This window comes from Hydrogenophaga sp. GW456-12-10-14-TSB4 (assembly GCF_059424305.1).
On sequence record NZ_JBWKZH010000013.1, the window covers coordinates 53,261 to 94,540 of the forward strand.

Annotated in this window: 45 protein-coding genes and 1 pseudogene (1 of these 46 running past the window's edge); 12 read left to right on the forward strand and 34 right to left on the reverse strand. The window is 67.3% G+C overall.

Annotated features, from left to right (window positions below):
- Positions 1-308: the 3' portion of a TetR/AcrR family transcriptional regulator gene (locus AC07ZS_RS09160; protein ID WP_494798280.1), read on the forward strand. The gene continues 301 nt to the left of window position 1, outside the view; the window shows 308 of its 609 coding nt (coding positions 302-609); the start codon falls outside the window, past its left edge; its stop codon occupies positions 306-308.
- 31 nt (positions 309-339) lie between these two features.
- Here AC07ZS_RS09160 and AC07ZS_RS09165 read toward each other — a convergent pair whose 3' ends face one another.
- Positions 340-810, reverse strand: a complete 471-nt coding sequence (locus tag AC07ZS_RS09165; RefSeq protein WP_494798281.1) for an SRPBCC family protein — start codon at positions 808-810, stop codon at positions 340-342.
- Positions 811-945: 135 nt separating this feature from the next.
- Here AC07ZS_RS09165 and ylqF point away from each other — a divergent pair, with 135 nt between their 5' ends.
- Positions 946-1,887, forward strand: coding sequence for a ribosome biogenesis GTPase YlqF (gene ylqF, locus AC07ZS_RS09170; protein WP_494798282.1), 942 nt, complete (start codon positions 946-948; stop codon positions 1,885-1,887).
- Positions 1,888-1,961: 74 nt separating this feature from the next.
- Positions 1,962-2,555 carry an NAD(P)H-dependent oxidoreductase gene (locus tag AC07ZS_RS09175; protein WP_494798283.1) on the forward strand — a complete coding sequence of 198 codons (594 nt, stop codon included), beginning with the start codon at positions 1,962-1,964 and terminating at the stop codon, positions 2,553-2,555.
- Between the two features lie 3 nt (positions 2,556-2,558).
- On the opposite strand, the gene AC07ZS_RS09180 is transcribed toward AC07ZS_RS09175, so the two are convergent.
- The 8 genes from AC07ZS_RS09180 to AC07ZS_RS09215 all read right to left on the reverse strand — a co-directional run bounded on the left by AC07ZS_RS09180 (position 2,559) and on the right by AC07ZS_RS09215 (position 7,238).
- Complete coding sequence (locus tag AC07ZS_RS09180; RefSeq protein ID WP_494798284.1) at positions 2,559-2,840, reverse strand: DUF427 domain-containing protein; 282 nt, start codon at positions 2,838-2,840, stop codon at positions 2,559-2,561.
- Positions 2,841-2,850: 10 nt separating this feature from the next.
- Entirely contained in the window at positions 2,851-2,991 is a 141-nt protein-coding gene (locus tag AC07ZS_RS09185) for a hypothetical protein (RefSeq protein WP_494798285.1), read from the reverse strand.
- Positions 2,992-3,095: 104 nt separating this feature from the next.
- Complete coding sequence (locus AC07ZS_RS09190; RefSeq protein ID WP_494798286.1) at positions 3,096-3,704, reverse strand: DsbC family protein; 609 nt, start codon at positions 3,702-3,704, stop codon at positions 3,096-3,098.
- An 83-nt stretch (positions 3,705-3,787) separates the two neighbouring features.
- Positions 3,788-4,258 carry an RcnB family protein gene (locus tag AC07ZS_RS09195; protein WP_494798287.1) on the reverse strand — a complete coding sequence of 157 codons (471 nt, stop codon included), beginning with the start codon at positions 4,256-4,258 and terminating at the stop codon, positions 3,788-3,790.
- A gap of 109 nt (positions 4,259-4,367) precedes the next feature.
- Positions 4,368-4,859, reverse strand: a complete 492-nt coding sequence (locus AC07ZS_RS09200; RefSeq protein WP_494798288.1) for a tellurite resistance TerB family protein — start codon at positions 4,857-4,859, stop codon at positions 4,368-4,370.
- Between the two features lie 24 nt (positions 4,860-4,883).
- Positions 4,884-5,498, reverse strand: a complete 615-nt coding sequence (locus tag AC07ZS_RS09205; RefSeq protein ID WP_494798289.1) for a DUF938 domain-containing protein — start codon at positions 5,496-5,498, stop codon at positions 4,884-4,886.
- 43 nt (positions 5,499-5,541) lie between these two features.
- Positions 5,542-6,762: a GGDEF domain-containing protein gene (locus AC07ZS_RS09210; protein ID WP_494798290.1), complete on the reverse strand. Its 1,221-nt coding sequence runs from the start codon at positions 6,760-6,762 to the stop codon at positions 5,542-5,544.
- A gap of 95 nt (positions 6,763-6,857) precedes the next feature.
- Positions 6,858-7,238 carry a hypothetical protein gene (locus tag AC07ZS_RS09215; protein WP_494798291.1) on the reverse strand — a complete coding sequence of 127 codons (381 nt, stop codon included), beginning with the start codon at positions 7,236-7,238 and terminating at the stop codon, positions 6,858-6,860.
- A 154-nt stretch (positions 7,239-7,392) separates the two neighbouring features.
- On the opposite strand from AC07ZS_RS09215, the gene AC07ZS_RS09220 reads away from it, so the two are divergent.
- Both AC07ZS_RS09220 and pcp read left to right on the forward strand, forming a co-directional pair.
- The gene (locus AC07ZS_RS09220; RefSeq protein ID WP_494798292.1) at positions 7,393-8,172 is read left to right on the forward strand and encodes a tRNA-uridine aminocarboxypropyltransferase; all 780 of its coding nucleotides are present in this window, start codon (positions 7,393-7,395) and stop codon (positions 8,170-8,172) included.
- A gap of 4 nt (positions 8,173-8,176) precedes the next feature.
- Positions 8,177-8,824, forward strand: coding sequence for a pyroglutamyl-peptidase I (gene pcp / locus AC07ZS_RS09225; protein ID WP_494798293.1), 648 nt, complete (start codon positions 8,177-8,179; stop codon positions 8,822-8,824).
- Positions 8,825-8,830: 6 nt separating this feature from the next.
- Here pcp and AC07ZS_RS09230 read toward each other — a convergent pair whose 3' ends face one another.
- Entirely contained in the window at positions 8,831-9,154 is a 324-nt protein-coding gene (locus AC07ZS_RS09230; protein WP_494798294.1) for a hypothetical protein, read from the reverse strand.
- Positions 9,155-9,312: 158 nt separating this feature from the next.
- Between AC07ZS_RS09230 and AC07ZS_RS09235 the strand changes: the two genes are divergently transcribed.
- Positions 9,313-11,136, forward strand: a complete 1,824-nt coding sequence (locus AC07ZS_RS09235) for a 3'-5' exonuclease (RefSeq protein WP_494798295.1) — start codon at positions 9,313-9,315, stop codon at positions 11,134-11,136.
- A 44-nt stretch (positions 11,137-11,180) separates the two neighbouring features.
- On the opposite strand, the gene AC07ZS_RS09240 is transcribed toward AC07ZS_RS09235, so the two are convergent.
- Positions 11,181-11,588 carry a phage holin family protein gene (locus AC07ZS_RS09240; protein ID WP_494798296.1) on the reverse strand — a complete coding sequence of 136 codons (408 nt, stop codon included), beginning with the start codon at positions 11,586-11,588 and terminating at the stop codon, positions 11,181-11,183.
- A gap of 21 nt (positions 11,589-11,609) precedes the next feature.
- Positions 11,610-13,445 carry a glutamine--tRNA ligase/YqeY domain fusion protein gene (locus tag AC07ZS_RS09245; protein ID WP_494798297.1) on the reverse strand — a complete coding sequence of 612 codons (1,836 nt, stop codon included), beginning with the start codon at positions 13,443-13,445 and terminating at the stop codon, positions 11,610-11,612.
- Positions 13,446-13,562: 117 nt separating this feature from the next.
- On the opposite strand from AC07ZS_RS09245, the gene AC07ZS_RS09250 reads away from it, so the two are divergent.
- Positions 13,563-14,837, forward strand: coding sequence for a DUF2157 domain-containing protein (locus AC07ZS_RS09250; protein WP_494798298.1), 1,275 nt, complete (start codon positions 13,563-13,565; stop codon positions 14,835-14,837).
- A gap of 6 nt (positions 14,838-14,843) precedes the next feature.
- Here the strand turns inward: AC07ZS_RS09250 and AC07ZS_RS09255 are convergent, their stop codons facing one another.
- Positions 14,844-16,544 (reverse strand): choice-of-anchor I family protein, encoded by a 1,701-nt coding sequence (locus tag AC07ZS_RS09255; RefSeq protein WP_494798299.1) that lies wholly within the window; start codon positions 16,542-16,544, stop codon positions 14,844-14,846.
- Positions 16,545-16,652: 108 nt separating this feature from the next.
- The gene (locus tag AC07ZS_RS09260; protein ID WP_494798300.1) at positions 16,653-17,270 is read right to left on the reverse strand and encodes a DUF924 family protein; all 618 of its coding nucleotides are present in this window, start codon (positions 17,268-17,270) and stop codon (positions 16,653-16,655) included.
- A 134-nt stretch (positions 17,271-17,404) separates the two neighbouring features.
- Between AC07ZS_RS09260 and AC07ZS_RS09265 the strand changes: the two genes are divergently transcribed.
- On the forward strand, positions 17,405-17,812 hold the full coding sequence (locus tag AC07ZS_RS09265) for a hypothetical protein (RefSeq protein WP_494798301.1): 408 nt from the start codon (positions 17,405-17,407) through the stop codon (positions 17,810-17,812).
- Between the two features lie 9 nt (positions 17,813-17,821).
- Here the strand turns inward: AC07ZS_RS09265 and hutG are convergent, their stop codons facing one another.
- The 4 genes from hutG to hutU are packed head-to-tail and all read right to left on the reverse strand — an operon-like array spanning position 17,822 to position 23,243.
- Positions 17,822-18,763, reverse strand: a complete 942-nt coding sequence (gene hutG, locus AC07ZS_RS09270) for a formimidoylglutamase (RefSeq protein ID WP_494798302.1) — start codon at positions 18,761-18,763, stop codon at positions 17,822-17,824.
- Positions 18,741-19,982, reverse strand: coding sequence for an imidazolonepropionase (gene hutI, locus AC07ZS_RS09275; protein WP_494798303.1), 1,242 nt, complete (start codon positions 19,980-19,982; stop codon positions 18,741-18,743). The genes hutG and hutI overlap by 23 nt, the downstream gene beginning before the upstream one ends.
- Entirely contained in the window at positions 19,979-21,520 is a 1,542-nt protein-coding gene (hutH, locus tag AC07ZS_RS09280; RefSeq protein WP_494798304.1) for a histidine ammonia-lyase, read from the reverse strand. Before hutH ends, hutI begins: the two co-directional genes overlap by 4 nt.
- Positions 21,521-21,545: 25 nt before the next feature.
- Positions 21,546-23,243 (reverse strand): urocanate hydratase, encoded by a 1,698-nt coding sequence (gene hutU, locus AC07ZS_RS09285; RefSeq protein WP_494798305.1) that lies wholly within the window; start codon positions 23,241-23,243, stop codon positions 21,546-21,548.
- Positions 23,244-23,370: 127 nt separating this feature from the next.
- Here hutU and hutC point away from each other — a divergent pair, with 127 nt between their 5' ends.
- Entirely contained in the window at positions 23,371-24,087 is a 717-nt protein-coding gene (hutC, locus tag AC07ZS_RS09290) for a histidine utilization transcriptional repressor HutC (protein ID WP_494798306.1), read from the forward strand.
- 12 nt (positions 24,088-24,099) lie between these two features.
- On the opposite strand, the gene AC07ZS_RS09295 is transcribed toward hutC, so the two are convergent.
- From AC07ZS_RS09295 to mutS, 8 genes are all read right to left on the reverse strand, one after another.
- Positions 24,100-24,900: a LytR/AlgR family response regulator transcription factor gene (locus tag AC07ZS_RS09295; RefSeq protein WP_494798307.1), complete on the reverse strand. Its 801-nt coding sequence runs from the start codon at positions 24,898-24,900 to the stop codon at positions 24,100-24,102.
- Entirely contained in the window at positions 24,897-25,964 is a 1,068-nt protein-coding gene (locus AC07ZS_RS09300) for a sensor histidine kinase (RefSeq protein WP_494798308.1), read from the reverse strand. The genes AC07ZS_RS09295 and AC07ZS_RS09300 overlap by 4 nt, the downstream gene beginning before the upstream one ends.
- Before the next feature lie 20 nt (positions 25,965-25,984).
- Entirely contained in the window at positions 25,985-26,275 is a 291-nt protein-coding gene (locus AC07ZS_RS09305; protein ID WP_494798309.1) for a 2TM domain-containing protein, read from the reverse strand.
- Between the two features lie 35 nt (positions 26,276-26,310).
- Positions 26,311-26,742: a DUF2306 domain-containing protein gene (locus AC07ZS_RS09310; protein ID WP_494798310.1), complete on the reverse strand. Its 432-nt coding sequence runs from the start codon at positions 26,740-26,742 to the stop codon at positions 26,311-26,313.
- A 124-nt stretch (positions 26,743-26,866) separates the two neighbouring features.
- Positions 26,867-28,792: a PAS domain S-box protein gene (locus AC07ZS_RS09315; protein WP_494798311.1), complete on the reverse strand. Its 1,926-nt coding sequence runs from the start codon at positions 28,790-28,792 to the stop codon at positions 26,867-26,869.
- A 43-nt stretch (positions 28,793-28,835) separates the two neighbouring features.
- Complete coding sequence (locus tag AC07ZS_RS09320; protein WP_494798312.1) at positions 28,836-29,705, reverse strand: alpha/beta fold hydrolase; 870 nt, start codon at positions 29,703-29,705, stop codon at positions 28,836-28,838.
- 3 nt (positions 29,706-29,708) lie between these two features.
- Positions 29,709-30,536, reverse strand: coding sequence for a proteasome-type protease (locus tag AC07ZS_RS09325; RefSeq protein WP_494798313.1), 828 nt, complete (start codon positions 30,534-30,536; stop codon positions 29,709-29,711).
- A complete protein-coding gene (gene mutS, locus AC07ZS_RS09330; RefSeq protein WP_494798314.1) occupies positions 30,533-33,193 on the reverse strand; it encodes a DNA mismatch repair protein MutS in 2,661 nt (886 codons plus the stop codon). Before mutS ends, AC07ZS_RS09325 begins: the two co-directional genes overlap by 4 nt.
- A 170-nt stretch (positions 33,194-33,363) precedes the next feature.
- Between mutS and AC07ZS_RS09335 the strand changes: the two genes are divergently transcribed.
- Both AC07ZS_RS09335 and AC07ZS_RS09340 read left to right on the forward strand, forming a co-directional pair.
- Complete coding sequence (locus AC07ZS_RS09335) at positions 33,364-34,101, forward strand: type IV toxin-antitoxin system AbiEi family antitoxin domain-containing protein (RefSeq protein ID WP_494798315.1); 738 nt, start codon at positions 33,364-33,366, stop codon at positions 34,099-34,101.
- Positions 34,098-35,009: a nucleotidyl transferase AbiEii/AbiGii toxin family protein gene (locus AC07ZS_RS09340; protein ID WP_494798316.1), complete on the forward strand. Its 912-nt coding sequence runs from the start codon at positions 34,098-34,100 to the stop codon at positions 35,007-35,009. The genes AC07ZS_RS09335 and AC07ZS_RS09340 overlap by 4 nt, the downstream gene beginning before the upstream one ends.
- 138 nt (positions 35,010-35,147) lie before the next feature.
- Here AC07ZS_RS09340 and AC07ZS_RS09345 read toward each other — a convergent pair whose 3' ends face one another.
- The 4 genes from AC07ZS_RS09345 to AC07ZS_RS09360 form a co-directional block, all read right to left on the reverse strand.
- The gene (locus AC07ZS_RS09345; protein WP_494798317.1) at positions 35,148-35,690 is read right to left on the reverse strand and encodes a hypothetical protein; all 543 of its coding nucleotides are present in this window, start codon (positions 35,688-35,690) and stop codon (positions 35,148-35,150) included.
- Positions 35,691-35,717: 27 nt separating this feature from the next.
- Positions 35,718-36,248 carry a phospholipase D family nuclease gene (locus AC07ZS_RS09350; RefSeq protein ID WP_494798318.1) on the reverse strand — a complete coding sequence of 177 codons (531 nt, stop codon included), beginning with the start codon at positions 36,246-36,248 and terminating at the stop codon, positions 35,718-35,720.
- Between the two features lie 121 nt (positions 36,249-36,369).
- Positions 36,370-36,723, reverse strand: coding sequence for a hypothetical protein (locus AC07ZS_RS09355; RefSeq protein ID WP_494798319.1), 354 nt, complete (start codon positions 36,721-36,723; stop codon positions 36,370-36,372).
- Positions 36,720-36,926 carry a hypothetical protein gene (locus AC07ZS_RS09360; protein ID WP_494798320.1) on the reverse strand — a complete coding sequence of 69 codons (207 nt, stop codon included), beginning with the start codon at positions 36,924-36,926 and terminating at the stop codon, positions 36,720-36,722. Before AC07ZS_RS09360 ends, AC07ZS_RS09355 begins: the two co-directional genes overlap by 4 nt.
- A gap of 106 nt (positions 36,927-37,032) precedes the next feature.
- Between AC07ZS_RS09360 and AC07ZS_RS09365 the strand changes: the two genes are divergently transcribed.
- Complete coding sequence (locus AC07ZS_RS09365) at positions 37,033-37,419, forward strand: helix-turn-helix domain-containing protein (protein ID WP_494798321.1); 387 nt, start codon at positions 37,033-37,035, stop codon at positions 37,417-37,419.
- A 1,051-nt stretch (positions 37,420-38,470) separates the two neighbouring features.
- Here AC07ZS_RS09365 and AC07ZS_RS09370 read toward each other — a convergent pair.
- The 4 genes and pseudogenes from AC07ZS_RS09370 to AC07ZS_RS09385 form a co-directional block, all read right to left on the reverse strand.
- Positions 38,471-38,809 carry a hypothetical protein gene (locus tag AC07ZS_RS09370; protein WP_494798322.1) on the reverse strand — a complete coding sequence of 113 codons (339 nt, stop codon included), beginning with the start codon at positions 38,807-38,809 and terminating at the stop codon, positions 38,471-38,473.
- Positions 38,810-39,070: 261 nt separating this feature from the next.
- A complete protein-coding gene (locus tag AC07ZS_RS09375) occupies positions 39,071-39,901 on the reverse strand; it encodes a PIN domain-containing protein (RefSeq protein ID WP_494798327.1) in 831 nt (276 codons plus the stop codon).
- Positions 39,902-39,934: 33 nt separating this feature from the next.
- Positions 39,935-40,240: pseudogene (locus tag AC07ZS_RS09380) on the reverse strand (nucleotide pyrophosphohydrolase); the annotation flags it as partial.
- Positions 40,241-40,343: 103 nt separating this feature from the next.
- Positions 40,344-41,280 (reverse strand): LysR family transcriptional regulator (locus AC07ZS_RS09385; RefSeq protein WP_494798323.1); only part of this gene is annotated, 937 nt, incomplete at its 5' end.

Sequence of the window (41,280 nt, forward strand, 5' to 3'; positions counted from 1 at the left end):
AGGTGATCGCCACCACCTATGTCAACTGCGTCATGGCGATGGGCCGCGAGATGCCCGGTGTCAGCGCGGCGCTGGCGGGCTCACCCGAGCTCGACGCCCTGAAAAAGAAGCTGGAGGCCGCCTTCGAGGCGAAGTGCCAGGCCGCGCTGCAGCCGTTTGCGAAGCAGCCCATCGGGCCGGCGGGCATGCGCGCGATGCTGGGCACGGCGCAGGCCGTGTCGTTCGCGGCGGCCGCGGGTGAACTCGATCCGGTGGATGCCGAGAACGAGATTTACGACGCCGTCGTGCGGATCGCGCGCAGGGCGTGACGCCCGCCCGCTGAGAGCGGTGCAGGCCGGATCAGGCCTCGCCGCCGAAACGCTTGATCAGGTTGGCGATGTACTTTTCGACCAGCTTCTCGAACTCGCCCTCGACCACCGGGGCCACCACCATCTTCATCAGGCCGGGCAGCGGCACCTCGATCTCGCCCTGGATGGACAGCGTGAGGCCGGTGGATTTCTTGTTGTCCACGATCTTCCAGTTGCCTCCCACCAGGGCGTTGCCCACGCCCTTAACGGGGGTCCATTTCACGGTGCCGCGCGCCTGGTCGCTCACGTATTTGCTGGCGTACACGGTCTGGATGTTCACCTGCGCCGTGCCGACCTTCTCCATTTCCCACTGGTAGACACCGCCGCCCAGGTCGGTGAGCTTTTCCACTTTCGGGAAGTGGCCGACCGACTCGGGCACATCGGAGAGCACCTCGAACACCTCGGCGGCCTTGGCCTTGACGTCGAATTCGTAGCCCAGATCGATCTTCACGGTGATGCTCATGAGGCGCCTCTGCGGGGGTTGGATTGAGGCCGATTGTAGGGACGGCCCACGCGCGCGGCCCCCGGGAGTTACACCAAGGCACAATCCCTGCAGCACCCCCGCCACACCCCCGTTTCCGCAGAGAGATTTCCCCCGATGAGCATTCAGTGGTTTCCCGGGCACATGCACCTCACGCGCAAGGCCATCACCGAGCGCGTGAAGGACATCGACGTCGTCATCGAGATGCTCGACGCGCGCCTGCCCGGCTCCAGCGCCAACCCGCTGCTGGCCGAACTTACCTCGGCCAAGCCCACGCTCAAGGTGGTCAACAAGCAGGACATGGCCGACCCCGAGCGCACCGCGCTCTGGCTGGCGCACTACAACGCCCAGCCGAACACCCGCGCGATCCCGCTGGACGCCAGCGTCACGGCGCCGGCGCGCGCCATCATCGCGTCCTGCCGCGAGCTGGCGCCCAACCGGGGCGGCATGGTCAAGCCCATGCGGGTGCTGATCTGCGGCATTCCCAACGTGGGCAAGTCCACGCTGATCAACACCTTCATGGGCAAGCGTGCTGCCAAGACCGGCGACGAAGCCGGCATCACCCGCACCGAGCAGCGCATCGCCCTGGCCGACGACTTCTACCTGTTCGACACGCCCGGCATGCTCTGGCCGCGCATCGTGGTGCCCGAAAGTGGCTTCAACCTCGCCGCCAGCGGCGCGGTGGGGCGCAATGCCTACGACGACCAGGAAGTGGCGCTGGAGCTGCTCAACAAACTCAAGCTGTCTTACGCGCCGCTGCTGGAAGCGCGCTACAAGCTGGGCCTCGCGCCCGAGGCCATCGCGGCCCTGCCGGACGAAGAGGTGCTGGAGGCCATCGGCCGCAAGCGCGGGGCTTTGGCCGGTGGCGGTGCGGTGAACTGGCAGAAGTCGGCCGAGCTCGTGATTGCCGACTTCCGCAGCGGCGTCCTGGGGCGCATCACACTGGAGACGCCCGAAGAGTTCGTGCGCTGGCTGCGGGCGGGGCAGAAGGCGGACGCCGAACGCCAGGGTCGCAAGAAGGAGCGCGCGGCCAAGCCGCGCAAGCCCGACCGCCGCTGAACGGGCCTTGACGCGGGTCAAGGCACCGGCACCCGCTCGGTGCGAGCATGGGCTCATTCCTTCAGGAGCCCGCCATGACCGACCCTCGCCGCATTCTGCTGATCGAAGGCCATCCCGATGCCACCGGCCAACACCTTAACCGCCTGCTGGTGGAGGCCTATGCCGAGGGCGCCAGCGCGGCTGGGCACGAGGTGCGCCGCGTGGCGGTGGGGGCGCTGGACTTTCCCATCCTGCGCAACGCGCACGACTGGCAGCACGGCAGCGTGCCGCCAGGGCTGCAGGCCTCGCAGGAGCACATCCTCTGGGCTCAGCACATGGTGCTGTTCTTTCCGCTCTGGCTGGGCGAGATGCCGGCGCTGCTCAAGGCCTGGCTGGAGCAGGTGGCACGGCCGGGCTTTGCGGTCGGCCCGGAAGGGCCGAAGGAGTTCGGTCGCAAGCCCCTGAGCGGCCGTTCGGCGCGGGTGGTGGTGACCATGGGCATGCCGGCATTGGCCTACCGCTGGTACTTCCGCGCGCACAGCCTGAAGGCGCTGGAGCGCAACATTCTGGGGTTCATCGGCTTCGCGCCGATTCACGAAACGCTGGTGGGCTCCGTCGAGCAGCTGGGAGAGGCCGGTGTGAGCCGCTGGCAGGCCAAGCTGCGCCGGCTGGGCCGCACAGCGGCCTGAGGCTCAGGCCTCGACCTTCACGCCTTTCCAGAACGCCACGCGGCCCTTGACCATCTCGGCCTCGGGCTTGGGGTCGGCGTAATACCAGGCGGCATCGGTGTTGAGTTCACCGTTCACCAGCAGCGAGTAGTAACTCGCCTGGCCTTTCCACGCGCAGGTGGTGCGGTGGTTGCTGAAGGTGACGTGGTCGCGGTTGAGCGCGCTCTCCGGGAAGTAGTGGTTGCCTTCCACGACCACGGTGTCGTCGCTCTCGGCGATGGTCACGCCGTTCCACGTCGCCTTCATGCGGCGGTGCTCACTTGTTCTTTTCCTTGCCACGCGGCATCACGGCCGTGACGGGGGCCACCGGCCGGTCGGAAGTCCCCGGGCCCTTGGGCGCCGAGGTGTCTTTCTTGGGCTTCTTGGCCATCTTTTCGTTGCGTTGTTCCTTGCCCATGAGGATCTCCATTGGACGCCGCACTGCGCGGCAGATTCGCCGATGGTAAGCGACAAAATGCGCGTTTCAGCTCCCGCAGGCGCCCGGAAATCGCGCCGCCGCGCTCACTGCCCCATGCCGAGGAAGTTGGCCAGGGCTTCGACGCCAAGGGCACCGCTCTGGGTGATCACGGCGCCCGTGCGCTGGTGCTTGGCCACCATGAACGGCACCGAGGTGGCGCCCAGGCGTTCCAGCAGGGCGGTGTTGGCCTTGATGGCGGCCTGCACCTCGTCCGGGATGCTGGCCGAGGCCGACATGCCACCCTGGCCGGCGAGCAGTTGCTGTTCGTGCGCGTTCATGGTTTCCACCGGGTTGGCCGCGGTCATGATGGCCGCGCCTTGCGGGGCGCTCTTGGCGTTCATGATGGCCACGGGCAGCCACACGAATTTCACTTTGCTCTGCAGCGGCACGGACGATTGCCACAGGTGGCCGCAATGGGGGCACTGCGGGTCGAACAGCACGTAGACCGTGTTGGCGCTCATCAGGGCGCCGGCGGTGAAGCCCTTGCCTTGCGCGGCGAGCACGTCGAAGGCCTGGGCCTGGGGGATGGGGCTGGTGTCGGCCGCGGAGGCGCCAGCGGCCGGCGCCGCGCCGGTGGTTTCTTCCTTGGAGCAGGCGGCCAGCGAGAGGGCCAGGGCGGCCATCAGGGGGAGGGTGAAATGACGGAGTTTCATGGCGAAGCGGTCGGTGGTTTTCCTGGACCGCATCATCGCAGAGAAGGCACGCCCCCGGGTGGGCCGGGGGCGGCTTCAGGGCCTCAGTTGTTGAGGATCAGGTTGGCGATCAAGCCGGTGGCGATGGCAACCAGCACGTAGTCGGTGCCGACCTGCACCCACTGGTGGCCGCGCGGCGGGGCGTACAGGCGGTGCTGGCTCGGGTGCACCACCACGTACTGGCGGTTGCGGTACTCGTAGGGGATGTAGCCGCCGCGGCGGAACTCGGGGCCGCGTGCGTTGTAGTAGTAGTGGTGGTAGTGCCGCTGGTTGCGGGACTCGCGGTAGTCGCGCCGATCGTCACGGCGGTCGTGGCGGAAATCGCGGCGGTCATCGCGGCGGTCATCGCGGCGGTCCTGACGGTAGTCCCGGCGGTCATCGCGCCGGTCGTCGCGGCGGTCATCCACGCGCTGCATGTGGCTGGGCTCGAATCGCGCACCTTGCGCGAAGGACAGCGAGCTCGCGCCGAGCGTGGCTGCGGCCAGGGCGTAAACAACAAGGTGTCGGGATTTCATGGAGGTTTCTCCTTGGGGTTGGTGAGGCTCCATCGTGTCCGGCGCATGTGAACGCTTGGTAAAGGCCGCGCGCCGACCGTGCAAAGTTCTGTACCGGCTTGTGCGGGCCTCACGGCCTCGCCGCTCCGCCTTTCATGGCGGCCTGGGCATGCAGTTTGGCCGCGATGTACTCACCATGGGTCACGTGCAGCAAACCTGCCACCTTGCTGATGACGTGGTGCTCGTGCGCGTCCAGGTGGTGATCCGCGAAAGCCACTTCCCACATGGCCTCCACCACGCGGATTTTCTGCTCCTGCGTGAAGCGCTCGTTCATCAGCGCGGTGAAGCGCTGGTAGTCGTAGGCCGTGCGCGCGGTTTCGTGAGCAAGCTCCAGGAGGCGCTGCAGTTCGTCGTCGCTCAGCGCGAACTTGCGCCGCAAGGCCGTCAGCACCGCGTCGCGCTCGCTGTCCTGCAAGGCTGGCTCGGCGCGCATCACCTCCACCAGCAGCACGGCGGTCGAGAGTTGAAGTGTGTGTTCCTGGTCGGCGGGTGCCTGGGCACCGGCGGGCGCCGTGAGGCTGGCGGTGAGGGAGTCGAACAGGTCTTTGAGGTTTCTGAGCATGGCGGGTGGAGTGCCGGCCGGGGCTCAGGGTTCCCGGCGCCAGACCAGCAGCAGGTTGTTGGCGGGCATGGCATGGCGTTCGTCGAGCACGAGGCCGGCGCGCCGGGCCTCCTGCTCCACGTCCTCCCGCCGGCGGATGCCCCAGGCGGCGTTCTCGCGCCGCAAGCTTTCGTCGAAGGCCAGGTTGCCGGGCGAGGTGGGCACGCCGTCTTCCAGGTACGGGCCGTAGGTGATCAGCGCGCCGTCGGCGACGAGGTGCCTGGCCGCGCCCTGCATGAGCGCTGCGCAGGTCGCCCAGGGCGCGATGTGCAGCATGTTGGCGCAATAGATCCCGTCGAAGGGCTCGGGGCCCACCGGCCAGCCGGGTTCCAGCACATCCAGCTGCAGCGGTGCGAGCACATGGGCCGTGCCCGTGTCGGCCGCCCAGGCGCGGATGGAGGGCAGGGCATCGGCCTGGAAGTCCGTGGGCTGCCAGCGCCAGCCCGGCATGGCGGCGGCGAACCAGGCGGCGTGCTGGCCCGTGCCGGAGGCGATCTCCAGCACGCGTGCCTGCACCGGGAGCACCTGGCGCAGCACGTCCAGGATGGGTCGCTTGTTGCGTTCGGCAGCGGGGCTCAGCCGCAGGATGTTGGCGCTCATGCCGCCATTGTCCGGCACGCACGGTGCCGCACAGAGAGGTCGCTCAGCGCAGGGGGGCTGGTTCGGTCACTGCCCCAGGTCCGCTGTCGCGGGGCGCCGTGCTGGCCGTGGCCAGTGCCTGGCGTTCGGCTTCGTTGAGCACGTCGGTGGGCGTGGCGCTGGCCGGGTCCACCGTGACCACGCCGAGGCCGATGCGCGGGCGAAATGGCAGGCGCTTGCGCTGCTCGTCGAACACGGTCATGGGGGTGGATGCCATCAAGGCCATGCGCGCGGCCGTGGCGCGCACCGGGGGCTGGTGCGGGTCCATCGTGAGCACCACCACGAAACACCTCGGGTGGTACAGGCCTACCACGCAGCGGAACCCCGCCGCGCGGCGGATGCGCGCCGCCACCGTGGACAGGATCTGGTGCTCCGCGCCGGGGCCCGCCGGCTCGGCGAGCTCGTAGAGGTTGCTGACATACAGGCACAGCACGGCCGTTTCGCATTCCAGGCGCGCGGCGCGCCAGAGCGCGTGTTCGACGTCGGCGATCAGCGCCGAGCCGGTGGACAGGCCGGTGGCCGGGTCCGTGCTGTTCGACAGGCGCGAGAGGCGTGCGATCTCGCGGTTGTGCCGGTTGCGCATCAGGCCCAGCACCGAAGCCATGAGGAAGAACACCAGCGTGATCACCGCGGTGAACAGCTGGGAGCCCGTGCCCAGGCCGGCTACGTTCAGGCCGTGCAGGTAGTGGCCGATCGTCGTGGCACCCAGACAGCCGAGCGCCACCGCCATCCAGCGGGCGAGCGGGTCGCCCCGCCGGGCGGCGCGCACGGCAGCCAGCAGCGCCAGCAGCACGGGCACCATGTTCACCGCCGCCGTGGCGATCAGCAATTCTCGAAAACTGTGGTGTTCGATCTGGCTGGCCAGCACCACCAGGATGACGGTGGCCGACACCAGCAGGGCACCGCCGAACGCCGTGAGGCGGTGTACCTGGCCGTCCTCGCGGGCGCCGCCCAGCCAGGTGCCCACGTAGTACAGGCCCATGGCCCCGGCCGCCGGCCCCAGGCCCGCCTTGAGCACCATCAGCAGCCGTTCGGGCAGATCGGGAAAGAACACCTCGGGCAGGCCCGTCATCACCACGCAGCTCGCGCCGGTGATCGTCACGAACAGCAGGTTGCGAAGGGCGCCGATGCTGCGGCCGCTGAACACATCGGCCAACGCCAGTGCCGCGAGGGTGCACAAGCCACCGAGCATGGCAGACCAGATCGCGATTTCGGCAATGGACATCCCAGGATTATCGGGAGTCGACCGGCCGGGCGGCGCCCCATACCGTCAAGTTTGTCACGCGCCGCCTGCTTGATTGCGCGTCAGGGGTGGCATGGCTACCGGCCTGAGGCCGATGTGCGCTGCGGCTGCCCTTGAAAGGGCTCCTTGTGCCGGGGCCTGGACTTGAGCCGGGGCATCGGTTCCAGAAAAGTCGAGTGCTGGCGCAGCAACATGTCCGCTTCGGCCTGGGCGCGGCGCCTGGACAGCACGTGCAGCACCAGCAAGCCGGCGCCCATGCCCAGCGCCATCCATGCCGGGGCGAGCAAGGCTTTGGCCGCGTACTTGAGCGATGGCTCGGTCGCCATCGCCAGGGACACCATCCACAGGGTGGCACCCGCCAGCAGCGCGCCGACGCCATTGAACAGCAGGGGCTGGGTGCGGCGCCGGTGGGCTCGGCGCCGCCCGGATTTGGTCTTGGAACTGGTGGTCTTGGTCATGAGGAATCCCTGTCATCATGTGCCAAACACCGCCCACGGGCCGCCGCAGGGCGACAAACGGGGCCATGGCCGGCTGGCCGTGACATGGCATGCCCCGGGCGGTCGCGGGAGTAAGAAAAATCCCTGCCTGCGCGCTTGCGCCTACAGTCCTCCCATGACGTTTGTGCCTCCCCTTGCCCCGCCGCCCGTCCCCGGCCATGCCGTCTCGCGCCTGCGCACCGCGCGCCTGGCCGTCAGCGCCAAGCCCTTCGTCGCCCGGGGATCGGGCTCGGGGCGTTGCGCCGGTTGCCGGCTGACCGCCAGCCATTGCCTGTGCGCATGGCGACCGCAGACGCCCACGCGCGCCGGGGTGTGCCTCGTCATGGGCGACATCGAAGCCCTCAAACCCAGCAACACCGGCTGGCTGGTGGCCGACGTGGTGGCCGATACCTGGGCCTTCGGCTGGTCCCGCACCGAGGTGGACCCGGGCCTGCTCGCGCTGCTCGCCGACCCGCAGTGGCAGCCCTACCTGGTGTTTCCGGGCGAGTTCGCACCGCCCGAGCGCGTGGTGACCGACCTGACCCCGCCCGCCGTGGGGCAAGCGCCAGTGGCCGACAGAAAGCCGTTGTTCGTGTTGCTCGACGGCACCTGGTCCGAAGCGCGCAAGATGTTCCGCAAGAGCCCCTACCTCGACCACCTGCCCGTGCTCAGCCTGGAGCCGGAACAGGTGGTGTCCAACTACCGCCTGAGGCGCTCGTCCCGCGAGAGCCATTTCTGCACCTCCGAAGTGGCCGCGCTCTGCCTGGCTCTGGCCGGAGAACGCCATGCCGCCGAAACATTGGCCGCCTGGCTCGACGTGTTCACCGCGCACTACCTCAGCATCAAGCGCGGCCTGCCGCTGGACCTCGCTTCCGAAGCGCACCTGCGGCTGCTGGCCCTGCGTGCGGTAGATTGACGCGATGCAGAAAAAGGTCTTGCTCACCGGTTTCGACGCCTTCGGTGGCGCGTCGATCAACCCCAGCTGGTTGGCCGTGCAGGCGCTGGAGGGCCGCAAGGTGCTCGGGCACACCGTGGTGGCGGCGCAATTGCCCACCGTGTTCGACGCCTCGCTGCGCGAACTGGACGCGCTGCTGCGGCAGCACCGGCCCGCCCTGGTCCTGTGCGTGGGGCAGGCGGGCGGGCGCAAGCTGATGTCGCTGGAGCGCGTGGCCATCAATGTGAACGATGCGCCCCTGGCCGACAACGCGGGCGCACAGCCGGTGGACACCCCGGTGGTGCGGGACCGCGATGCGCCGGTCGCCTATTTCACCAGCCTGCCCATCAAGGCCATGCTGTCCGCCTTGCACGAGGCAGGGGTGGGCGCCGAGGTCTCACAGACCGCTGGCACCTTTGTCTGCAACCACGTGTTCTATGGATTGATGCGCACCCTGGCCACGGTGCCCGAACTTCGGCACACACGGGGCGGCTTCGTGCATGTGCCATGGCTGCCGGAGCAGGGCACGCCGAACATGGCGCTCGACGACATCGTGCGCGGGCTGCGGGTGGCGGTGCGCAGCGCGCTGCAGGTGAGCAAGGACACCGCGGTGGGCGCCGGCACCACCCACTGAGCCGGTTCAAGCCTGCCAGACCCCGAAGCCGGCCGAGCGCAGGTCGATGCCGATCTCGATTTCCTTTTCCACCGCGGCGTCGTACCGCATGGGGTTGAAGGCTTCGTAAAGGTCGGGCAGAAGGCGCAACCCGTACTTGAAGACGTAGGCATTGGCCTGGATGCCGGCCTTGTGCTTGTCGAAGCGCACGTCCGGGTCGAGGCCGGTCATGCCGACATAGACGCAGGGTTTGCCTTCGATGTAGCCCGGGTTGTTCTTGCGGAATTTGCTTTCGTTCAGCACGTCCTTGGAGAGCTCGATCACGTAGACGTGGTGGTGGGGGCGGGCCATGGTGCGAAGGATTGTGCCTTTCAATGCATCGATTCAACCAGCTGTCGATGTCGTTGGCACGACGTCGAATTATTCCGGCAGCGGTATTTGAATTTATGCTGTATTCGGGCAAGGCGCATTGAATGCGCAATAAAAATCAAATGGAGGCTTGCGGAAAGATGGCTACCCTGATTCCTTCACTCGGCAGTTGCGTGTCGCGCATGACCGCTGGCGAACGTCGCATCGCTGAGCGTCTCGAGCAGAAACTCGATGACGACTATTTGCTCTGGTACGACGTGCCGGTGGGCCCTCGTTACTCACACCCCGATTTTGTCGTGATGCATCCACGCCGCGGCGTCTTGGTGTTGGAGGTGAAGGATTTCCGGCTCACAACCCTGATCCAGGTCAACAAGCAGTCCTGGGAAATTCATGGCGACATGGGCCCCAAGACCGTGCCCAATCCGTTGGAGCAGGCAAGGCAGTATGCGCATCAGGTGGTGAACGCGTTGGAGCGGGATGCGCAATTGGTGCAGCCCGAAGGGCCTTACCAAGGAAAACTGGCATTTCCCTGGAGTTATGGCGTGGTGTTGCCTAACATCACACGCAAACAATTTGAACAGGCCCAACTTGACCAGGCCATCGAATCGCACCGCGTGATTTGCCAGGACGAAATGGTCGAGTCCGCGTCACCCGAAGAACTGCAGAGCCGTTTGTGGGGCATGTTTCCGTTCATGATGCGTGGCGTCATGTCGCTGCCGCAACTGGATCGCGTGCGGTGGATCCTTTTTCCCGAAGTGCGAGTGCCCGATCAGGGTGGGTTGTTTGAAGCGGACGATGCGTCGGCCGAGCTGCCCAGCATCATGCGGGTGATGGACCTGCAGCAGGAACAACTGGCGCGCAGCCTGGGTGACGGGCATCGCGTGATCCATGGCGTGGCAGGCTCGGGCAAGACCATGTTGCTGGGCTACAGAGCAGAGCATCTTGCCAAAGCGCAGACCGCCCGCACCAAGCCCATTCTCGTGCTTTGCTACAACGAGCCACTCGCAAGGCAACTCGCGCGGGTCATGGATGGCAAGAACCTCTCGGCGCATGTGCATGCGGTGCACTTTCACAAATGGTGCCGCAGCCAGCTGGTGGCTTACGGGCAGCCTTTGCCTGCCGACAACCTGCCGACCGATGTGAAGATGGCCGCGATGGTTCAAGGCGTGATCGATGGCGTGGACCGAAAGCAGATTCCAAGCGGGCAGTACCAGGCTGTGCTGATCGACGAAGGTCATGACTTCGCACCCGAATGGCTCAAACTCATCACCCAGATGGTGGACCCGACGACCAACAGCCTGCTGGTGCTGTATGACGACGCGCAGAGCATCTACGAACGCAGCCGAAGCAAGCAGTTCAGCTTCAAGAGCGTGGGCATTCAGGCCCAGGGTCGCACCACAATCCTCAAGATCAATTACCGAAACACGCGGCAGATTCTGCAGACGGCCAGTCTCATCGCGGCCGATCTTCTGACCGCGGAAGACAAGGACGATGACGGCGTGCCGCTGCTCAAACCTGTGAGCTGCGGGCGCGACGGCGAAAAGCCGATCGTCATCCGGTTGCCCAATTTGCGCGCCGAAGCTTCCGAAGTGGTGGATCTGCTCAGCGCTGCCCACCGCGAAGGCCATGCTTGGGGAGACATGGCCATCCTCTGTCGCCACTACAGTGAGATGGACACTTGCGCCAGCGTGCTGCAGCAACGCCGGCTACCGCATCAGGTGCGCAAAGGCTCCGGCAGTTTCAACCCCGCCGCAGACACCATCAAGGTGATGACCCTGCATGTGAGCAAGGGGCTTGAGTTTCCTGTGGTGGCGCTGGTGGGGGTGGGCAATATGCCGGCCAGGGATCAGGATGAGCGCGATGAGGCGCGGCTGTTTTATGTGGGGGCCACGCGCGCCACGCATAGATTGATCGTGGGGGTGGGCGGGCAAGGCCAGTTTGGCCGGCGGCTGGCGGCTTATTGACTTTGCGTCGGGGGCTGGTGACGAATCTGTTGGCGCAGATTCTCTCAAAGCCACACAGACCCCGGCCCAGGGCTGGTCTCAATCATGTACTCCGGCGAGCCGCCCAACAGGAACGCGCCCAGCACGAAGCTCAGCACCGCCATGAACAGGCTGGCCCAGAACGCGGTCCAGAAGCCGCTGATCTTGAACCCTTCCACCAGCTTCGCCACCAGCAACAGCATGAGTGCATTGATCACCAGCAGGAACAGGCCGAAGGTGAGCACGGTGAGGGGCAGGGTGAGGAACACCAGCAACGGCCGCACGATCGCGTTGGCCAGGCCCAGCAGCAGGGCCGACACCACGAGTGAGGACGTGCTGCTGAACTGGATGCCCTTGAACACATGGCTCGCCACCCAGAGCGCGAACCCTGTGATGGCCCAGTGCAGCAGGAAAGGCGTGAGGTTGGTGAGCATGGTGGGAAGGTCCCTCGGTTTTTATTTGCCCCAGGAGTCTTTCAACCCCGTCACCCGGTTGAACACCGGCTTGCCCGCCACGTGGTCCTTGCGGTCCGCCACGAAGTAGCCGTGCCGCTCGAACTGGAACTTGTCGTCGGGCTTGGCCTGGGCCAGTGAAGGCTCCACGTAGGCGGTCACCACCTTCAGGCTGTTCGGGTTCAGGGCTTCGATGAAGTCCTTGCCGCCGGCGTCGGGCTGGGCGTCGAGGAACAGGCGGTCGTAGAGCCGCACTTCGGCCTGCACGCCGTCGGCCACGCTCACCCAGGTGATGGCGGCCTTGGCCTTCACGCTGTCCGCGCCCGGCGTGCCGCTCTTGGTGCCGGGGATGACCTTGGCATGCACTTCGGTCACCTTGCCGCCCGCGTCTTTTGCGCAACCGGTGCATTCGATGACGTAGCCGCCCTTGAGGCGCACCACGTTGCCGGGGAACAGGCGCTTGTAGCCCTTGGGCGGCACTTCCTCGAAGTCCTCGCGCTCGATCCACACGGCCTGGCCGATCTTGAACACGCGCGGTGCGGGCTCGGGCTGGCCTTCGGCGATGGCCGAATGGGGCAGGGCGGGCTGGGTGCAGTCTTCGGTGTAGCTGTCGCTGCCGAAAGCCTCGGCCCAGTTGGTGAGCACCAGCTTGACCGGGTCGAGCACCGCCATGCCCCGGTGGGCCTTGTTCTCCAGGTCTTCGCGCAGGCAGCCTTCGAGCGTGCTGTAGTCGATCCAGGAGTCGCTCTTGGTCACGCCGATGCGCTCGGCGAAGAGCTGAATGCTCTCGGGCGTGTAGCCGCGCCGGCGCAGGCCGACGATGGTGGGCATGCGCGGGTCGTCCCAGCCGCTCACCTTGTGGTCGTACACCAGTTGCGCGAGCTTGCGCTTGCTGGTGATCACGTAGGTGAGGTTGAGCCGCGCGAATTCGTACTGGCGCGGCGGCGGGCTCTGCAGCAGGCCGCCGTCGCACAGGCGCGCGAGCAGCCAGTCGTAGAACGGCCGCTGGTCTTCAAACTCCAGCGTGCAGAAGCTGTGGGTGATCTGCTCCAGCGCATCCTCGATGGGGTGCGCGAAGGTGTACATGGGGTAGATGCACCAGGTGTCGCCCGTGTTGTGGTGCGTGGCGCGGCGGATGCGGTAGATCGCCGGGTCGCGCAGGTTGATGTTGGGGCTGGCCATGTCGATCTTGGCGCGCAGCACCATGCTGCCGTCCTCGTGCAGGCCGTCGCGCATTTCGCGCAAGCGCTTCAGGTTCTCGGCGGGCGTGCGGCCGCGGTACGGGCTGTCCACGCCGGGCTTGCCGAAGTCACCCCGGTTCAGGCGCATCTGCTCGGTGGTCTGCTCGTCCACGTAGGCGTGGCCGGCCTCCACCAGGTACTCGGCTGCGCGGTACATGAAGTCGAAGTAGTCGCTGGCCTGGTACAGGTGCTGCTGGCCGTTGGCTTCCCAGTTGAAGCCCAGCCACTTCACGGCATCGATGATGCTGTTGACGTACTCGGTGTCTTCCTTCTCCGGGTTGGTGTCGTCAAAGCGCATGTGGCACACGCCGCCATAGTCGCGCGCCAGGCCGAAGTTCAGGCAGATGCTCTTGGCGTGGCCGACGTGCAGGTAGCCGTTGGGTTCCGGGGGGAAGCGGGTGCGGATCCTGGCCGGGTCGGGCTGGCCCTGGGCGTGGTGCGCGGCGTCGCCGGGGCTGCCGGCCCAGCGGCGGCCCTGGTAGGTGCCTTTGTCCAGATCGCTCTCGATGATCTGGCGCAGGAAGTTGCTGACCTTGTGTTCGCCGTCGGCGGCCGCGGCGGGGGTGCCGGTTTTGTTGCTGGGGTGGGTGGAGCTCATGCGCCATTCTATTGATCCGGCCCGGGACGCACCGGGCCGGGCCCAGTGCTACTTTGGTTCCATTGCAGCGGATTCCGGTATCGTGGCTGTTCCCGGACGAGGAAGAGGAAGCCCGAGATGAACAACGACAACCCCGACACCATGCCCACCGACGAGCCGACCCGGTGGGAAATCACGCAGACGGAGGACGTGTTCCTGCCGTCCGTGCGCGTGCAATTGGGCTGGCGCGACGTGGAGGCGGCGGTGGAGAGCGGCGCCATCCAGCCGACCGAGGCGCACGCGCTCTGGGCGTCGTGGGCTTCGCCGGGGAGCCCGCTGCGGGTGGTGGCAGGGGCTTCGGCGCCGGTGTCGGCGGTGCCCACGGCGGCCGAGCTCGAACAGGAAGACCTGGCCGCCGGCGCGAGCGCGGCGCCCGCTCAGGCCCCGCGGCCCGCGCTGGAGCGGGGCCCGGTGTTCAGCTTCACCAACACCCTGTATTACTTCGGCGGCATGCTGGCCATCGGCGCCATGACGCTCTTCATGACGCTGGGCTGGGAGCTGTTCGGTGCCTGGGGTGTGTTTGCGCTGGCGGTGGGCTACCTCACAGGCGCGCTGCTGGTGGCCGGCAACCTGCTGGAAAAAGGCCTGCGCACGCCAGCGGGCGTGCTGGCCACGCTGGCCGTGTGCCTGGTGCCGCTGGCGGTGTGGGCGTTCCAGTCGGGCATCGGGTTGTGGCCCGATGGCGGGCGCGACGCCTACCGCGACTACCACCGCTACATCGACTGGCGCTGGCTCACGATGGAGTTCGCCACGCTGGCCGCCGCCGTGGTGCTGCTGTACCGCTACAAGCTGCCCTTCATGGTGATGCCGGTGGCGGTGACGCTCTGGTACCTCAACATGGACGTGGCGCACATGCTGATGCAGAAGGACGGTTTCGACTGGGAATTCACGCGCGACGTGTCGCTGGTGTTCGGCCTGGCCACCTGCGCCATCGCGGTGTGGGTGGACCTGCGCACGCGCACCGCCGAGAACGCGCAAGACCGGCAGGACTTCGCCTTCTGGCTTTACCTGTTCGGCGCCATCATGTTCTGGGGCGGTCTCAGCCTGCGCGACAGCGACTCGGAACTCAGCAAGTTCCTGTACGGCTTGCTCAACGTGTTCCTGGTGTTCCTGGGCGCAGCCATCGGGCGGCGCGTGTTCACCGTGCTGGGGGCTCTCGGCGTGGCCTGCTACCTGGGTTACCTGGCCTACCGGGTGTTCGAGGACAGCCTGCTGTTCCCGTTCGCGCTCACGCTGCTGGGCCTGGGCGTGGTGGCGCTGGGCATCTGGTGGCAGCGGCACGAGGCCGCCATCCACGCCCGGCTGGCGGGCTGGTTGCCAGCGGCGCTGCGGCCGCTGGCGTCCGGTGCCTGACGGCGGTCAGTACGTCAGGTTGATCTGCATGACTGCGGTGGTGCCACTCGTTTCGTTGCCCACCACCAGCAGCGGCTTGCCGTTGGGCGAGTTCGCGGCCTTGATGATGGTGAGACCCTCTGGACCGCGGTCGCCGGTGACGCCGGTGCGGGTGTTGAGGTAGGTGGCGAACACCGGCGCGGTCGGGCTGGTGACGTCGTACACCATCACACCGCCCACGCGCTCCAGGCCGATGAAGGCATAGGTCTTCTTGCCGAAGTTGGCCACCGCCACGCCTTCGGGTTCCGGGCCCTTGCTGGCGCTTCGGCCGTCGAGATCGTTGTTGTCGTGGCTGGCGTTGAAGTTGACGTTGGGCAGGGCCTTCGTGCGCTGCTCGAAGTCGTCGCCGGAGTCGAAGACGCGGGTGATGTCGGTGCTCCAGATGGAGAAGGACCGGCCACCGAAGCTGTACAGCTCATTGCACTCGCCACCGGCGTTCTTGCCGTCCATGCCGCCGTTGGGCGTGCTCGTGATGCGCAGCCGGCCCAGGTTGCTGTCCAGGATCTGGTTGAGCGCGTCGCTGAACACCGTGGGGTCCAGGCCGAAGGCGCTGCAGTGGGCGCGCACGCGGGTTTCTTCGTTGAAGCCCGGCCAGTCGGCGCGGGCGTCGCCCTCGTTGGCGGTGATCAGCCAGGTCTGGCCGCCGGCCGTGTAGCTGGCGATGGCGTCGGGCAGGTACATGCCCTTCACCGGCACCGGGCCGATCTTGATGAGGGGGCTGCCGCTGTTGGTGTTGGTGCCCCCGTCCTCGTCGCTCACGTCCATGCCCATGCCGGCCAGGCTGTGGTCCTTGAAGCCCAGGGGCTTGATGGACGTCACCGTGCGGGTGGCGATGTCCACCGTGGCGATGGCGTTGTTTTCCTGCAGGGTCACGTAGGCGGTCTTGCTGTCGGCGGAGACCGTGATGTATTCGGGTTCCAGGTCCTGCGACACGGAGGCGCCCGGGCCGTAGATGCGCACACCCGCGGCGCGCAGGCTGGCGATCTGGGCGTCGAAGGCGTTGAAGCCGGCGGTGTGCACGGTGCGGACCAGCGTGCCGGCGGTGGCGTTGGGCGCCAGGCCGGTCACGGCGATCACGCTGACCGAGCCCTCCGGATCGATCGAGCCCGGCAGGCCGTAGCTGTCGGGCTCGCCTTCGTTGGCCACCAGCAGGTGGCTGCCGTCCGGCGTGAAGGTGAGCATGTCGGGCAAGGCCCCCACGGTGTCGGTGCCCAGCACCGCCAGGTCGCTGGCGCGCACCCAGGCGACCAGGCCGTCGGAGGTCTTGGGGTTCGCTTCAATGGCCAGCGCCACAATGCCATTGAACACCGCCACGCTGTTGATGGCGGCGAGGCCGGCGCCGATGCTGCTGGCCGCGATGGATCCGATCAAGGTCGGGGCGGCGGGGTTGCTGAGGTCGAGCACGTCGACCGAGGCCAGGGCGCCGTTGACCACGAAAAGGCGCTTGCTCAAGGGGTCGTAGGCCGTGATTTCGGCGGACGAGAGGCCACCTGCATGCGTGTAACCACCGATCTTCTCCAGGGCGAGGCCCACTGGCGTGGCTTCGACGGACGGCGTGGTCGGTGCCGGGGCGTCGCTGCCGCCGCCGCAGGCGGCGAGCACGGCGGTCATCAGCAGCGAGGCGGTGAACAGACGGGTGGTGGGGGTGCTGGGCAGCAGGGAGCGCATCGGGCGGTCTCGACGTTGTGGTTGAAACCCACGGTTGTAGAAACCGGCCGTGACCTCATCGTGACTTTGGTGTGTCCGTTTCGTGACTTGAGCGGACCCGGCGCGCGCTCACTGCCCGAAGCGCGGCCCGTCTTTCAGGAAATCTTCTTCCGCCGGCGTGCTGGTGCGCCCCAGCACCGCGTTGCGGTAGGGAAAGCGGCCGAACCGGGCCACGATGTCGCGATGCAGGCGGGCGAATTCGAGGTTGCGCTCCAGGGTCTCCCGCAATTCGGGCGCGCAGGTGTCGAGCAGGCGCTGGAAGCGCAGCACGCTTTCGGTCTGCAAGGCAGCGTCTTCCGCGTGCATCAGCGGCATGCTCAGGAACACCATGCCCACGGTGGCGAATTCGGCGTCCATGCCGCTGGCATGTGCCTCCAGAGAAAGCTGCTGGGCCCGCGCATCGCCCGCGAAGGCGCGGGCCTGGCCCCGGTACACGTTGCGCGTGAACTGGTCGAGCAGCAGCACCAGGGCCAGCCGCGTGTCGATGCGCGCCTCCCAGTCCACCAGCCCGCCATCGAGCGCCTGTTCCACCAGGGCACCGAAGCGATCCCGGATGCGCACATCGAGCTCCGAGCCGCCGCCAAACCAGAGTTCGTCGCGTTTGTCCGAACACCAGCCGCGATCCAGGCCGTCGCCGAGCCAGAAGTCGAGCACGTCCTGCGCGGTGGGGGATTTCAGGGTTTTCATGGATGCTTCAATGTAAAGATGGGGCAGGCGTTACGTCTGGCAACGACTTTGACCGAGTATGCGGAACAGGTTAGCCCGGAATTGTCTGTAATACGGCTACAGGGTGCGAAGACCACCCTGCATTGGAGCCCCACATGAACACAACGACCTTCAAAACCCCCTGGAGCCGCACGTCGGCACTGGCCCGCGGACTCACCCTCGCCACCCTGGCTGCCGGCGCCTGGGCCCTGTCGGCCGTGGGCTCTCAGGCCCATGCCCGCAGCGACGTGCATTGGTCCATTGGTGTGAACACCCCGGGCGTGGTCGTGGGCGTGTCGAACGCGCCGCCTGTCTATTACGCACCGCCGCCCGTGTACTACGGACCGCCGCCGGTGTATTACGCACCCCGTCCGATCTATTACGGACCGCCGCCGGTGTACTACGCGCCGCGCCCGGTCTACCGCTCCGGCTGGGGCCCGGCTCCGCGCTGGGACGGCCATCGCCATGGCCACCGTTGGCACGATCGCGGCGACCGGTATGACCGGGACGACCGTCGCCGCTGACCAGCAAGATCAGGCGGCAGAGCCGCGCGCGATGCGCGCGGCCAGCCGCGCCGCCAGCCGGGCGGTGAGGGAATCCCGGTCGAGCAGGGGATTGAGTTCGGCGATGTCGGCCGCGATCACGCGGCCCGATGCCATCACCTGATCGATCAGCCGCTCCACATGGGCCAGCGGCACGCCCAGTGTGGCCGGCGCTGACACCGCCGGGGCCTGCGCCCCGGGCAGCACATCCAGACAGACCGTGAGGTAGACCGAGTCGCACTGCGCCAGGTCGATGGAGAGCGCCTGTTGCGCGTCGTGCACGCCGCCGGCGTCCTGCAGGTGCTCGTCCAGCCAGTAGCGTGCGCCCACCTGCCGCGCCCGGTCGAACAAGGCCCGGGTGTTGGCGAAGCGGCTGACGCCCAGCACCCGGTAGTTGAAGGCTCTTTTGCGCTGGGTGCACCAGTCGTGCATCTGCCGGAAGGGCGTGCCCGAGTTGGCCTGGGCGGCGGTGCGCAGGTCGAAATGCGCATCGAGATTGATCACCAGCAGCCGGTTCGTGTCGGCATTGCGCTTCACGATGCCCTGGAAGGTGCCCCAGGCCATTTCATGGCCCCCGCCAAGCACCAGCGGCAGGCTGTCGCGTGCGATGGCCTGGGCCACCTTGATGCCGAGCTGCCGCTGCGCTTCCTCCAGGTCACCTTCGCGGCAGGTCACATCGCCGGCGTCCCACACGGCGGGCTCGCCGAGCACCGGCAAGTTGCACAGGGCCTGGCGCATCGAGAGCGGCCCGCCCGCCGCGCCGACACGCCCGCCATTGCGGCGCACGCCTTCGTCCACCGCAAAACCGATCAGCGTGACCCCATTCTTCGATCGGGTGGTCACAGGGCGCACGTGCTGGTGCCAGCGGGTGGTGTCGCCGGGTTCCTCGGCGTCCACCCGGCCGGTCCATTCAAAGGGGGGCGGCATGTCCATCCAGGGTCCTTTCCCGACCCGCCACCACCACGCGGTGGCAGGGGTTGCGGCCAAACCAGTAGGCCAGTTCGTTGGGGTGTTCGAGCTGCCAGGCCACGAAGTCGGCGCGCTGGTCGGCGGCGAGCCGGCCCCGGTCGGCCAGGCCCAGGGCGCGCGCGGCGTGCACCGTGATGCCCTGCACCGCTTCGAGCGGCGTGAGGCGGAACAGGGTGCAGGCCATGCTCGCCATGAGCAGCAGCGAGAGGCCCGGCGAGGTGCCGGGGTTGTGGTCGGTGGACACGGCCATGGGCACGCCGGCCGCGCGCAGGGCCTCGATGGGGGGGCGCCTCGTTTCGCGCAGAAAGTAGTAGGCACCGGGCAGCAGCACGGCCACGGTGCCGGCGGCGCGCATGGCCGCGATGCCTTCGGCGCTGAGGTGTTCGAGGTGGTCGCAAGAGAGCGCGCCGTAGGAGGCCGCGAGCGCGGCACCGTCCTGGTCGGACAGCTGCTCGGCGTGCAGCTTCACCGGCAGGCCCAGGCCGGCGGCGGTGTCGAACACCTGCCGCGTCTGCGCGGGCGAAAAGCCGATGCGCTCGCAGAACGCGTCGACCGCGTCCACGAGGCCCTGCGCATGCAACTCGGGCAGCCAGTCGCAGACGGCGTCGATGTAGCGGTTGGGCTGGCCGTCGAACTCCGGTGGCACGGCGTGGGCACCGAGGAAGGTGGTGCGCACCGTCAGCGGCAGCTCGGCGCCGAGCCGGCGTGCCACGCGCAGGCAACGCGCCTCGGCCTCGAGCGAGAGGCCGTAGCCGGACTTGATCTCCAGCGTGGTCACGCCCTCGGCCATGAGGCAGCGCGCGCGCTCCCTGGCGCTGGCCAGCAACTGCGCCTCGCTGGCGGCGCGCGTTGCGGCCACGCTGGAGCGGATGCCGCCGCCGGCTCGCGCGATGGCTTCGTAGCTCACGCCCGTCAGCCGCTGCTCGAACTCGGCCGCGCGTTGGCCGCCATAGACAAGGTGGGTGTGGCAGTCCACCAGACCGGGCGTGACGAGCGCGCCGCCCAGGTCCATCTCGCGGCCGGGCCGGGCCTGCGCCGGCAGATCGGCCAGCGCGCCCACCCAGGCGATGCGCCCGCCGTCGGTGAGCAGGGCGCCTTGCTCGATCAGGCCCCAGCCGTCGCTCCCCTGGTTCGGGTCCAGCGTGGCCAGGCGGGCGTTGCGCCAGAGGGTGGTCGCGGTCATGTCCAGATCGCGGCGCAGAGGTCTGGCTGGCCTGCGCTTGCTTCGCCCCGCAGCACCAGCTGCAGCGCGGCCTCGATGTCGGGGGCGAACAGGCGGTCCTGCGCGTAGAAGGGCACGCGCTCGCGCAGCGCGGCGTGGGTGCGTGCCAGGCGCGGGCTGGTGGCCAGCGGGCGGTGGAAGTCCACGCCCTGCGCCGCAGCCAGCCATTCGATGCCCAGGATGGTGGCGGTGTTGCGCGCCATCTCGCCGAGCCGGCGCCCGGCGTAGGTGGCCATGCTCACGTGGTCTTCCTGGTTCGCGCTGGTGGGCAGGCTGTCCACGCTGGCAGGGTGGGCGTGCGACTTGTTTTCCGAGGCCAGCGCGGCGGCGGTCACGTGCGCGATCATGAAGCCCGAATTCAGCCCCGGGTTGTCCACCAGGAAGGGCGGCAGGCCCGAGAGCGTGCTGTCGATCAGCAGCGCGATGCGCCGCTCGGAGATGGCGCCGATCTCGGCGATCGCCAGCGCCAGCGTGTCGGCCGCGAAGGCCACCGGCTCGGCGTGGAAGTTGCCGCCCGAGATGACTTCGTTGGTGTCGGTGAACACCAGCGGGTTGTCGGTCACGGCGTTGGCTTCGATCAGCAGCGTGCGCGCGGCGTTGGCGATCAGGTCGCGGCAGGCGCCCATCACCTGGGGCTGGCAGCGCAGGCTGTAGGGATCCTGCACGCGCTCGTCGTTGTCCAGGTGCGAGCGGCGGATCTGGCTGCCCGCCAGCAGCGCGCGCGTGGCCGCGGCCACGGCGATCTGACCGGGCTGTCCGCGTGCCGCGTGGATGCGCGGGTCGAAGGGCGCGTCGCTGCCCTTGGCGGCGTCCACGCACAGCGCGCCGATGACCGTGCCCGCTTCCAGCAGGCGCTCGGCCATGAAGAGGCCGTGCAGCGCCAGCGCAGTGGACACCTGGGTGCCGTTGATCAGGGCCAGGCCTTCCTTGGCGGCGAGCACCAGCGGCGCAATGCCGGCGTTCTTCAGGGCGGTGGCGGCGGGCACGCGCTGGCCTTGCACGAACACGTCGCCTTCGCCCATCAGCGCCAGCGTCATGTGCGAGAGCGGCGCGAGGTCGCCCGAGGCGCCCACCGAGCCTTTGACCGGGATCAGCGGCGAGATGCCCGCGTTGAGCAGGGCCAGCAGGGTGTCGATCACCACCGGCCGCACGCCCGAGTGGCCGCGCGCCAGGCTGGCGGCTTTCATCAGCATCACCAGCCGCACCGTGGCGTCGCTCATGGGCTCGCCGGTGCCCACCGAGTGGGACAGGATCAGGTTGCGCTGCAGGGTTTCGAGTTGCTCGTCCGGGATGCGCGTGCGGGCGAGCTTGCCGAAACCGGTGTTGATGCCGTAGGCCGCGTCGCCTTTGTGCACGATGGCGTGGATCGCCGCCGCCGAGGCCGCGATACCGGCCTGCGCTTCGGGCGCGAGTTGAACTTGCATGGCCTGCTGCCAGACGGCGCGCAGGGTGCCCAGCGCCATCTGGCCGGGCTCGAGGGTGAGGGTCGGAAGGGTCATGTCGGGGAGTGTCTCGCGCCTGTGTTCAGGCCACCATAGGGAGTTTCAGACCGTGCTTCTTCGCGGTGGCGATCGCGAGCTCGTAGCCCGCGTCGGCGTGGCGCATCACGCCCGAGCCGCAGTCGTTCACCAGCACGCGCGCCAGCCGCTCGGCCGCTTCGTCGCTGCCGTCGGCCACGATCACCATGCCCGCGTGCTGCGAGTAGCCCATGCCCACACCACCGCCATGGTGCAGGCTGACCCAGCTCGCGCCGCCGGCGGTGTTGAGCAGGGCGTTGAGCAGCGGCCAGTCGCTCACCGCGTCCGTGCCGTCGCGCATGCCCTCGGTCTCGCGGTTGGGGCTGGCCACCGAGCCGGTGTCCAGGTGGTCGCGGCCGATCACGATCGGGGCCTTGAGTTCGCCCGTGCGCACCATCTCGTTGAACGCCAGGCCTGCCAGGTGGCGCTCGCCCAGGCCCAGCCAGCAGATGCGCGCCGGCAGGCCCTGGAAGGCGATGCGCTCGCGCGCCATGTCCAGCCAGCGGTGCGTGTGGTGGTTGTGGGGAAACAGCTCCTTGATCTTGGCGTCGGTCGTGTGGATGTCTTGCGGGTCGCCCGAGAGCGCCACCCAGCGGAACGGGCCCTTGCCCTCGCAGAACAGCGGGCGAATGTAGGCCGGCACGAAACCGGGGAAGTCGAAGGCGTTGCCCACGCCCTGGTCGAACGCGACCTGGCGGATGTTGTTGCCGTAGTCCACGGTGGGGATGCCCATGGCGTGGAAGTCGAGCATGGCCTGCACGTGCACGGCGCAGCTTTTCGCGGCGGCATCCACCAGGCGTGCGTGCTGCGTCGAATCGTGTTGCGCGGCCTTCCACTGCGCCACGCTCCAGCCCGCGGGCAGGTAGCCATTGATCAGGTCGTGGGCCGAAGTCTGGTCGGTCACCAGGTCGGGCCGCAGGCCACCGGCCTTCGCGCGCTTCACCAGCTCGGGCAGCACCTCGGCCGCGTTGCCCAGCAGCGCGATGGAGACGGCTTCCTTGCGCGCCGTGTGGTGCCGGATCAGCGCGAGCGCGTCGTCGATGTCGGCGGCCTGCTTGTCCACGTAGCGCGTGCGCAGGCGGAAGTCGATGCTGCTCTGCTGGCACTCGATGTTGAGCGAGCAGGCGCCGGCCAGCGTGGCGGCCAGCGGCTGCGCGCCGCCCATGCCGCCCAGGCCGGCGGTGAGGAACCAGCGGCCTGCCAGGTCGTTGCCGTAGTGCTGGCGGCCGGCCTCGACGAAGGTCTCGAAGGTGCCCTGCACGATGCCCTGGCTGCCGATGTAGATCCACGAGCCCGCCGTCATCTGGCCGTACATGAACAGGCCCTGGCGGTCCAGCTCGTTGAAGTGTTCCCAGTTGGCCCACTTGGGCACCAGGTTGCTGTTGGCCAGCAGCACGCGGGGCACGTTCACATGGGTCTTGAACACGCCCACCGGCTTGCCCGACTGCACCAGCAGGGTCTCGTCCTCGTCCAGGTTCTTGAGCGAGGCCAGGATCTGGTCGAAGCAGGCCCAGTCGCGCGCGGCGCGGCCGATCCCGCCGTAGACCACCAGGTGCTGCGGGTTCTCGGCCACCTCCGGGTCCAGGTTGTTCTGGATCATGCGGTAGGCCGCTTCGATGATCCAGTTCTTGCAGTTCAGGGTGCTGCCGCGCGGCGCGCGGATCGAGCGGGTGGGGTCCAGGCGGGGGTCGATGGCGGTGGTCACGGGCAATTTCCTTCAGAGGGTCCAGCAGTCTGTGTACATATTTTCTGAATATGTATATACAACTTTATCTGTCCATAATCCATGCTGTCAAGACCACTTCAGGATTTCGCGCCCTGGTAGAAACCCTATGACCTCAGCCGTCCCCTCCGAACGAACGCCTGCCTACCAGCAGGTGAAGCAGCACGTGCTGTCGCAGATTCAGGCCGGTGTCTGGCGCGAAGGCGATGCCATCCCGGCGGAGGAAGCGCTGGCGCGCGAGTTCGGCGTTTCGCGCATGACGGTGAACCGCGCCATCCGCGAACTGAGCGACGAGCAGATCGTCGAGCGGGTGCAAGGCTCGGGCACCTATGTGGCGCAGCAGAAGTACCAGGCCACGCTGGTGGCGATCCGCAACATCGCCGACGAGATCACCGCGCGCGGCCACGCCCACCGCAGCGAGTTGCACAGGCTCGAACGCGCCAAGGCCGGCGAAGCGCTGGCGCGGCGTTTCGGGCTGAAGGCCGATCAGCCGCTGTTCCATTCGGTGGTGGTGCACTTCGAGAACGGCGAGCCGATCCAGGTCGAGGACCGCTGGGTCAACCCCGCCGTGGCGCCGGACTACATGGCCCAGGACTTCAACAGCCAGACGCCCAACGCCTACCTGATGCGCGTGGCGCCTTTGCAGGGCGTGCATTTCGTGATCGAAGCCAGCGCGCCGCCACCCGAGGTGGCCGAGATGCTGCACATGGCGCCGGGCGACCCCTGCCTGGTGCTGTGCCGGCAGACGCAGTCGCAGGGGCAGGTGGCCTCGGTGGCCGCGATGTGGCACCCCGCGTCGCGCTACCAGTTCACCGGCAGCTTCTGACCGCCATCGGCCTCACATGGCCTTGAACTGCCCGGCGTAGAGCCGGCTCACCGGCCAGTTTTCGGGGCGGCCGCGCAGGCGCAGGCTGTGCTTGCCTGCTTCGTCGCGCTGCACGCTGTCGATGGCATCGGCGCGCACCACCGTGCCGCGGTGCACCTGCCAGAACACCGCCGGGTCCAGCTGCGGCAGCAATTCCTTGAGCGGCGTGCGGATCAGCACCTCACCGCCGGCGGTCAACACGCGCACGTACTTGTCGGCCGCCTCGAACACCAGCACCTCGCCGATAGGGACCATGCGGATGCCCTGGCCCACGCCGGCCTGGATCACCTGCAGGCGAGCCGGTGCGGCCTGGCTCGAGGTCAGCAGGGCGCGCAGGCGCGCGAGCGAGGCCTCGTCCAGCGCCGCGTCGCCGCCGCCGACGGGTCGGCGCTGCGCCAGCACCTGCTGCACGCGCTGCACGGTGCGCGCCAGCCGATCGGGTTGCACCGGCTTGAGCACGTAGTCCACCGCTTGCGCCTCGAAGGCCTGCACGGCGTAGGCGTCGTAGGCGGTGACGAACACCAGCGCGGGAAACGGCACGCCGTCAGGCCACTCGTCCGCCAGCTCGGCGGCGGCCTGCAGGCCGGTCTGGCCGGGCATGCGGATGTCCAGGAACAGCACATCGGGTTGCAGCCGCAGCGCCTGCGCCACGGCCGCGTCGCCGTCGCCCACGGTGGCCAGCACCTGAAGGCCCGGCCAGGCGCGGGCGAGTTCGGCCTGCAGGGCCTGGGCCAGCAGGGGTTCGTCTTCGGCGATCAGGGCGGTGGCGTTCATGGGGAGGGCATGGTTTGCCAGGGCAGGGTGAGCAGGGCGCGCGTGCCGTCGCCGGGCCGGCCTTGCCAGTCCATGCGCGCGCGGCCGGGGTAGGCCGTCGCCAGCCGCTCGCGCACTTGCGAAAGGCCGAAGCCGGGTGTGGGCGAGGGCTCGCAGCCCACGCCCGTGTCGCTGACCTCCAGCACCAGATCGCCGCCTTCGTGTCGCGCGACCACGCGGATCTCACCGCCCTGCAGCCCGGGCTCCAGGCCGTGGCGGATGCTGTTCTCCACCAGCGGCTGCAGCAGCAGCGGTGGCACCGGCTGGGCGGCGAGTGCCTCGGGCAGGTCCAGCGTGTAGCGCAGGCGCGGGCCCATGCGCACCGCCATCAGCTCCAGGTAGTCGCGCAGGCGGGCGAATTCATCGGCCAGCGTGTGGCGGCCGGCGTTGGCCTCGGTGCGCGAGGCGGTGAGGGTGGCGCGCAGGAAGTCGTTGAGCCGGTCCAGCATGGCCGTGGCCCGCACCGGGTCGGTGCCGATGAGCACGCGCAGGTTGGCCAGGGTGTTGAACAGCATGTGCGGTTCGAGCTGCGATTCGAGCAGCTTCAGGCGCGCCTCGCTGGCCTGGCGCTGGGCTTCTTCCTGTGCGAGGCGGGCGTTGGCCAGCATGGCGCGGCTGGTGAAGTAGTAGGCGCCGAAGCCGCCGGCGGCCAGCGACATCAGCACGAATCCCAGCGTGGCGCGCGGCACATTGCTCAGGCTCGCGAACAGCGGGCGGCCCAGCAGCAGGTTTGCGACCACGCTGCCACCCAGGTAGGACGTCAGTACCGCGAACACCACCAGCAAGGCCATGCGCCAGGCGCCGGGCCAACCGCTGGGGTTCAGCACGTGGCGGCCGCCGTCGATCAGCACCCAGATGCCCAGCCCGATGCACTGCGAGTACACGAGGTTGACCGCGAAGTTGTCGCCGTTGACCGCCGTGATCATCAGCGCGATCACGGTATTGACCACCATGACCACGAGGGCGCGGCGGGCGGTGACGTCGGGCTTGAACTTGAACGGCGGCATGGCCGCAGTATCCCGCATGCCCGACGCCGCCATGGGGTTCACCGGCCGTGTTCCCGCATCAGGCGCTCGCGTTCCTGCGCCACCAGGCGCTGCTGCAGGCCGCCACCGCCCAGCACGAGCCAGACCACCAGGCCATGGATCAGCAGGCCCAGGCCCCAGCCCAGCGCGGGGTAGATCGCCCAGTGGCGGCCGCTGGAGAGCGAGAGCAGGGCCAGCACGCTGTTGACCGAGAGGAAAACCAGCGCGTGCACGTACCAGCCCATGCGGGCACCCGCGCGGCGGCGCGCCAGGCGGTCGAGGTCGTTGTGTCGGGGGGGCGAGAGGTTCATGGGGAGCTCCGGTAAGGGGGATGGAAAAAAGAGGCTCAGACCAGGCCCAGCCAGTCGTGCCAGACCAGGCCGCCCAGGTAGCGGTTGGGCAGCAGGGTGAAGGCGCCGGCCACCAGGCAGGCGCTCACGTACAGCCAGACCATCACGCGGCGGTGGGTGGACACCTTGCCGCGCAGCAGGGCACGGAAGGCCAGGAACAGGCTGCCGAACACGATGGGCACCAGCAGGTGGACGGGTGTGTAGCCCGCGATGTTGGGCAGCTTGAAGTCGCGGATGAAGATGGCCGAGATCGCGGTGACCAGCATCAGCGTGACCCAGGCGTAGCCCATCGCCCGGTGCAGGCGCGGGCGCTGGCTGTGGGCCTGGCGCGCGGCATGCCCGCGCCGCGCCCAGAGCGCCACCGGGCCCAGCACCACGGCGGCGATGGCGGCCGTCATGTGCACGGCGATGAGGGGGGTGAGTTGCATGGCGGGCTCCATCGGGGTGGGGATGGAGCGCACTGTGCCGGGGCGGCGGTGCCGGCACCAGCGGCTTGCGACCGAACCGCCGAAGCCCGGGGTGAAACGCCGCCGATGCGGCGCGAAATGCCGCTCAGCCCGCCAGGGGCCGGGCGCTCAGCGTGAAGCTGAAGGTGGCGCCGCGACCGGGCTCGGCGCTGGCCTTCAGTTCCCCGCCGTGGCGCTGCACGATGCGCAGCGAGGTCGCCAGGCCGATGCCCAGGCCGCTGAACTCGTTGGGCATGTGCAGCCGCTGGAAGGGCTGGAACAGCTTGGCGGCGCGCGCCATGTCGAAGCCCGCGCCGTTGTCGATGACGCGGAAGCGCTGCAGGCCGTGCAGGTACTCCCCTTCGACGCGGATCAGCGCCTCGGGGGTGTTCGCCGTGTACTTCCAGGCGTTGTGCAGCAGGTTCTGCATCAAGGCCTCCACCAGCGCCGGGTCGGCCATCACATGCAGGCCCGGTTCGATCTGCCACCGCACCCGGCGCTGCGGTTCGGCACCGGCGAACTCCTCCAGCAGCCGCACCGCGATGGCGCTGAGGTGCACGGGCTTGCGCTGCAGCTCGCCGCGCGCGAACTGCGAGAGCGTGAGCAGGCCGTCGATCAGCTCGCCCATCTTCTTGCTCGCGGCCGTGATGCGCTGCAGGTGCGACTGGCTGTCGCTGCTCAGGCCGGGGTTGTCTTCGTGCAGCGCCTGCGCGAAGCCGTTGATGATGCGCAGCGGTGAGCGCAGGTCGTGCGCCACGGCATAGGAATAGCTCTCCAGCTCGTCGTAGGCCGCCTTCAGCGCTTCGGTGCGGCGGTGGATGCGCTGTTCCAGCGAGGCGTTGAGCTGCTGGATCTCCAGCTCGGCGCGCTTGCGCTTGCTCACGTCCTGGATCACGCCCAGCGCGCTCACCGCACGCCCCTGGGCGTCGCGCTGGAACTCGGCCTGCACGAGGAACCAGTGTTCCTCGCCGCCGAACAGCAGCCGGTACTCGATGTGGTAATCGGCCTTGCCTTGCACGGCGAGCTTCCAGAGCTGCAGCGCCCGGGGGAAATCGTCCGGGTGTGTCAGCGCGATCATGTCCTGGGCGCTGAAGTCGGCCGAGGGCAGGCCCAGGATCTCGTGCGAGCCCGCCAGCGTGACGAACCGCCCGGTGACCAGATCGGCGCGCCAGCTGGCCAGACCCGCCAGGGCATGCGCCTGGCGCAGCAGGTGCTCGCTGGTGCGCAGCGCGTCCTCGGTGGCCTTGCGCGAGCTGATGTCCTGCACCACCGCGATCAGGTAGTCCGGCTCGCCCGATGCCTTGCGCACCAGCGAAATGGTGATGTGCGCCCAGACGATGTGGCCCCGCCGGTGGATGTAGCGCTTCTCGAAGCTGTAGTGGTGGATCTCGCCGGCCAGCGTGCGCTGCAACTGGCGCATGTCCAGCTCCAGGTCGTCGGGGTGGGTGAAGTCGCGGAAATGCTTGGTCAGCATTTCTTCCTTCGTGTAGCCCACGATGTCGCAGTACGTCTGGTTCAGGCGGATCCAGCGGCCCTGCAGATCGTTGTGCGCCATGCCGGTGGCGCTCTGCTCGAAGGTGTCTTCCAGCTGCTGCTGGCTCTGCTGGATCTGCTCGGTGGCCTCGCGCATGCGGCGGGCCTGGCGCTGCATCAGGGTGATCGCACCCACCACCACCACCTGCGTCAGCAGATGCCAGAGGTTGAGCCAGAACGCCTCGACCGGGTTGTCGATCGCCAGGCTCCAGTAGGGCTTGACCATCAGGAAGTTGATCAATGCGGTGCCCAGCACCGCGCTGAGCAGGCCGGGCAGGAAGCCGCCATAAAGCGCTGCCAGCGCGGTCGCGAGCGAAAGGGTGATGAAGCGCCCGCCCGACTCGGCCGGGGCCAGCGTCATGCGCAACCACACGGCGGCCAGCGTGAGCAGCACGGCCACCAGGTAGCGCAACCCCTGGCTGTGCTCCTCGGGTTGCCAGTTCACCACACGCTGCCAGAACCGCTGCAGCGGACTCGGGGAGAACGATGAGGTCGTCATGGGCGGGCGGTGAAAAAAGTGGCCCAGCTTACACCGGCTCGCTTCAACCGGCGTGCTTGGCGGCCCAGCGGGCGGGCGTCAACGCCCCCAGCATGTCGTCGATCGCGGCGGCCGTCTCCAGCGGCCGCTCCATCGGAAACAGGTGGCTGCCTTCCAGGATGCGCAGCCGCTCGGGGTGGGCCTTGCCCACCAGGCGCAGCGTCATCGACATGCCCACCTGCTTCATTTCCTGCGACTCGGTGCCGCCGATGAAGCCCACCGGGCACTGCAGCGGGTGGCGGCGCAGCAGGCGGTCCAGGTTGTGGGGCAGGGTGTTGTAGATCGCGGTCTCCACCTCGCGGTCGAAGGCCAGCACGCGGTGCGCCTTGCCGTGCGCATCGACCTCGTCGCGCGTGCCGTGGTGGACGTAATCGCGCAGCACGTTCGCGTCCCAGCGCGCGAACGCCTGCTTGCTGCTGAAGTGGGCGTGGGCGGTCTGCGCGTCGGGCCAGCTGTGGCGCCGGCGGCGGCTGATCTTGCCGGGCGAGATCGACCCCACCAGCTGCGTGCGTTTGACGAGCTCGAGCGTGCGCGCCCGCCAGCCGCCGAGCACCGGCGAGTCGATCAGCACCACACCGCGCACCGCATGGCCGCCCAGCTTCGGGTGCCGCGCGGCGCACATCAGGCTGAGGAAACCGCCCAGCGAATGGCCCACCAGCCAGGCACCCTGGCCGTGGCGCTCGATCTCGGGCGCGGCGAAGTCCGCCAGCTGCTGCACCAGGTGCGGCCAGTTGCTGGTCACCGGGTACTGCGGCTCATGGCCGAAACGGTCCACCGCGCGCACCGTGTGGCCGCGTGCGCGCAGCGACTTGAAGAGCACACCGTAGGTGCTGGCGGGGAAACTGTTGGCGTGGGAAAAAACGATCAGCGACATGCCTCAGATCAGCTTTTCTCGGGCATTGGTGATCTTCTTGAGCGGCGCGTTGCGCGGGTTGTCGCTCAGCAGCGGCACCTCGGTGTGCGCGTCGTCCCAGGTCGGGTCCTCGATCTCGTCGAACACCTCGCGCAGCTTCTGGCCCCAGGTCTGGTGCAGCATGCGGAAGTAAGGGTTGTCGTTGTCGATGCAGGTGATCTTGTCGGACTGCAGCATGTTGGCCTCGTACACCACGAGGTCCAGCGGCAGGCCCACCGACAGGTTGGACTTGAGCGTGGAGTCCATCGACACCAGCACGCACTTGGCGGCCTCGTCCAGCGGTGTCTCGGGGCCGATCACGCGGTCCAGCACCGGTTTGCCGTACTTCGACTCGCCGATCTGGAAGAACGGGGTTTCCACCGTGGCCTCGATGAAGTTGCCGGCTGAATACACCTGGAACAGCCGCATGCCTTCGCCGCGCACCTGACCGCCGAAGATCATGGACGCGTTGAACTCCACGCCCGCGCGCTGCAGCGCATCGCCGTCGCGCTCGTACACATGGCGCACCGCCGAACCCAGCACGCGCGCGGCATCGAACATGCTCTTGGCGTTCCAGATCGTGATGGGCTCGCCCCCTTCCGGATCGGTGAGCTGCTCCACCTGCAGGATCTCGCGCACCGACTGCGAAATGCTCAGGTTGCCCGCCGACAGCAGGCACATGAAGCGGTCGCCCGGCTTTTCATAGACGATCATCTTGCGGAAGGTGCTGATCTGGTCCAGGCCCGCGTTGGTGCGCGAGTCCGAGAGGAAGACCATGCCCGCGTTGAGTTTGACGGCGACGCAGTAAGTCATGATGAGGCGGAGGCGAGTTTCTTGAGGGCGTAAAGCTGTTCCAGCGCTTCGCGCGGGCTCAGGGTGTCGGGGTCGATCTGCGCCACGGCCGCCTGCAGCGGGTGCGCTTCAGGCTCCAGTGTGGCAGGTGGGGGCGCGAACAGGTCCACCTGGCTGCGGCTTTCTTCGCTCTGGGCCTCCAGAGCGGCCAGGGCGTGGCGCGCATGCTGCACCACCCCGGCCGGCACGCCGGCCAGGCGCGCCACCTGGATGCCGTAGCTGCGGCTGGCCGGGCCGGGCTCGATCTGGTGCAAAAACACGATGCCGCCGCCGCCCTTGCCGCCGGACTCCACCGCGCTCACATGCACGTTCACCGCCGCGTGGTGGCTGGCCGGGAACTCGGTCAGCTCGAAATAGTGCGTGGCGAACAGCGTGTAGGCGCGCGACTTGTCGTGCAGGTGCGTGGCGATGCCGCCGGCCAGCGCCAGGCCGTCGAAGGTGGAGGTGCCGCGGCCGATCTCGTCCATCAGCACCAGGCTCTCGGGCGTGGCAGCGTTCAGGATCTGCGCGGCCTCGGTCATCTCCACCATGAAGGTCGACTGCGCGTTGGCCAGGTCGTCGGCCGCGCCGATGCGGGTGTGGATGGCGTCGATCGGGCCCAGCCGGCACGAGGTGGCCGGCACATGGCTGCCCATGCTGGCCAGCAGCACGATCACCGCCACCTGCCGCATGTAGGTGCTCTTGCCGCCCATGTTGGGGCCGGTGATCACCTGCATGCGCTGCTTGGGGCCCATCACCGTGTCGTTGGCGATGAAACTGCCGCCCGAGCTTTCGTTCAGGCGCGCCTCCACCACCGGGTGGCGGCCGCCGCGGATGTCGATGCAAGGCTCGGGCACGAACTGCGGCGCGCACCAGTTCAGCGTGAGCGCGCGCTCGGTCAGCGCGCACAGCGCGTCCAGCGCGGCCATGGCGCGCGCCAGCTGCGTGAGCGGGGGAATGTAGGCCTGCAGCTCGTCCAGCAGATGGTCGTACAGCCACTTCTCGCGCGCCAGCGCGCGGTCCTGCGCGGAGAGCGCCTTGTCCTCGAAAGCCTTGAGCTCGGGCGTGATGAAACGCTCGGCGTTCTTCAGCGTCTGGCGGCGGCGGTAGTCGTCCGGCACCTTGGAGGCCTGGCCCTGCGTCACCTCGATGTAGAAGCCGTGCACCTTGTTGAACTGCACGCGCAGGTTGGCGATGCCGGTGCGTGTGCGTTCGCGCTGCTCCAGCTCGATCAGGAAGGCGTCGCTGTGGTTCTGGATGCCGCGCAGCTCGTCGAGCTCGGCATCGAAACCGTCGGCGATCACGCCGCCGTCGCGCACCAGCGCGGCCGGCTCGGGCAGCAGGGCATCGCGCAGCAGCACGGCGCAGCCATCGGGCGGCGTGAGGTGCGAGGCAATGCCGTGCAACAGACCGCCGGCGGCCTGCGGGCCCAACTGGGCCGCGAGCTGGCGCGCGCGCTCCAGCGTCTGGCCCAGGCCCACCAGCTCGCGCGGCTTCACCTGACGCAGCGCCGTGCGCGCGGTGATGCGCTCCACATCGCTCGCGCCCTTGAGCGACTGGCGCAGCGACTGCCACAGACCGCCGCGCAGCGTGTCGATGGCGGCCAGCCGTGCGCGTGCCTCCGCGCGGTCGCGGCGGGGCTCCAGCAGCCAGCTTCGCAGCGCGCGGCTGCCCATGCCGGTGCAGCACACGTCCAGCAGCGAAAACAGCGTGGGGCTGGTTTCGCCGCGCAGCGTCTGCGTCAATTCAAGGTTGCGCCGCGTGTTCAGCGGCAGGTCGATCCGCTCGCCGCTGCGCGCCACCTGCAGGCTGCTCACGTGCGTGAGCGCGCGGCCCTGTGTGTGCTCGGCGTAGTTCAGCAGCGCGGCGGCGGCGGCATGCGAGTCCGGCATGTCCTGCGCGTCCCACGCGGCCAGGCTTGCGGCCTGCAGCTGCTCCAGCAGCTTGCGCTGGCCCAGCGCCGCGTCGAACGCCCAGGCCGGGCGCAACACCGCCACCAGCCGCCCGCCGTTGCTGCCGCTCTGGCTGGCCAGGGCCTGCACCGATTTCTCGAACGCGGGCGTGGCATCGGCGCTGTACAGCACCTCGCCGGGCGACACGCGCGCCACCCAGTCGGCCAGCTCGTCGCTCGCGCACTGCGCGAGGAACACGATGCCCTGCGTGACCGACATCCACGCCAGCCCGCAACCCGTGCGCGCGCCCGGGTGCACCGCCATCAGCACCGCCTCGGACTTGTCGGACAGCAGCTCGCTGTCCGTCAGCGTGCCCGGTGTGACCACGCGCACCACCTTGCGCTCCACCGGCCCCTTGGCCGTGGCCACATCGCCCACCTGCTCGCAGATCGCCACCGACTCGCCCAGCTTGATCAGGCGCGCCAGGTACGTGTCCACCGAGTGGAAAGGCACGCCGGCCATGATCACCGGCTGGCCGGCCGACTGACCGCGCTGCGTGAGCGTGATGTCCAGCAGGCGCGCGGCCTTCTCCGCATCGCCGAAGAACAGCTCGTAGAAATCGCCCATGCGGTAGAACAGCAGCGTGTTCGGATGCCCGGCCTTCAGGCCGAGGTATTGCTGCATCATGGGCGTGTGCTGCGACAGGTCCGGCTGGGCGGCGGGGCTGTCGGAAAAATCCTTTTTCATCGATGACGTCGTGATGAGTTCTGGCCAAGGGGCGCTATATCTTATGTCTTATGACAAAGGCTCCAGCCGTCCCATGGCACTTTGATAATTTGATGTTGTCGTAGTTTGGCTGCGATTGAGTTCATCAATCAAAATTGACAGATATTTTGAAATGATGTTTCAATCGCAGTATGGCTACGACTGGAAAAGGCAAGTTAAATACGCTCTACACCCAGCTGACCCCGGGAGCCCCGCTGACGTCGGAAGATCTTGCGGCCCTGGGTATCTCGGCGGACTTGGCCGTGCACTATGTGCGCGCGGGTTGGCTCACGCGCCTGACGCGAGGTGTGTTCTGCCGCCCCAACGAGACATTGGCTTTGCATCCGAGCCTCTTGCTTCTCCAGCGCCGGTTCGAGGGCCTGCACGTGGGCGGCAAGTCGGCGCTCGACTGGTACGGCGTGCGCCAATACGTGGCGCAGCGCCCGGTGCTGCAGCTCTACGGTTGGGCAGCAGGCAAGCTGCCGGAGTGGTTCACCGAGCGCTTTCCGGCCGAGTACCACCGCAAGCGCGTGTTCGATGAGCAGCCGGACGCCTTGCGGCACGTTGGCCCCTTTGAAAAGCGCAGCGATGGGCCTCAGGTGTCGGCGCCGGAGCGCGCGCTGCTCGAACTGCTGAGCGACGTGGGCGTGCGCCAGCCGTTGCAGGAAGCCCGCGAACTGGTGGAGAGCGCCTACAGCTTGCGCGCCGACGTGCTGCGCGAGTTGCTGCAGCACTGCACCAGCGTCAAGACCGTGCGGCTGTGCTTGCAGTTCGGCCGTGACGCTTCGCTGCCCTGGGCGGCCAAGCTCGATCCGGCCACGCTGCCCACGGGCAGCGATCGGCCGTGGGTGTCCCGATCGGCCGACGGCTTGCTGGTGCTCCGGCCATGAACCAGACCTATCTCGACACCGCGCGCCTGCTGGCTCAGGTCGCACCCTTGGTGTTCGCGGGCGACACGTTCGCTCTCAAGGGCGGTACCGCGATCAACCTGTTCGTGCGCGACATGCCGCGCCTGTCGGTGGATCTTGACCTCGTCTTCCCCGATCACACGCTGCCGCGCGACGAAGCGCTGGCGCGCATCAACGACGCCATCAGGCAGGCGGCCGAGCGCTTGACCAAGCGCGGCTTTCAGACGCACGCCCCGGCAACGGGAGTCGGTGAGACCAAGCTGCTGGTGCGCCAAGGCCCCATTCAGGTCAAGATCGAAGTCAACTTCGTCATGCGCGGTACCGTGCAACCGGTGCGCCGCGCCTCGCTCACACCGGTCGCTCGCGACGTGCTGATGGCCGACCTCGAGATTCCTGTGGTGTCGCTGGAAGACGTGTATGGCGGCAAGCTGGTTGCGGCGCTGGACCGGCAGCATCCGCGCGACCTGTTCGACGTGATGCAGCTGTTTGCCCACGAAGGCATCACGCCCGGCATCCGCCGGGCTTTCGTGGTCTACCTGGCCAGCAGCAACCGACCCGCGCATGAAGTGCTGTTTCCGCCGATGCGCGACATCCGGCACGACCATGCGCGCAACTTCCAGGGCATGACGGCTGAGCCAGTGCCTCTGGAGGCTTTGCTTGCGGTGCGCGAGCGGCTGGTGCAGGAAATCCAGCAAGGACTGGATGAGGATGAGCGGCGCTTCCTGCGGTCGCTGGTGGCCGCCGCACCCGAGTGGTCATCGCTGGGTATGGCCCACCTCGAGCACCTGCCGGGCGTGCGCTGGAAGTTGCAGAACCTGCTGCAGTTGCGGAAAACGAATCCGAAGAAGTTTGCCGAGCAGGCCGACATACTGGCCACACGGCTGGCCTGAACCTCAGACTGCCGGACTGCCTATTTCCTGAGCACCTCAGCGGCAAGCCCCGCAGGAACTCGCTGCGGCCCGGTTGCCCCAGCGCCATCCACAAAGTTATGCACAAAAACCCGGGACAAGTGGGCGAGGGCGGGAAAACTAGGCGCGCGCCTCGCCCGCCACCGGCAGCACATGCCCCGTGCCAAGCAAGGTGCGGCCCGAGAGCAGCGCGAACTTCGTGCCGGCGGTGAGCTGGGCCAGCGCCAGTTCCGGGCGCAGGAACTGCACCTCCAGTGTGCACGGCACCTCGGGCACCGGTTCCCCTTCGGACGGCACCGCCAGGCGCGTGGTGAACCCCTCGGAACCCACCACCAGCGCACCGTCGAAATACCCCGCACGGATCGGCCGGCTCAACAACGGCGTGTCCGCCGCGAGCAAGATGAGTTCGATGCGCGCATCCGGCTTGAACACCGTGCCCGCCGCGAAACCCTGTGGCAGGTGCTTCGGCGTCTTCGCGCGCTGGATCAGCCACCCGATGATGTTGCCGATGATCGGCAGCCACAGCACCATCAGCAGCGAGCCCAGATCGCGCGCCAGCGAAGGATGCGGCGCGAACCAGCGCACCACGCCGCCGATGAGCGCGAGCACCAGCATCACCACGGTGATGATCTGGCGGCGTTTGGAAATGGAGGATTGGGTCATGTTCGTTCTTGAATGGGATTGCACGCGTCAACGGGCAGGGTAAGGCTTGCCGAGCTTCCAGCGCGACGCCCAGTGCGCCATGTACTGGCTCGCCACTTCGGGCATGCCGCGAATGACGACCACGTTCTCGGAGTTCATCGTCTCGGCCGACGGTGCGAAATTGAACGAGCCCGTCTGCACCGTGTGGCCGTCCACGATGATGGTCTTGTCGTGGTGGATGTGGAAATGGCTGTTGGTTCGCAGCTCCACGCCGTTGCTCGTCACGAAGTCCATCGCCTTCTTGCTCGGCTTGTTCCGGTTGCGCTTCTTGTCCACCACCACGCGCACCTCCACGCCCCGGTTCTTCGCGTCCACCAGCGCCTGCATGATGTCTGGCGCCTGGAACGCGTAGGCGAGGATGTGGATGCTCTTCTGCGCGCCGCCAATCGTCTCCAGCACCAGCTGGCGCGCCGAGCCCTCGGGCGAGAAGCCCACTTGCACGCTGGGCTGCGCATGCGACAGCAAGGGCATGCCGAACAGCCACACCGCCAGCGCGATGGATCGAAGAAATGCCGTCATGCCAGAGCCCTCAAGCTGCGCCGGCACAAGGTGCGGGCCCGACATGGGCCGCGCGGCATGGCCGGCAGCCCACATCGTAGCGACAGAGGCCTGGCGCGGCGCGGCCTTGGCCTGGGCCCGCTCAGTCCCGGTGAAGGGCGTGCGTCGAGTGGCTGACGCTTTCGCACTCGGCAGCGGCGCCCAGCAGGTGGGCCGCGAGTTCGCGCGCCTGCTCGGAAGTGAGGGTCCATTCCGCTTCCAGCGGCGTCTTGCGGGCTTGCAGCAACACGTCAAAGCGGGCATCCGACGCACCCGCCGTCTTCATGCTGCGCGTGGTCACGTTCAGTTCTGCGTCGGTGCATTGATGAAGCGAAAACGTCATCTGCTTCGTGAGCATCGGTTGCAGGAAGACGGGCCTGTTCGTGGCATCGGGTGTTGACCTGGCAGCAGCTGGTGTTGCTGCTTCGGGGGAAGGTTTGCGGCCAAAGAACTTCATGAGGTCACCTTGTCGTCGTATTTCAAGCCCAACTCGCGCAACACCGCGAGGCGACACACGCTGGCCATGGAGCGCTGCTCGCGCTCGGCCCGCTTCTTCACATGCTCCAGCTCAAACGGAGTGAGCCGCAGCGCGATGGGGCGCGAACTGTTGACGCCGTTGGGGACGCGCTTGCGAGACGAAGAGACAACGGATGGGGTCATGGTCGAAGTGGCTCCTTTCCCTGGGCTAGCATTGAGTAACGGAAAAATACACAACACAAACTTTTTTAGTACGCAAATGTACCATGAAAAAACATCTGTGGCAAATATGAGTACCTTCATCGAACGCTTTTTGGAAGAGAGGCGTCGGCTGCAGTTCAACCAGCAGGAGCTCGCCGACGCCGTGGGAATCTCAAAGCGCTCGATCGGCAATTACGAGCGAGGGGAACGCACGCCGGATGCGGAAGTGCTTGTCAAGCTGGGCGAGATCGGTATGAACGTGTGCTACCTCGTGACTGGCAAGCGCATCTCGACCAGGCTGGGCCTGGAGCCGATGCAACGGGCAGTGCTCGATGACTTTGATCGTTGCACGCATGAGATGCAGATCGAAGCGGTGAGGTACATGGCGCTGCTCGCCCAGGGCACGGTTCCGTCTGCACCTTCCAACCAGGTTCACAAGTCCCGGACAAAGGGAGCCGAAGCCAAGAGCAAGTGAGGCGTCGATCCAGAAAGCAGAAGGGCCCCGTCGGGGCCTTTCTCGTTTTGGTCTGGGCGAATTGGTTTGGCCGGATGGTGGCTTCAGACTGAATGTGGCCGGCTGCGCCTGCGTTTCGCGCGTGCGATCTGCACCCCATTGCAGACGTCCCGGCACGAGTGGCCGGCCACCAACGGCTGGCAGGCTACGGGGTCACGGCTAGACTTCTGCAATCGGCCAGAAGCGGACCTCCCGCGTGCTGACGGCCCCATCCGCAACGCCTATGTCGATTATTCTGCTTTCTGTCTCTGCGGTCTTGATTTGGTTGGGCGTCGATGCGCTGTGGCTATCTGGCCATCCCTCACCTCCCGGCCAAATCGAGAGAGACGACATGATGTTCGGAAAATTTCGGCGTCGCCCGGTTTCTCCGGAAGCCAGATCTTTCGCGGAGCGCCGATACCCCTTCGCAACAGCAGATTCGATGAGGGTCTACGGCGTCGTATTCGTTGTGGCAGGGCTTGGGCTTGGAACATTTGCCCTCGGTTTATGGGGCTGAGGGCCGTCAGCAGCGTCTGCTTCGGGCCCAGAGCGGACATCAACTGGCGCTCAGTAGGTCACGTCCATCTGCGGAAAAGGCGGCTTTGAGCGAAGGCAGAAGAGCTTTAAATTGCTCTACAAGAGCTTCACGTGACTCGATCCTTGCGGGCCCAAGATACACGCTAAAAGCTCCTATGTAGCCTGTCTCACGCTTGATAGTTTCGACTCGCTCGAATGAAGTTGTGTGACTGGTCCAAAGTAGAGACGCCTCGTCACCCGATGGCGCTCTGACGAAAGCGACCAATCCACTAGGGACAAGTCTGTCCTGCATTACCCCAAACTCCCAGCCATCGAATCGAGCCTCCGGTAGCAGACGTCCATCGGCGTGAAAACCATCCTGGACAACGGGGTCATCGTCCATGGTCAGTGGCTGACCGACCGGCGATGCCGATTTATCAGGAGGAGCAACGGGGCAATAAAGAGTCCAATTACGCGAAGTCATACCAGCTAATGTCCGCTTCTGGCCGCGAGTTGCCTATGCCGCAGAGCCCTGAAGCATGCGTTGCATCCACTTCAGCAGTGGAATGCCAAAGATGACCAAAGCGATGCAAACGGCAATGGTCTCCCCTGTGATCGCTTCCTTCATGCGGGTCAATGCGTCTGTTGGAGGACGGTACTCAAGGAAATACCCTCCGTCGAAAAAGAGGTCAACAAACGACGACAGGATTTGGAGCATTCTGTGAAGCCCCAGCATTGCCAAAAGCGAAAGCAGCAGAAAGCTCCAGGGAGCGTTCATCGTTTGCCACCACATCAGGGAGGCGCCTAGCGACACCAGGACGCACACCGCGAACGGCAGCGCCAAATCAATCAACAAGAGCACTCTGCTCCTCCTTGAGTTATTGCCAACGTCCGCTCCTGGCCGATTGCAGAAGTCTAGCCGTGACCCCGTAGCCCGCTAGCGTTGGTGGCCGGCCACTCATGCCGAGACGTCTGCAATATGGTTGAGATCGCACGCGCGAAACGCAAGCGCAGTCTCGACCGCATCCAGTCTGAGCTGTCCTTAAGGGCAGGGCATTGCGGGACGTGCCGTTGAACGGGATCAACCCGCTTCTGATGAGCAAGCCAACCGTCTGCCTTACGCTGGTTTGATCGTCACCGCGCCCTTGGCGTCGATCGCCACCTGCTTCTCGGCGACCAGCCGCTGGATCACTGCGATCACGGTCGCGTCGTCGGCCTTGCCTCCACCGATCAGGGACTTGACGGCCCCCTTCAGCCGGGCCTCGCGCGAGGGCTTGTTCCTGGATTTCTGGATGGACTTCAGGACGTGCTCGTAGTCGTTGTCCGAAAAAGTGGCTGCTGGCGCCTCAAGGGGTTTTGCCGCCTTCACGGGTTTCGTTGCCGAAGGTGAGGCCGTCTGGCTGCCCTTCTTGGCCGCGGTCTGCTTCTTGGTTGCAGGCGTCGGTGATTTCGCGACCGGCTTTGGCGCAGAAGCCGTTGATGGGGTGGGAGGAGATGCCTTCTTCTTGGCGGCAGCCTTTTTGGCAGGAGCCTTCTTGGCCGCCGTCGCCTTCTTGACCGCGACAACAGCGCTCTTCACCGCCGTTTTCCGCGCAGGCCCGAACCCGACCTGGCTTGCGTGAAACCCCAGCTCGCTGGCGTGCTCGAGCATCGGCCCATAGCCCTGGTCGTTGGCGATCACCACGATGCGTGCGTCCGGGTTGCGCGAGGTGATGTAGCCCATGTAGAAGGAGAGGTGGAAGTCCAGGGCGTTCTTGCCAGGGCGGCTGACCGGCACCAGCGTCAGGTGGTCACTGAAGGCTTTCTGGTTCGCGTCGACCTTCTTCTGCTGCTGGCCATGGAAGATCCAGACGTCGGTCGCATCAGGCACCAGCGTCAGGATCTCCGTGTCCTTGGGCTGCACGTTTTCCCAGTCGACCAGCACGTGGGTGGTGGCCCGTGGCGCCATCACCGGCCCCGAGGGGAGGCCCGGCCGCAACGGCGGGTGCTTTTTGGCGTTCTTGACCAGCTTGCGCCCGACTGCCCGCTTCAGGTCGATCCCGCACTGGTCCGCCAACTGCAGCAAGTACAGCAGCACATCGGCCACTTCGTCGCCGATGCGGTCCTGCTCGACCTTGTCGCGAGACACCGCCGCGGACTGATCGGGCGTCATCCATTGAAAGATCTCGGCGAGCTCGGCCGCCTCGACCATCAGGGCCATCGCCAGGTTCTTCGGCGTGTGGAACGGCTGCCAATCCCGTTCGGCTGCAAACTGACGCAAGGTCTCCTGCAGAAGCGCTATGTCCATGTGCGGGTCTCATATCTGCCAGTGGCGACGTGCCGAGGATACGATGGCCAATGAATCCAAGGAGCGCTGCTTCGCCGCAGCTCTCGGGCCAGACAAAAGGCCTTTAGCGCCGCGCGGCCCGCGCCGCCACCAGGCTTTCTTGCAACACGGCGACCAACTGTTCTGCGACCAGCTTCACGATCGGTCCCGGCGGGCGGGCCGCGTCCACGGCCACGCTGATGCCCTGCGGTTCGGCGCCGCGGTCGCGAATCGGCAAAAACACCAGCCGGCCGTCGGCCAGTTCGGCCGCGGCGTCGAGCTCGGACGTGAACATCACGTGCTGCCCGCCCATGGCCAGCTGCTTGACCAGCTGCAGCGAGTTGCTCTCCACGAAACGGCGCGGCTCTTTGAACAACCAGTTGTACTGCGCCTCCAGGTAGCGCCGTATCGTGATCGCACGGCTCTGCAGCGCCACGGGGTAGGCCGTGGCCTGCTGGAAGCTCACGCTGCCACACGCCGCGAGCGCATGCCCCGGCGCGACCACGCAGCCCAGTGGCAGCACCTCTTTCCACAGCACCAGCAGCTCGCGGCGCGGCGCCAGGTTGAAGACGGCGGCCAGGTCGGCCTTGCCGCCGATCAGCGAGACCTCGGCGTCGTCGGGCGTGGCCAGCTCGATGGACAGGCTGACCAAAGGGTGTGAGGTGCTGAGCGCGTCCACCAGGCGCGGGAGCACGCCGGTGGACATGCTGTCCATGGCCGCCAGCGCCACGACGCCCTGATGCACTCCCTGGATGCGCCGCACCTCGGCCGCCAGCTGGCGCTCGTCCTGGCGCCAACGCCGTGCCAGCGCGATCACCGCTTCGCCCGAGGCCGTGAGCCGCATGCCGCGCGGCAGGCGCTCGAACAGCGGCACGCCCAATTCGTCCTCGAGCTGCAGGATCTGCCGGTTGATCGCCGACGCCGCCACGTGCAGCTCCCGCGCGGCCTTCTGGATCGAGCCGGAGCGCGCGACCTGATCGGCGTAGCGCAGACCGGCGGGGACGAAGGAATGGGGCATGGGC

Bases quoted from the DNA above. Each gene is read 5' to 3' on its own strand.
- AC07ZS_RS09180 (WP_494798284.1), bottom strand. From the start codon at position 2,840: ATGAAGGCGACGTGGAACGGCGTGACCATCGCCGAGAGCGACGACACC.
- ylqF (WP_494798282.1), top strand. From the start codon at position 946: ATGAGCATTCAGTGGTTTCCCGGGCACATGCACCTCACGCGCAAGGCC.
- AC07ZS_RS09190 (WP_494798286.1), bottom strand. From the start codon at position 3,704: ATGAAACTCCGTCATTTCACCCTCCCCCTGATGGCCGCCCTGGCCCTC.
- AC07ZS_RS09265 (WP_494798301.1), top strand. From the start codon at position 17,405: ATGAACACAACGACCTTCAAAACCCCCTGGAGCCGCACGTCGGCACTG.
- AC07ZS_RS09185 (WP_494798285.1), bottom strand. From the start codon at position 2,991: ATGGGCAAGGAACAACGCAACGAAAAGATGGCCAAGAAGCCCAAGAAA.
- AC07ZS_RS09220 (WP_494798292.1), top strand. From the start codon at position 7,393: ATGACGTTTGTGCCTCCCCTTGCCCCGCCGCCCGTCCCCGGCCATGCC.
- AC07ZS_RS09245 (WP_494798297.1), bottom strand. From the start codon at position 13,445: ATGAGCTCCACCCACCCCAGCAACAAAACCGGCACCCCCGCCGCGGCC.
- AC07ZS_RS09205 (WP_494798289.1), bottom strand. From the start codon at position 5,498: ATGAGCGCCAACATCCTGCGGCTGAGCCCCGCTGCCGAACGCAACAAG.
- AC07ZS_RS09315 (WP_494798311.1), bottom strand. From the start codon at position 28,792: ATGACGACCTCATCGTTCTCCCCGAGTCCGCTGCAGCGGTTCTGGCAG.
- AC07ZS_RS09355 (WP_494798319.1), bottom strand. From the start codon at position 36,723: ATGAAGTTCTTTGGCCGCAAACCTTCCCCCGAAGCAGCAACACCAGCT.
- AC07ZS_RS09200 (WP_494798288.1), bottom strand. From the start codon at position 4,859: ATGCTCAGAAACCTCAAAGACCTGTTCGACTCCCTCACCGCCAGCCTC.
- AC07ZS_RS09300 (WP_494798308.1), bottom strand. From the start codon at position 25,964: ATGCGGGATACTGCGGCCATGCCGCCGTTCAAGTTCAAGCCCGACGTC.
- hutG (WP_494798302.1), bottom strand. From the start codon at position 18,763: ATGGACATGCCGCCCCCCTTTGAATGGACCGGCCGGGTGGACGCCGAG.
- AC07ZS_RS09230 (WP_494798294.1), bottom strand. From the start codon at position 9,154: ATGGCCCGCCCCCACCACCACGTCTACGTGATCGAGCTCTCCAAGGAC.
- AC07ZS_RS09240 (WP_494798296.1), bottom strand. From the start codon at position 11,588: ATGCTCACCAACCTCACGCCTTTCCTGCTGCACTGGGCCATCACAGGG.
- AC07ZS_RS09215 (WP_494798291.1), bottom strand. From the start codon at position 7,238: ATGACCAAGACCACCAGTTCCAAGACCAAATCCGGGCGGCGCCGAGCC.
- AC07ZS_RS09375 (WP_494798327.1), bottom strand. From the start codon at position 39,901: ATGGCGCCACGGGCCACCACCCACGTGCTGGTCGACTGGGAAAACGTG.
- hutC (WP_494798306.1), top strand. From the start codon at position 23,371: ATGACCTCAGCCGTCCCCTCCGAACGAACGCCTGCCTACCAGCAGGTG.
- AC07ZS_RS09250 (WP_494798298.1), top strand. From the start codon at position 13,563: ATGAACAACGACAACCCCGACACCATGCCCACCGACGAGCCGACCCGG.
- AC07ZS_RS09210 (WP_494798290.1), bottom strand. From the start codon at position 6,762: ATGTCCATTGCCGAAATCGCGATCTGGTCTGCCATGCTCGGTGGCTTG.
- mutS (WP_494798314.1), bottom strand. From the start codon at position 33,193: ATGAAAAAGGATTTTTCCGACAGCCCCGCCGCCCAGCCGGACCTGTCG.
- AC07ZS_RS09310 (WP_494798310.1), bottom strand. From the start codon at position 26,742: ATGCAACTCACCCCCCTCATCGCCGTGCACATGACGGCCGCCATCGCC.
- hutH (WP_494798304.1), bottom strand. From the start codon at position 21,520: ATGACCCTTCCGACCCTCACCCTCGAGCCCGGCCAGATGGCGCTGGGC.
- AC07ZS_RS09175 (WP_494798283.1), top strand. From the start codon at position 1,962: ATGACCGACCCTCGCCGCATTCTGCTGATCGAAGGCCATCCCGATGCC.
- AC07ZS_RS09235 (WP_494798295.1), top strand. From the start codon at position 9,313: ATGGCTACCCTGATTCCTTCACTCGGCAGTTGCGTGTCGCGCATGACC.
- AC07ZS_RS09365 (WP_494798321.1), top strand. From the start codon at position 37,033: ATGAGTACCTTCATCGAACGCTTTTTGGAAGAGAGGCGTCGGCTGCAG.
- AC07ZS_RS09305 (WP_494798309.1), bottom strand. From the start codon at position 26,275: ATGAACCTCTCGCCCCCCCGACACAACGACCTCGACCGCCTGGCGCGC.
- AC07ZS_RS09255 (WP_494798299.1), bottom strand. From the start codon at position 16,544: ATGCGCTCCCTGCTGCCCAGCACCCCCACCACCCGTCTGTTCACCGCC.
- AC07ZS_RS09350 (WP_494798318.1), bottom strand. From the start codon at position 36,248: ATGACGGCATTTCTTCGATCCATCGCGCTGGCGGTGTGGCTGTTCGGC.
- AC07ZS_RS09165 (WP_494798281.1), bottom strand. From the start codon at position 810: ATGAGCATCACCGTGAAGATCGATCTGGGCTACGAATTCGACGTCAAG.
- AC07ZS_RS09195 (WP_494798287.1), bottom strand. From the start codon at position 4,258: ATGAAATCCCGACACCTTGTTGTTTACGCCCTGGCCGCAGCCACGCTC.
- AC07ZS_RS09335 (WP_494798315.1), top strand. From the start codon at position 33,364: ATGGCTACGACTGGAAAAGGCAAGTTAAATACGCTCTACACCCAGCTG.
- AC07ZS_RS09345 (WP_494798317.1), bottom strand. From the start codon at position 35,690: ATGACCCAATCCTCCATTTCCAAACGCCGCCAGATCATCACCGTGGTG.
- AC07ZS_RS09340 (WP_494798316.1), top strand. From the start codon at position 34,098: ATGAACCAGACCTATCTCGACACCGCGCGCCTGCTGGCTCAGGTCGCA.
- AC07ZS_RS09360 (WP_494798320.1), bottom strand. From the start codon at position 36,926: ATGACCCCATCCGTTGTCTCTTCGTCTCGCAAGCGCGTCCCCAACGGC.
- AC07ZS_RS09320 (WP_494798312.1), bottom strand. From the start codon at position 29,705: ATGTCGCTGATCGTTTTTTCCCACGCCAACAGTTTCCCCGCCAGCACC.
- hutI (WP_494798303.1), bottom strand. From the start codon at position 19,982: ATGACCGCGACCACCCTCTGGCGCAACGCCCGCCTGGCCACGCTGGAC.
- AC07ZS_RS09325 (WP_494798313.1), bottom strand. From the start codon at position 30,536: ATGACTTACTGCGTCGCCGTCAAACTCAACGCGGGCATGGTCTTCCTC.
- pcp (WP_494798293.1), top strand. From the start codon at position 8,177: ATGCAGAAAAAGGTCTTGCTCACCGGTTTCGACGCCTTCGGTGGCGCG.
- AC07ZS_RS09260 (WP_494798300.1), bottom strand. From the start codon at position 17,270: ATGAAAACCCTGAAATCCCCCACCGCGCAGGACGTGCTCGACTTCTGG.
- AC07ZS_RS09295 (WP_494798307.1), bottom strand. From the start codon at position 24,900: ATGAACGCCACCGCCCTGATCGCCGAAGACGAACCCCTGCTGGCCCAG.